We start from the raw sequence: 56,962 nt of genomic DNA, 5'->3' as shown, positions 1-56,962 counted from the left end.
AGCCCGTCGAGAAACGGCTTGATCCACCTGTCGGGTCCGATCTTCGCGCCGGTTATTCGTTTTACCTCGGGCCACTCCGGCCGAGCGGCCACATAGCGCTCTCGGAGCGCAACAATTCGGTCACGTTGGGTGAGATTGTTGAGCTCGTCGACGAGCTTGGTCAGCAGCGTCGAGTGGTGCTGGAATGCCTGTTCGGCCTTCGGGCCGATCATGCCTGGCGACAGGCGCGATGCGAGGGCGGGAGCTTCTGAGGACAACACGCTGTATTCGCCGTTGGTGAGGCCACCCATGAGGCCAATGAGCGTGGGCCGCTGGTACCAGCCGCCGCCATTTTGGTCACCCTCTCGCTCCTCGAAGTCCTGATAGGCACAGATTCGCTGGCGGAGGTCCCAGCCGGTACCGATCGCTTCCGCGCCGGCGGCGACAGCGGGAAGCGCTGCCAGATCACCGAAGGCGACGCGTACTGGCTTGTCCTGGCTGAGCGCGAATGTAGTCCGCATCAGCCCGTACACTTCCTCGGCTGTGGCGCTGGGAGGCATTGAGTTGTCCGATCGGGTCACCACGAGAAGCCAGCCGCCGGGCTCCAATTGGTCGAGCGCACCGATGTGCGCGTCGAGTTCCGCTCCGGCACTCCAGAACTGATGGTCGCCAGCCACGGTGAGCCATGCCGAAGGCGAGGCGGCGACCGCCTCCTGACTGAGTTCGAGCGCGCTCTGGCTGGTCGGCGTGTCCGGGTACGACACGAGCAACGACGGAGCGAGAAACGGACTGGCGAGCTCGCGCTGAATGGCATAGACGCGGTCGATGTGGTCACGCATGGCCTGCCGCGACGACAGATCTCCTCGGTCGCCGTCCCAGAGCTCCCAGGTGTCGTAGTGGCGGAAGTCGCCTGCTCGCGGCATGTTCATCGCATATGTGGTTGGATCGAACCAGAACTCGCCACCCGCCGCTCGGATCTGCTCGGAAGTATCCTGCGCCGAGCGCTTGAACCCATTGGCGAACCGAGGTGAGGTGAAGGGGGACAGGTACGCACCGGTCGCGTACCCGCCGTTGATCGCGCTCGTTGTCCACTTGATTAGTGTGTTACGTGCAGTATCGCCGAGGAAAACTCCCATTACGCCTCCTCGAACGCGCGCTTCAGCGCGTCGCCATTCCGATACCGCCGCGCCGGCTGGGGGTGCAGCCCACGCTCGACCACGGCGACGACGCCGTCCGGTAAGTCCGGGCGCGCGGCCTGGAGTGGAATGTGCTCCGCAGTACGTAGGCGCTTGAGGTACTCGAAGTCGTCACCCTTGTAGGGCACCGGCGAATGTCCCGTCGCGACGGCGTAAACCAGCGCGCAACACCCGAAGACATCGGAGGCCGCGGTTGGCGCGCCCGAATACGCCTGGAGATGCTCCGGTGTCATGTATCCGCGCGTGCCCGGCTGCCCGCCGACGGTCAGGCCGCTTCTGAGTGTGTGCTTCGCGAAACCCGGATCCATCACCACGAACTTCCCCGACGTAAGCCGCTGGACGTTACCAGGACTGAGGTCTCGATGGATGACCTTTTTCTTGTGAAGTGCTCCCAGGCCCGCGGCGACGTCACGGCCCAGCGCAAGCAAATGCTCGACGGGCCAGCCGGAGCCGCTATATCGCAGGTCCGTGCCATCGAGGAACTCTTCGAGCCAGAACACGGCTGCAGGGGGATCGCCGAGTAGGTGAAGGTCGGAGCTGACTGACACCACGTTGGGGTGATCAATGCTTTTGAGCAGATCGACCTCCCGGCGTGCTCGCTCAAGTGCCTTGGGATCCGCCGCCAGTCCGAGGTCGATGAGCTTGAGCACGCTCTCTGCCCCGTTGGGGTGTGTCACGACGTGCACCTGCTTTTGCCCTCCTTGCACGAGCGCCCGTGCGGGCACCACATCCAGTCGGGAGCAAGCTTCGCGCACGAGTTCCGTCATGTATTGATTCTGCCTGTTCAAGAGTCTGCTTGGCGAAGTGAACGAACGATAGCAGCCACAAGCGTGTACTTGATGTCACTCTCTGTTATCAACGGGGAGGTCGCGTTATACGAGTCCCGTAACTGCCCCAGCTCAGGAGCACCTACCCGCCATACCCGACCGCGATCAGCGTCGACGGGCGGCAGATCGCGGAGTCAGCACCGCCGACGCGGCCGACGAGAGGGTGGCCGCGGAGACGGCAACCGCGAGAGCGGTACGGCGAATGATCACGAACTCCTCCAACGTGCTGATGGTCGACGTCCATATGTCTCGCCGAGTAGATCTTGCGTTACGACAAGCAATGAACTCGTTATCGTGGCGCTCAGGTACCGGCGACGCTCTCCGCAACGGCTTCGGCCTGTGATCGCAATCCGGTTCTGTATCGGGTCGAACACGCCTGATCCTGGACCATGACTAGAGCCGCCAGTCAGCGGGATCGTGGCTGGTGCCCGCCCGGCGAGACGCGCCACTTTCTCCCGGCGCGGGCCTGGGCCACCCTGCTCGACCTGCCCGACCTCCCGAAGAACGGGGCCCGGCGCATGAAGAACGCAACGCGGACGCTGACCGAGGCCAACCTGATCACGACCAGCCCCCGCAAGGTGCTTTATGCGCAGTTGCGCCAAATTGCGTTTTCAGCTGTGGTCCCCGAGTCGGCTACGGCCTTGTCCCATCGGGCTTGCAGGCTGTCGAGTAGGCGTTGTTCGACTGTGCCGGCGACGTGGGAGTAGGTCTCTTGGACTTTGTCTTGGAGGACGTGGCCGAGGCGGAGGGCTTGGGCGATTTCGGGGATGCCGTCGTCGATCATCCAGGTTTTGTGGCTGTGGCGGAGGCCGTGGAAGGTGAGGCCGGGCTTGGCCGGCTGGAGGCGGATGGCGGGGTTGGGGATGTGGAGGTTGCCGTCGGCGGCGGGGCGGAAGGCGCGGCGGGAGAAGTTGCTGCGGCGGTGCCATTCGAGGTTGGGGGTGACGAAGACCTGGCGGTGGTTGTGGGTGGTCAGGTGCCGGCGGAGGAGGCGGACGAGGAACGGGGGCAGGCTGATGGTGCGTTCGGACTCGTCGGTTTTGAGGTGGCCGAGGTAGAGCGGGCCGCTGCAGGGTTCGTGGAGGGCGCCGATGTCGGGGTCGAGGTAGATGGAGCCGGTGTCGTCGTCGTAGAGGTGGACGTTGGCGCGGTCGAGGCCGGTGAGTTCGCCCCAGCGGGCTCCGGTCCAGCCGCCGGTGACGATGAGGACGGCGCCGCAGGACCCGTATTTGAGGGCGGCTTGGTCGGCGACGTGGAGGACTTCGGCGGGTTCGCCCCAGATCTTGCGCGGGGTGCGCTGGGCGCGGCGACGGCGGCCGCGGCGGCGGGCGACGAGGGGATTGGCGGCGATCAGCTTCTCCGGTACGGCGTCGGAGAGCAGGAGCGAGAAGCACTTGATGATGCTGTCGACCGTGGTTTTGGCCAGCCCGGAGGCGCGGAGTTTCTTCTCCCACTTCCTGATCTCGAGGTTGGTGAGTTCGGCGAAGGCGGTGTTGCCCCAGCGGGGGAGGATGTGGACTTTGAGGAAGCTGCGGTAGTTCTCTTCGGTGCGTTGGTCGATGTCGAGGGAGTCGAGCCAGGTGGGGGCGAATTGGGTGATGGTGGTGCGGCCGTCTTCGGGGTCGATCCAGGTTCCGGTGCGTTGTTCGTGGAGCATCGTGCTGATGTGGTTCTCGGCGGCGTCGGGGGTGGGGAAGCCGGAGATGGCGCCTTTGGTGCCGTCGGTGCGGCGGTAGCGGACTCGCCAAGTGTCGTCGCCTGCGGGTTCGGTCCAGGGCACGGTGAACTCCTGTGCTGTGGTGAGGGGGTCGCGTGGTGGTGCGTGTCCAGGACCGCTCCATAGGCGACAGAGAGGAAGCGTGTTCGGCGAAGAACCTCGTAGCGGGACCGGAACGGGGGTCAGCGACGAGATCGGCGGCGTCGGCCGGGCCGGCTCGGAGCATGGTTCTGGTGGCTCGGTCCGCGGTGGCCGGCGGCGACGATGGCGCGAAGGTCGTCTTCGGTGAAGCGCAGGTGTTTGCCGACGAAGGTGCAGGGGATGAGGCGCTGCCCGGCTTTGCGGCGAAGCCACGACTCGCCGACGGTCAACCGCTGGGCCGCAGCTGCTGGCGTATAGAGAAGCCGGCCCGCTTCGTCGGTGAAGGAGTCGGCGGGCTGAGAGTGGCTCGGTAGCTCGAGCGCTCCGGGGTCGGATCGCCGCAGGGCTTCATCGTCGGTTTGCATGGCGGCCTCGCAGTGAGCGACGGGTCGTGGTCGCTGCTAACTCCGTTCAGCCGCATCGGAGGAGACAGGACTGCGGTGATGCACGGCGAATCGCTTCGTGACGAGACTCGGCGAGGGAGCTGAGCTCGCCGCCGATGGCACGAAAGGTGCGCGCAAAGAACCTCTGGCGTCCACCTGTCCGGGGGACGCTACTGGGGCACTTTTCGTGACCCCATTTCGCCGCGATCTGGCCCGTGCCCCAGTTTTGCCCAGCTACTAGCCGGTAGCTGAACTTCTTCTTGACGAAACTCAAGATTCGATCTGATGAAAAACAGTCCTACCTGGAGTTTCGTGTCCGGCGGGCGGTGTTTCGTCACTGTGGACATGGAGACCTACTCTCACGTTGCCCCGGAGGTCGAGCAGCGGCTGCTCGACGACCCCGAGCACCGCTGGCACACCGCGGCGCCACCACCGCCCACACCGTCGCCGAGTGTGGGCCGACAGTGTGCGGGTGGCGACGGTCGTCCTCCTGTGGGGTTCCAAAGTCGCTCACCGGCACTGACCAGCGGATTTACGCGGCCCCGTTCGTACTCGTTGATCAGGCCTCCGAGAAGCCGTTGTCGCTTGACTCGCTGGGAGATGAGGTCTGCCACGGGGTGGGTCGGCCGGGGTGGGCGAAGCTCGCGGGAACGGTGCGGCCGTCGACCGTTGTAGTGCCGGACGTACTCGGCGAGCACGGCCTGCAGATGGCGCTCGTTGAGGATCAACATGCGGTCGGTGAGCTCGGTTCTGGCTGTGAGCACGAACCGCTCGGCATAGCAGTTCGTGGTCGCTGCTAACTCCGGTTAGCCACAGGGTGGAGGAGACAGGGCCGCGGTGATCCGCGGCGAACCGCTTTGAGCGAGAACCCGGCGAGGAAGCTGAGCCTGTCGCTGGCGAGACACGAAGATGCGCGCAAAGAACCTTCGGCGTCCACCTGTCCGGGGGACGCTACTGGGGCACTTTTCGTGACCCCATTTCACCGCGATCGGGCCGGTGCCCCAGTTTTGCCCCAGCTACCGGTGGGTAGCTGAACTTCTTCTTGGCGAAACTCAAGATCCGGTGGAACGAAAAAACCGCCCTACCTGGATCTTCGGATCCGATGGGCGGTGTTTCGTCACTGTGGAGCTAAGGGGACTCGAACCCCTGACCCCCTCACTGCCAGTGAGGTGCGCTACCAGCTGCGCCATAGCCCCGAGGCGAAGGTGAACTCCGCATCTCGTATGCCCATACATTACACCCCGCTCCGAGGCCCTCCACGCGGGGGTACCCACACCGCTCAAAACCTCCTGACCTGCACCTTCACACCTTATTTTTAGTCCTGTATTGACTCCCCGCCGTGACCGCCGTTACATTTTGCGCGGTTGTGACGCCGAGGTCCCCGCCCGTTACGCCGCGTCTCCAACACCGGGCACACCTCTTGATGACGCCGCCTGTGCGGCAGAGGAGGCTTCGATGACGAGACGGCGGGTGATGACGCTGCTTGCGGCAGCGTCGGTCCTGGTCGGAAGCATGGTGACGACAACAGCTGAGGCCGCTGTCACGCCCGATGGGTGGTACACCGTGGCCGCCAGCGGCAGCGGCAAGTGCGTCGATGCCCGGGCGGCCGGGACCGCCGATGGGACCGTTGTCCAGCAGTACTCCTGCAACCAGACCGCCTCGCAGCAGTGGCAGTTCCAGGCCACCGGTGACGGCTACTTCCGGGTCAACGCCCGGACCAACCCGGCCGCCGCCTGGGATGTCACCGATGTCTCCACCGCCGATGGTGGCCTGGTTCAGCTCTGGACCTACGGAGGCGGGGCCAACCAGCAGTGGCAGGCCGTCGACGAGGGGAACGGGCGGTACCACTTCGTCAGCCGCAACAGCGGGAAGTGCCTTGACGTCCCCGGTGCTTCCACCAACGACGTCCAGCTGCAGCAGTACACCTGCAACGGCACCGGCGCGCAGTCCTTCATGCTGACCCCCGTGAACACGAGCCAGCCCGACTTCGGCCCGAACGTCGTCGTCTTCGATCCGAGCATGTCGAGCTCGGCCATCCAGAGCCGGCTCGACAGCATCTTCGCCCAGCAGGAACGCAACCAGTTCGGCAGCCAGCGCTACGCCGTCATGTTCAAGCCCGGCACCTACGCCAACGACGTCAACGTCGGCTTCTACACGCAGGTCCTCGGCCTCGGCCTGAGCCCCGACGCCGTCACCGTCAACGGCGCCGTGCACGTCGAGGCCGACTGGTTCCCGCCGCAGAACGCCACCCAGAACTTCTGGCGGGGCGCCGAAAACCTGTCCGTGAACCCGACCGGGGGTGCCGACCGGTGGGCCGTCAGCCAGGCCGCGCCCTACCGGCGCATGCACGTCCGCGGTGACCTGCAGCTCGACGACGGCGGGTGGGCCAGCGGCGGCTGGATCTCCGACACGAAGATCGACGGCCAGGTGCGGTCCGGCTCGCAGCAGCAGTGGATCTCCCGGAACTCGCAGTTCGGGAGCTGGAACGGCTCGAACTGGAACATGGTCTTCGCCGGCGTCCAGGGCGCCCCCGCGAACACCTTCCCAAGCCCGCCCTACACCACCGTCGCGCAGACGCCGGTCGTGCGCGAAAAGCCGTTCCTCTACATCGACGGCGCCGGCAACTACCAGGTGTTCGTCCCGGGCGTGAAGACCAACGCCTCCGGCACGACCTGGGCGAACGGCACCGCGCCGGGTACGTCGATCCCGATCGGCCAGTTCTACATCGCCAAGCCCGGTGCCACCGCCGCGGACCTGAACGCCGCGCTCGCCGCGGGCAAGAACCTGCTGGTCACGCCCGGTGTCTACCACCTGAACCAGACGTTGCGCGTCACCCGGCCGGACACCGTCGTGCTCGGCCTCGGCATCGCCACGCTCGTCCCGGACAACGGCATCACCGCGATGTCGGTGGACGACGTCGACGGCGTCAAGGTCGCCGGCCTGCTGATCGACGCCGGCACGACCAGCTCGAACACGCTCATGCAGGTCGGCCCGGCCGGCTCGGCCGCGAACCACGCCGCGAACCCGACGTCGCTGCACGACGTGTTCTTCCGGATCGGCGGCGCCGCCGTCGGGAAGGCGGCGAACAGCCTGGTCGTCAACAGCAGCAACGTGATCGGCGACCACATGTGGATCTGGTGCGCCGACCACGCCGACCGCAACGAGTACGTCGGCTGGGGCACCAACACCGCCGACACCGGGCTCGTCGTCAACGGCAACGACGTCACCATGTACGGCCTCTTCGTCGAGCACTACCAGAAGACGCAGGTCGTCTGGAACGGCAACGGCGGCCGGACCTACTTCTTCCAGAACGAGATGCCCTACGACGTTCCCGACCAGGCGAGCTGGATGAACGGCTCGACGCCGGGCTTCTCCGCCTACAAGGTCGCCCCGAACGTCACCAGTCACGAAGCGTGGGGCCTCGGCAGCTACTGCTACTTCAGCACCAACCCGTCCGTGGCCAGCGCTCACGCGTACGAGGCGCCGAACACGCCGGGTGTCCGGTTCCACGACATGGTGACCGTGTCGCTCAACTACCAGGGCACGATCACCCATGTGATCAACAACACCGGCCCGGCGACGCCGTCCGGCACGAAGGCCGTCAACCTGGTGAGTTACCCCTGAATCACCGGCGTGCGCCGTGGTGGCGGCCGCGGCGCACGCCGGTCCTTTGTGGATACGCCCGAACGGGGTGTTCGAGGAGCCGGACGGGGTAATCGCCGCGATACTGGGGTCCCCATCGATCCGGGAGCGGCAGATGACCTCTTTCGCAGCGTTCACCGTCGTCGAACCCCGCAAAGCCTGGCCGATCGCCGCCGTCCGCGGCGTGTTCGCCGTGCTCTTCGGGTTGTTCGCGCTGATCTGGCCGGGCGCCACCGTGCTCGTCCTGGCGATCCTGTACGGCGTGTACGCGATCGTCGACGGCATCGGCGGGCTCATGCAGGCGTTCCGCCCGGGTGACACCGGGCACCGCGTGGCCTACGGCGTCCTCGGCGCGCTCGGCATCATCGCCGGGATCCTCGTCCTGGTCTGGCCCGGTATCACCGTCCTGCTGCTCGCCCTGCTGGTCGGCTTCTGGGCGATCATCACCGGGATCGCCGAGATCGCCGCCGCGGTCCGGCTGCGCAAGCAGATCCGCGGCGAGGCGTTCCTCATCGCGGCCGGCGCGATCTCCGTGCTCGCCGGCGTCCTGATCGTGATCAACCCGATCGCCGGCGCGTACGGCATCGCGCTGCTCGTCGGCATCTACGCGCTGCTCTACGGGATCATGCTGCTGGTGCTGGCGTTCCGGCTGCGGAAACTGGGGGACACCACGCCGGCCGGCTGAGTACCGTTCGGGGGTGTCGACCCGAGAACTGGTGGTGCTGGGCACCGCGAGTCAGGTGCCCACGCGCCACCGCAACCAGAACGGCTACCTCCTCCGCTGGGACGGCGAGGGCCTCCTCTTCGACCCCGGCGAGGGCACCCAGCGGCAGATGCTGCGCGCCGGGGTCGCGGCCACGGACATCACGCGGATCTGCATCACGCACTTCCACGGCGACCACAGCCTCGGCCTGCCCGGCGTGATCCAGCGGCTGTCGCTGGACAAGGTCCGCCACCCGGTGCACGCCTGCTTCCCGGCGTCCGGCGCGCACTACTTCGAGCGGATGCGGCACGCGACGGCGTACTACGAGCAGGCCGACCTGCGGGAACACCCGATCGCCGGGGACGGCCCGGTCGCCACCGGGAAGTTCACCCTCGAGGCGCGGCGGCTGAGCCACCCCGTCGAGGCGTTCGGCTACCGGCTGACCGAGCCGGACGGCCGCACGATGCTCCCGGAAAAACTGCGGGAACGCGGCATCGCGGGCCCGGACGTCGGCCGGTTGCAGCGGGCGGGCCACCTCGGCGACGTCAGACTCGAGGACGTCAGCACGCCGCGGCCCGGCCAGCGGTTCGCGTTCGTGATGGACACCCGGCTGTGCGACGCGGTGTACGCGCTCAGCGAAAACGCCGACATGCTCGTGATCGAGTCGACGTTCCTGGCCGAGGACACGTCGCTGGCGAAGGACTTCGGCCACCTGACCGCGCGGCAGGCCGCGCGCGTCGCCGCCGAGTGCGGCGTCCGGCAGCTCGTGCTGACCCACTTCTCGCAGCGCTACCCCGATCCGAGACGCTTCGAAGAGGAAGCGCGGGCCGAGTTCGACGGCGAGATCGTGGTGGCCGAGGACCTGGAGCGGGTCCAGGTGCCGAAACGGCGCTCCTCCCCAACCGCGTGAGAAGCGCCGTAGGCTGCATCTCGTGAGCCAGCCGATCCTGATGACCGTCGACGACGATCCCGCCGTGTCCCGCTCGGTCGCCCGTGACCTGCGCCGGCGCTACGGGAAGGACTACCGCGTCATCCGCGCCGACTCCGGCCCGGACGCCCTCGACGCGCTGCGCGAGATCAAGCTGCGCGGTGACGCCGTCGCGGCCATCCTCGCCGACTACCGGATGCCGCAGATGGACGGGATCGCCTTCCTCGAGAAGGCGATGGACCTGTTCCCGCACGCCCGCCGCGCCCTGCTGACCGCCTACGCCGACACCGACGCCGCGATCCAGGCGATCAACGTCGTCGACGTCGACCACTACCTGCTCAAGCCGTGGGACCCGCCGGAGGAGAAGCTCTACCCGGTGATCGACGCCCTGGTCGAGACCTGGAAAGCGGTCGGCGACCGGCCGGTCGAAGAGGTCAAGCTCATCGGCCACCGCTACAACTCGCCCTCGTTCCACCTGCGCGACTTCCTCGCGCGCAACGCGGTCCCGTACCGCTGGTACTCGGTCGACGACGACGAGGGCTGCCGGATCCTGCAGGCCGCGGAGGCGACCGACAAGGACATCCCGGTGGTCGTCACCCCGGACGGCACCGTCCTCAAGAACCCGACCGGCAGCGAGATCGCCGACGCGGTCGGCTTGTCGACCCGGCCGGCGCAGGAGTTCTACGACCTCGTCGTCATCGGCGGCGGCCCGGCGGGCCTCGGCGCCGCGGTGTACGGCGCCTCCGAAGGCCTGCGAACGGTGCTCGTCGAGAAGAAGGCCACCGGCGGCCAGGCCGGCACGAGCTCGCGCATCGAGAACTACCTCGGCTTCCCGGACGGCGTCTCGGGTGCGCAGCTGACCGACCGGGCGCGGCGCCAGGCGCAGAAGTTCGGTGCCGAGGTGCTGACCGCGCGTGACGTCGTCGGCCTGGAGGCCCGCGGCTCGCAGCGCGTGATCACCTTCGGCGACGGCAGCGAGATCGCCGCGCACTCGGTGATCCTCGCCAGCGGCGTCACCTACCGCGCCCTGCAGGCCGACGGCATCGAGGAGCTGACCGGCCGCGGTGTCTACTACGGCTCGGCCGCGACCGAGGCACCCGAGTGCAAGGGCGAGCACGTCTACATCGTCGGCGGCGCCAACTCCGCCGGGCAGGCCGCGGTGTTCTTCTCCCGGCACGCCAGCGACGTCACGATCCTGGTGCGCGGCGAGTCGCTCGAGGCGTCGATGTCGCACTACCTGATCGAGCAGATCGCGGGCATCGAGAACATCCACGTCCGGACGCACACCACCGTCAAGCAGGTGCACGGCGACGGGCACCTCGAGCGGATCACGCTGTGCGAGAACGGCGTCACCGAGACGGTCGAGAGCGGGCACCTGTTCATCTTCATCGGCGCCGCCCCGCGCACCGACTGGCTCGGCGACGCGATCCACCGCGACGACCACGGCTTCGTGTGCACCGGGCCCGACCTGCTGACCGCCGGGCAGCGGCCGGCGGGCTGGCCGCTCGACCGTGATCCGCACTACCTCGAGTCGTCGATCCCGGGCGTGTTCGTGGCCGGTGACGTGCGGTCGCAGTCGGTCAAGCGGGTGGCCTCCGCGGTCGGCGAGGGCGCGATGGCCGTGACGCTGGTACACCGGTACCTGGAGGAACAATGAGCGCACTGCCGCGGGAAGAGCTTCGCGGCCTCTTCCTGTTCGAACACCTTTCCGAGGGCCAGCTCGACTGGGTCGCCGCCAACGCCGTGCTCGAGGAGTACGAGGGCGACAGCTTCGTCATCCGCGAGGGTGAGGAAGCGACCTGCTTCTACGTGATCCTGAACGGCGCCGTCCGGATGACGCGCCTGGTCAGCGGCACCGAAGTCGAGACGAACCGGTCCGACCAGCGCGGCGCCTACTTCGGCGCGACGCAGTTCTTCGTGCACCAGGAAGCCGAGCACCGCTACGGCGCTTCGGTGCAGGCGCTGAGCGATCTGACGCTGCTCGCGCTGCCCGCCGCCGAGTTCTCCGTCGAGTTCCGCCGGTGGTTCCCGATGGCGACGCACCTGCTCGAGGGCATGTACCTCGGCTGGCGCAACAGCGACACGGTGATCGGCTCGCGTCGCCGTCTGCTGGCGCTCGGCGAGCTCTCGGCCGGCCTGACGCACGAGCTGAACAACCCGGCCGCGGCCGCCGTCCGGGCGACGTCCGCGCTGCGCGAACGCGTCGCCGGGATGCGCCACAAGCTCGCCTTCCTGGCCAAGAAGGACATCGACCCGGAGCTGCTCTACCAGCTCATCGACGTCCAGGAACGCCTGGTCAAGCAGGTCGCGCAGGCCGAGAAGCTGACCGCGATGCAACAGTCGGACCGCGAGGACGAGATCGGCGACTGGTTCGACGACCGCGGCATCGACGGCGGCTGGGACCTCGCCGACATCTACGTCCGCGCCGGGCTGACCACCGCCGACCTGGACCACGTGCTGGAGCAGGTCGGCGACACCTTCATCGACGGCGCCGTCCGCTGGCTCGCCTACGCGCTCGAAACCGAGATGCTGATGGGCGAGATCGAGGACTCCACCACGCGGATCTCCGCGCTGGTCGGCAAGGCCAAGCAGTACTCGCAGATGGACCGGGCGCCGCACCAGTGGGTCGACGTCCACGACGGCCTCGACTCCACGCTCGTGATGCTGTCGGGCAAGATCGGCGACGGGATCCGGGTCGTCAAGGAGTACGACCGCAGCATGCCGAAGATCCCGGCGTACCCGGCCGAGCTGAACCAGGTCTGGACGAACATCATCGACAACGCCCTCGGCGCGATGCAGGGCGAGGGCACGCTGACGCTGCGGACGTGGGGCGAGAACGACCAGGTCCGCGTCGAAATCGGCGACACCGGCCCGGGCATCCCCGCGGACATCAAACCGCGGATCTTCGAGCCGTTCTTCACGACCAAGCCGGTCGGCGAGGGCACCGGGCTGGGCCTGGACATCTCGTGGAAGATCGTCGTCGAACGGCACCAGGGCGACCTGCGTGTCGAGTCCGAGCCCGGGAACACCCGGTTCGAGGTCTGCCTGCCGACGGTCGAGCAGGCCTCGCTCTGATGGCTTCCGTCCCGACGGTCACGACCGAACTCGGGGCGCTGGTCGGGCTGGCGGGTGACGGCGTCCGCGTGTGGCGCGGGATCCCGTACGCCCGCCCGCCGGTCGGCGAGCTGCGGTGGAAGGCGCCGCAGCCGCCGTCGCTGCCGGGCGGGGTACACGTGACGACGGAGTACGGGCCGCACGCGATGCAGTCGCCGGACCCGATGAACCCGTCGGCCGTGTGCGACGAAGACTGCCTGTACCTCAACGTCTGCACGCCCGAAGGGCCCGCGCCCGAGGGTGGGTGGCCGGTGCTGTTCTGGCTGCACGGCGGCGGCTACCGCGTCGGCCACGGCGAACAGCTGGGTGACGGCGAGGAGTTCGCGCGCGTCGGGATTGTCGTGGTCACCATCAACTACCGGCTCGGCTCGCTCGGTTTCCTGCACCTCGCCGGGATCTTCGGCGAGTCCGAAGCGGACGCCGGTGTCTGCGGGTTCCTCGACCAGGTCGAGGCTCTGAAGTGGGTGCGCCGCAACATCTCCGCGTTCGGCGGCGATCCGGCGCGGATCACCGCCTACGGCGTTTCGGCGGGCGCGAAGAGCGTCGGGAACCTGCTGGGCAGCCCGCTGGGCAAGGGGCTGTTCGCGCAGGCCATCAGCAGTTCCGGCGGCGCGGACCACGTCGCGACGCCGGAAGCGGGGACAGCACTGGCGCGCCGGCTGCTGGACGAGGTCGGCTGCCACGACGTGGCCGCGCTCCGGGCGTTGGCCGCCAAGGAGTTCGTCGAGGCGCAGGAGCGGATCCTGAGCGGCTTCCAGGCGCTGTGGCTCTGGCGCCCGACACTGCACCCGCGGGTGCTGCCCGAGGTGCCGATCGAGCCGATCCGGCGGGGCAGCGCGGCCGGGATCCCGTTGCTGATCGGCTGCAACAGCAACGAAGGCAGCACGTACGCGTTGATGCTCGGCGACGACGTCGCGACGGCCCCGGCGTCCGGCGTGCTCGCGAGCATCCTCGGCGACGAAGGTGCGTCGCGGCTTCTCGAGACGTACCTTCGCCGCGTCCCCGACCTCAAAGCCGCTCGAATCGCCGCGATGGGCGACGAACGGTACGGCATCCCGACGCAACGGCTCGCCGACGCGCAGTCCGCGCACGCCCCGGTCTACCGCTACCGGATCGACATCGCCGCGCCCGGCGTGCCCGAGCAGCTCGACGGCGGCCACGGCACCGAAACGACGATGGCGTGGAAGGTGCCGCTGCCGCTGTCCGCGCAGGCGACCGCGGTGAACCCGGCGCGCGAGCGGGCGGCGCTGCTCATCCACCGCGCCTGGGCGCGGTTCATCCGCGACGGCGTCGCCGACGCCGACGGTCCCGAATGGCCGCCCTACGGCCCCGAACTCCGGCCGGTGCTGGTTTTCCGGGAAGACACCGATCTGGTGCTCGATCCACGCGCCGACGAGCGGAAAGCCTGGGGCGACACGGAATGGGCGTCCGGGACCTGGTTCCCGGTGACCTGAGACCGTTCCTTCACCCGCCGTTCACTTCGAACCGGCTCGCTCCCGCGTCCAATGGGCGAAGGGCCGTCGAGGGGAGTGGGATCGGTGAAACGCCGGGTGTCGATCGGTCTGGCCGTGGTGCTGTTGCTGGCCGTCGTGGGGGTGATCATCTGGGGTCGCGGCGACGACAGCGCCGCGGGCTCCACGACGACCGTGCGCGGGGTGATCGGTTCGGAGAAGCAGGCGTTCTTCACCGACCAGCGCGTCGTCGACGCCTTCGCCCGGCACGGCCTGAAGGTCGAGGTCGACACGGCCGGGTCACGGCAGATCGCGACGACCGTCGACCTCGGGAAGTACGCGTTCGCGTTCCCGTCGTCGTCGCCCGCGGCGCAGAAGATCCAGCGCGACCGCAAGGTGACGACGGTCTACACGCCGTTCCAGTCGCCGATGGCCGTCGCCTCCTTCGAGCCGATCGTTTCCCTGTTGCGGGCCGACGGGGTCGTGCACAAGGGGGCCGGCGACTACGAGGTCCTTGACATCGCGAAGTACCTCGACCTGGCGAAGGCCGGGACGCGCTGGGACCAGCTGCCCGGCAACACCGCCTACCCGGCGCGCAAAAACGTGCTGGTCACCACGACCGACCCGCGCGAATCGAACTCCGCGGCGATGTACCTGTCGATCGTTTCCTTCGTGGCCAACGGGAACACCGTCGTCAGCACGCCGGAGCAGGAGGCGAAGGTGCTGCCGTCGGTGGCGAAGCTGTTCCTGGACCAGGGATACACGCAGAACAGCACCGAGGGGCCGTTCGAGGACTACCTGTCGGCCGGCATGGGCAAGACGCCGCTGGCGCTGATCTACGAGTCGCAGTTCGTCGGCCGGGTGGTGAGTGGCGACGGCTCGATCCGGCCGGACATGCGGATGCTCTACACCGCACCGACGGTCTACTCGAAGCACACGCTCGTCCCGCTGTCGGGGGACGGCGACAAGGTCGGGCAGCTCCTCGCGACCGACCCCGAGCTGGGCAGGCTCGCCGCGACCTTCGGCTTCCGCACCACCGATCCGAAGCTGTTCGCCGAGATCGCCGCACCGGCCCACGCACCCGCCGACCTGGTGGACGCCGTCGAACCGCCGTCGTTCGAGACGCTCGAGCGGCTGCTCGACGCCGTCGGCAAGCAGTACTGACATGGACTTCACGCTCACCCCGCCCGAGCCGGTCACCGCGATCCCGGCCGAGCGCGCCGCCGGGCTGATCACGCTCAGCGAGGACACGCGGTCGGAAGTCGCCGTTCGCGCTGCGGAGTTCGCGTCCCGGCTCGAAGCCCTCGATGTCCGTTCGCCGGAGTTCACCGGCCTGCTGGACGAGCTGCTGGCCGTCGGCGAGGCCGACATGCGCGCGGCGGCCGGGGTCGCCGGGACGATGCTCGACCGGTCGTTGCGCAGTGCGGTGTCCCCTCAGGACGGCGTCACGACGAGCCTTGCGAGCCTGCGCCGGACCGTCGCCGAGCTGGATCCGGCGAAGCTGCCGCTCACCGGCCGGAAGCTGCTGGGGATGTTCCCGGTCGCGGCCGGCGCGAAGCGGGCGCTGGACCGTTACCGCGCGGCGAACGAGCCGGTCAACGCGCTGGTCGTCGACCTGCGTGGCCGCCAAGACGTGCTGCGCCGCGACAACGCCTCGATCAAGGGCGAGCGCGAGCGGCTGTGGAAGGTGATGGGGAAGCTCGCCGAAGCGGCCGCTCTCGCCGAGGCCGTCGACGGCGCGATCGAAGCACAGGCCGGCGTCTTCGACCTGACGGATCCCGCGCGCGCCAACGCGTTGCGCGCGGACGTGCTGTACCCGATCCGGCAACGGCACCAGGATCTGCTGACCCAGCTGGCCGTCAGCGCGCAGGGCTACCTCGCGCTGGACCTGGTGCGCAAGAACAACGACGAGCTGATCCGCGGTGTCGAACGGGCGGTGTCCACGACGGTGTCCGCGCTGCGGGTCGCGTTGCTGGTCAGCGGTGCGCTGGCGAGCCAGCGGGACGTCCTCGACGAGGTCGCGGCGCTGCAGGCGACCACCGACGGGCTGATCCGCGCCAACACCGAGCTGCTGGACCTGCAGTCCGCGGAGATCCGCAAGGCGAGCGGCGACCCGGCTGTCGCGACCGAGACGATCCGCGCGTCCTTCGACCGGATCTACGCCTCGATCGACGCGATCGACGGGTTCCGCGCCGACGCCGTCCGCACGATGGCGGCGACCGTCGAATCGCTGTCCGGGGAGATCCGCCGCGCCGAAGACCACCTGCGGCGCTCGCACGAGGGAGAAGCATGAGGAAGGTTCTGGCCCTCGCTTTGGGGGCGGTGCTGCTGGCGGGGTGTTCCGACTCGTCGTCCGCGCCGTTGGGCGAGCCCGAGCCGGGGACCTTGCGGGTCCTCGCGGGCAGCGAGCTGGCGGACATGCAGCCGGTGCTCGACGAAGCCGCGCAAGCCACGGGCGTGAAGGTGAAGTTCACCTTCACCGGCACGTTGGAAGGCGCCGAAGCGCTGGCGAACGGGAGCGTCGACGGCAAGTACGACGCCGTGTGGTTCTCGTCGAACCGTTATCCCGCCGGCATTCCCGACGCGGCGAAGCGGCTCGGGAACCAGGCCAAGATCATGAGCTCGCCGGTGGTGCTGGGGCTGGCCACCCCGGTGGTGCAACGGCTCGGCTGGGCCGGCAAGCCGGTCAGCTGGGGCGAGATCGCCGCGCAGGCGGGGAAGAAGGCGTTCAGCTACGGGATGACGGACCCGTCGGCGTCGAACTCCGGGTTCTCGGCGCTGGTCGGGGTCGCGTCCGCGCTGGCGGGCGCGGGCAACGCGATCGACGCCCAGCAGATCGCTTCGGTCACTTCGCAGCTGACGCAGTTCTTCAGCGCGCAGACGCTTTCGGCGGGTTCTTCGGGCTGGCTGTCGGACGCGTACGTCCGGCGCGCGACCGGCCCGGACCCGGTCGACGGGCTGATCAACTACGAGTCCGTGCTGCTCTCGGCGAACGCGTCCGGGAAGCTGCCGCAGCCGCTCACGCTCATCTACCCGAGCGACGGGGTCGTCACCGCCGACTACCCGCTCACCCTGCTGGCGGACGCCGGTTCCGACGCGCGCTCGGCCCACCAGCGGCTCGCCGACCACCTGCGGACGCCGTCGGTGCAGCAGCGGATCATGGAGACGACCGGGCGGCGTCCGGTGGTGCCCGGGGTCGCGCTGGGGCCGCAGTTCACCCAGCGGGACCTCGTCGAGCTGCCGTTCCCGGCGACGCAGCAGGCGGTCGACGCGTTGCTGTCGGCCTACTTCGACAAGCTGCGGCGGCCCTCGCGGACGCTCTACGTGCTCGACACGTCCGGGTCGATGGCGGGCGAGCGGATCGACTCGCTGCGGTCCGCGCTGGTCGGGCTGACCGGCGCCGACACGTCCTTGACCGGGCGGTTCCGGCGGTTCCGGAGCCGGGAGGAGGTGACGATGCTGCCGTTCAGCACCGGGCCCGGGGTCCCGCAGACGTTCACCGTGCCGGAGGAGAACCCCGCGCCCGAACTGGCGCGCATCAAGACGTTCGCCGAAGGGCTGGCGGCCCGGGGCGGCACGGCGATCTACGACAGCCTTTCCCGGGCCTACCAGGTGCTCGAGCCGCTGACCGCGGCGGATCCGGACCGGTTCACCTCCATCGTGCTGATGACCGACGGCGAGAACGCGAACGGGTCGTCGCTGGCGGACTTCCTGGCGTCGCTCGGGTCGCTGCCGCCCGCGGTGAACCAGGTTCCGGTGTTCACGGTCCTGTTCGGCGAAGGCAGCAGCGACGAGCTGACCCAGGTCGCGGCGAAGACCGGCGGCAAGGTGTTCGACGCGCGCAACGTCCAGCTGTCGCGGGTGTTCCAGGAGATTCGCGGGTACCAATGATGCTGCGTTATCTGGGGTCGACCAAGAACCTCGCCGGCTGCGTCGGCGGGCTGATCGGCGTCGGGCTGTACCTGACCGGGGTGGTCGGGTGGTTCTGGCCGTTCGTCGTGGCGGCGCTCTACGCCGCCGGTGCGTTGCTCGCGCCGGGGGAGAAGGTGCGGCTGGTGCCCGACGCGTCCGCCGGGCTGCGGCAGTCGCTGGACGGGCTCGAGGCGGCGGTTTCCGCGCAGGCGTCCCGGATGCCGACGTCCTCTGTGGACACGGTGCACCGGATTGCCGAAGTGCTTCGCGACCTGCTTTCCCGGCCGCAGCGGCTCTCGGCTGACCCCGAGCTGCAGCACGCCGTCGCGCGGCTGGCGGGGACCGATCTGCCGCTGTCGCTGGAAACCTACCTCAACCTGCCGTGGTGGTTCGTGGCGCGGCGGGCCGGTGCGGGCGCGGAATTGGTGGCGCAGCTGGGTTTGCTCGAGGCGGAGGCGCACCGGGTGGCCGAGCGGTTCTACGCGACCGAGGTCGACCGGCAGGCCGACCACACGCGGTACCTGCGGGACCGGGAAACCTGAACCCCTGTGGGTGATGATGTTCGAACGCGCGTTCGAGTAGCGTGATCGATGTCAGCACCGGGAAGGGGAAATCATGAACGCGTACCCAGGTTCGGCAGGGTCAGTGTCATCGCGGCGGTGGTCAGCCAGCTCAGCAGGTCCGGCAGGGGAATGCGGGAAAGGCGCTCCGGCCATTCCTCCGCCACTGTGTGCAGCACGAGTTCGTCGTGCCGCGGCTCCACCTTCGTCAGTTTCAGCCCGGGCGGGAGTTCCGGCAAGGGAAGCAGGATGGGCTGGAAGCGGCGGGGCGGGCGCAGCTGCCGCCGTCCGATGTGGAGGGTCTGCGGCACGAGCACCACGGCGTCGTCCGCCACCTGGGGGCGGAGGGTCAGATGGCCCCAGTGCGGGCGCTTGGCCCAATGGATCTGCAAGAGCCCGTTGCCGGCCGGAGTGGCGACGATCCCGGGGCGGGCTTTCGCCACCCGGTCCTGCAGCACGTCCGCGTACACGGCGATCCCCAGCTGCACCCGCGCGGGCTTGGCGGCCGGCGTGGGCAACGAGCGGAGGCGGACGTCTTCGGCGAGCACGGTGACCCGGCGCAGCGGAATGTTTCCGGCCTGCTCGCCGTCGGCGGCGCCGGATTCCGGCCAGTCGACGTCCTCGGCGACGATCCGGACGTCGCCGAGGCGCCCGGTGGCCAGCCGGAGGCTGTCGGCGGGGTAGTCGAGCGCGGCGAGGGTGAGGCCGACTTCGCGGTCACCCACCTTCGCGGTCAGCCGGCGGCCGACGAGCTGCTCGGTGACGGTGCGCACGAGGGCGGCCGGCGTGACCGGGACGTTCGGCAGCAGCGAACGCCCGGCCGCGGCCAAGCCGGCCAGCTCCGGCCAGGGTGACCAGCCGTCGAACCACCTGCCGTCGCTCATCCGTCCAGTGTCGCCCAAGGACACCGGCGGCGGCGACGGCGGGTGGTTCCCGGCGGGGCCGGCGGAACGCCTCCGGTCACCGCCCGGCGAAGCGGGCGATGATGCCGGTCACGACCAGCCAGAACACTGCGGCCAGGCCGTAGTCGAGGATGACGGCCAGGCTGGGGCTGTCCACGGGGAACAGGCCGGGCCAGAACAACGCGAGAGGAACCGCCAGCGACTTGATGAACTGGAAGAAGGCGTTGCCGGCGTTCGCACCGGCGAGCACCATGATCATGTAGAGAACTTCGATCCCCGCGAAGATCGCGCCGATCGCCGTGATGACCCGCACGGCCGTGTTCCGTCTGGTGGTGGTTCGCCAAGGAGACATGCCGCGAAAATTCCCGGATCGGGTGACAGATCAAACGCTCCAACCCCAAGATTGCGCCGTTCGGCCCCTTCCGTTGCTCTCCGGCGACCCTTCGGCACTGTTGGTGAGCATCCGGGGCATGGCCGGGCGCGCCCGGCCGGCCCGGTGGGCTCGGCTCGGCCCGGCCGGCCCTGCTTTGCCACCGCTGCCGGGTTCGTCGCCGCCGGCCAACCCGAGCCGCATCCAAGCCCGGGCCGCCGGCCCGGCAAGCCCATTAGGCCGCCGCGCCGGGCCTTCTACCAGGCCAGCAGCTGGCCAGCGAACCGCGTGCAAGGCCGCTCCGCCTTTGCCCGGCCCTGCCACAGGCGCCGGGTTCACTGCCGCCGGCGAGCACGCATCGCCCCACCCGCCGTCGCATGGCAGCCGGGACTGTCGATCCGCCCAGCAGCGAACCCCAGACAGCCGTTGCCGGTGCCGCCCATCGGCGAGCCTCCATCCCCACGACATCCCGCAACCGCCGACCCCCACCAACCGACCCCTAAGACCGCACCCTCCCCACAGCCTCGCCGAGCAGGCGACCCACCGCCCAGTCCTGCACGGCGACCCCGACCGACTTGAACACCGTCCGGCCGCCGACCGCCGGCGGGCGGCCAAGAACGTCGCCCAGCTCCAACAGCGAACCGCGGTCCAGCAGGCCCGTCTCCACCGCGTGGATCACCTCGCCCGCCTCCGCCATGGCCGCGCCGATCTGGTCCACCACCACGCACTCCGCCGTGGCCAGCAGCTCGGGTGGCAGCTCCCGCATGGACGGCAGGTACGACCCGATCGCGTTCACATGCACCCGTTCGGGCAAATCACCCACAGAGAAGAGCGGAGTACTCGATGAAGTAGCACAACACACGATGTCCACGTCGGAAACCGCGTCCGATGCCCGGCGCGCCACCGCTACCGTCACCTCCGGGAACTCGGCGCTCAACCGGTCCGCCAACGCCTGCGCCCGCGAGCGGTCACGGCCGAACACCGACACGTGGCTCAGCCGGCGCACCGCCGCCACCGCGCGGACCTGGTCGGCCGCTTGGGCTCCCGTTCCCAGGAGCGCCAGCCGGCTCGCGTCGGGAGGGGCCAACAGGTCCGTGGCGACGCCCGATACCGCGCCCGTGCGCAGTGTCGTCACCTCGACCGCGTCCGCCACCACCTGGCCCTCGGCCGTGTTCCACACCAGCGTGCCCAGGATCATCGGGGTGCGGCCGGGGCTCAGGTTGAGCGTCTTCACCACCGTTGCCGACGTCGGTTTGTGGCAGGCCGTCATCACCAGCGTCGTCGCCTGCGCGAACGACAAACGTTGCGGTACCTCGAAACGGCCCGCAGCCAGCTCGAGGAACGCCTCGCGGACCGCTTCGACGGCGGCCGGCATCGGGACAGCCTTGCGGACGTCGTCGGCGTCGAGCATGCGCGGCTCCCTCCGGCGACCGGATCTGCCGCTAGCCTGGCGGCATGGCGGAGGGCACGCAAGAGGAGCAGCGGTTCGTCCGCGACGACTGGTACGGGGAGGAGATCACCGGGCGGCACTACCTGCGGTGCGAGTTCCAGGAGACCGACCTCTCCGAGGCGGTCACCCGGAACTCCGTCTTCACCGACTGCGTGTTCGGGAACGTGCGCTTCAACGCGTCGCGGCACGTGGACTCGGCCTTCACCGGGTGCTCCTTCAAGCGGTGCAACTTCTTCGACGCCGAGTTCACCGGGTGCAAGCTCGTCGGCTCCTCCTTCACCGAGTGCGAGCTGCGGCCGTTGCGGGTCACCGGCGGGGACTGGTCCTTCGCCGGGCTGGCCGGGGCCGATCTGCGGGCCGTCACCTTCCAGGGCGTGCGGATGCGGGAGGCCGACCTCACCGGGGCGGACTGCGCCGGGGCCGTGTTCACCGACGTCGACCTGTCCGGGGCGCTGCTGCACGGCGTCAAGCTGCCGCGGGCCGACCTGCGGGGGAGCGATCTCTCGGCGCTGGACCCGCTGGACGCCGAGCTGACCGCGGCGATCGTGTCACCCGAACAGGCTGCGGTGCTCGTCACGTCGCTGGGGCTGCACGTCCGGGCGTAGGCTCGGCGCGACAACGCAGGGAGGTCCGCATGGGTGTCGTGACACCGGGTTTCCACGGCCGGGCTCGCAGCGGCAACCCGCGGCTGCCGCCCGGGCAGTACCTCGCCGAGGACTTCCCCGTCCTGTCCGCGGGCCCCACCCCGCGCGTGCGCACCGAGACGTGGGAATTCACCGTCACCACCGAGGCGGGGGAGAAGCACACCTGGAGCTGGGCCGAGCTGATGGCGCTGCCCAGTGAAAAGCCCACTGTGGACATCCACTGCGTCACCCAGTGGTCCAAACTGGACACGCGGTGGCGCGGCGTCTCGGTCGACACGCTGATCGGCGGGCTCGGCACCGAAGCCGACTACGTCATGGTGCACTCCTACGGCGGGTACACCACGAACCTGCCGCTGGCCGACCTGCTCGACGGCCAAGCCTGGATCGCCTACGAGTACGGCGGCAAGCCGCTGACGCCCGAACACGGCGGCCCGGCGCGGCTGCTCGTGCCCCACCTGTACTTCTGGAAGTCCGCGAAGTGGGTGCGCGGACTGGAACTGAAGACCCGCGACGAGCCGGGCTTCTGGGAAAACGCCGGCTACCACGACTACGGGGATCCATGGCGCGAACAGCGGTATCAGGGCGACTAGCCTGGCGGGTCGCCCGCCTGGCCGAATTCCGCGACGAGACGCCGACGGCGCGCACGCTCGTCTTCGACCTGCCCGGCTGGCCCGGGCACCTCGCCGGGCAGCACGTCGACGTCCGGCTCACCGCCGCGGACGGCTACCGCGCGCAGCGCAGCTATTCGCTCGCCGCGCCCGCCGACGGTGACCGGGTCGAGCTCACCGTGCAGCGCGTCGCCGATGGTGAGGTGTCCGAGCACCTGACCGGCCCGTACGCGATCGGTGACCCCGTCGAAATCCGCGGGCCGATCGGTGGCTGGTTCGCCTGGCGGCCCACCGATCCGGCGTCGGTGCTGCTCGTCGCGGGCGGCTCGGGGATCGTGCCGCTGATGGCGATGATCCGGGCCCGGCGCGCCGCGGGCGTGCGGACACCGTTCAAGCTGATCTACTCGCTGCGCACCCCGGCCGAGCTGTACTACGCCGACGAGCTGCGCACGCCGGTCGCCGGCGTGGACGTCACCTACGTCTACACGCGCGAGCTGCCCGAAGGCCGATCCGGCATCCCCAAGCGGATCGACGTCGCGACGCTCAACACGGCCGGCTGGCCCGCGGAGTTCGGCGCGTCGTGCTTCGTCTGCGGGCCGACGGGCTTCGTGGAGACGGTCGCGGACATCCTGGTCGCCCTCGGCCACGACCCACACCGGATCCGCACCGAGCGCTTCGGGCCCAGCCGGGACTGAATGCCGGACAGGCATCCGATGAATAGGTGACCTCGTGCCCCGGTGAACGGGAAATTGTCGACATCGCCGCCGAGAGATCCTATGTTTCCTCCATGCTGACCAAGTGGGGCTCGACGCGGCGGCGCACCGTGGTGGCCGCTCTCCTGGGGGCGGGCGCGCTGCTCGCCACGACCGGACCGGCGGCCGCGGCCGACCCCGACGCCGCGAGCCGCGACGTCTACGTCTCGCCCGCCGGGTCGGATCACGCGTCCGGCACCGCGGGGGACCCCGTCCGGACCCTCGACCGGGCCCGCGACCTCGTGCGGCAACGGGCGCCGCACCTGACTCGGGACCTCACCGTGCACCTCGCGCCCGGCGTCTTCCGGCTGGCCGCGCCGCTGCGGCTGGACGCGCGGGACTCCGGCGGCAACGGTCACCGCGTCATCTGGCAGGGCAGCGGCGACACCGAGCTGAACGGCGGCGTGCGGGTCACCGGCTGGCGGCCGGTCCCGGGCCGGCCGGGCCTGTTCGCCGCGCCGGCGCCCGCCGGGCTGGACAAGACCCGGCAGCTGTACGTCGACGGCGTCCGCGAGCAACGCGCCCGCGGCCCGCTGCCGGTGACCGTCAAGGCCACCGCGACCGGCTACACCGCGAGCGCGGACACGCTCGCGCACTGGCGCAACCCCAAGGACGTCGAGTTCGTCTACACCGCCGGCGAAGCGCTGTGGAACATCCAGCGCGACGGCCTCGGCCAGTGGACCGAGCCGCGCTGCCCCCTCGCCGCGGCCGAGGGCACGACGATCACGATGGCGCAGCCGTGCTGGGACAACTCGACGAAACGCGTGCTGTTCCCGGACATCCCCGGCCGCAGCGTGAACATGGTCGGCCCGGCCGACCTGACCAACGGACGGCACCCGACCTACGCCGAGAACGCCTTCGAACTGCTCGACACCCCCGGCGAGTGGTACCTCGACCGGTCCGCGCACGTCGTCTACTACCTGCCGAAGCCCGGCCAGGACCTGCGCCGCGCGGACGTCGAGGTGCCGGTGCTGGAGAAGCTTCTCGACGCGAAGGGCACGGCCGCCGCGCCGATCCACGACGTGGCCTTCCGCGGCCTCCGCTACTCGTACGCGACGTGGCTGACGCCGTCGTCGCCCGAAGGCTTCTCCGAAATCCAGGCGGGCTACACGATCACCGGCGCCGACGGCTGGGCCGTCCAGGGCCTGTGCCAGTTCGTCCCCGGCGGCACCTGCCCGTACGCCTCGTGGACGCGGGAACCCGCCAACGTCGCCGTCTCCCACGGGCAGCGCATCGAATTCGCCGACAGCGTGTTCGCCCACCTCGGCGGCGCGGGGCTCGACCTCATCGACGGCACCAAGGAATCGCAGGTGCGCGGGGACGTCTTCACCGACATCTCCGGCAACGGCGTGCAGGTCGGCGGCGTCGACAAGCCGGTCACGGACACCGACGCCGACGTCGTGCGGGACGTCCGGGTCACCGACAACCACCTCTACGGCCTGCCGCGCGAATTCCACGGCGGCGTGCCGGTCGTCAACGGCTACTCCGTGCGGAACACCATTTCCCACAACCAGATCGACCACGTCGGCTACTCGGCGATCTCGGTGGGCTGGGGCGGCTGGCCGGACAAGATCAAGCGCCCGGCGACGCCGAACCTGTCGCACGACAACGTCGTTTCGGACAACCTGATCTTCGACTACATGCTGATGCTCGACGACGGTGGCGGCGTCTACACCCAGGGCATCACCGGCAGCTCCCTGGACGACGGCGAGAAGGTCACCGGCAACGTGATCCACGGCCAGTGGGGGCTCGGCAAGGGCGTCTACACCGACAACGGCAACACCCACGAGACGGTCCGCGGCAACGTCCTGTACGGCACGGCGTACTTCAACGTCGGCACGGTGCACGTCGACTACCGCGACGACCTCGGCAACAACGACCCGACGCTGATCGAGGGAAACTACTGGGAGCAGGGCGACCGCGACAAGGTCGACAAGGGCGCGATCACCCGCGGCAACGTGATCCTGGCGCGCCCGGCCGACGCGCCGCCCGCGATCGTGGCGAACGCGGGCCTCGAACCGGCCTACCGCAAGCTGCTCACCCGGCAGGTCGGCGGCCGGGCCCCGGCCGAGGCGCCGTCGCGGGTCGGCACGTTCGCCGTCTCGGGCAAGCTGTACGCGACCTGGAACCCGACGTTCGCCTTCAACAACGCACCGGTCATGGACTACGTGGTGACGGCGTCGGGCGGCGGACGCACGTACCAGGCGACGGTGTCCGCGGCCGACTTCGCGAAGCGCGCGTACGCCGAAGTGCCCGGCTTGACGGACGGCACGGCGTACACGGTGACAGTCGCGGCGCGCAACGCGTTCGGCACGAGCGAGCCGTCGCTGCCGGCGGCTCCGGTGACGCCCGGCCCGGCAACCGTTGTGCTGCCGGGTGTCCCGACGAGCGCGCGGGCGTTGCCCAGTTCGACGGCGGCCTCGATCCGCTGGAACCCGCCGGCCGCGGCGGGCGACACCCCGGTGCTCGGCTACGTGATCACGGTGTCGGACGGCCGCACGATCGCGGTGGAAGGCCGCGACGCACTGGTCACCCAGCCGACGGTCAAGGGCATGACCCGGGTGGTCGACGGCCTCCACCCGGCGACGGCGTACACGTTCACGGTCGCAGCGGTCACGGCGACGGGCACCGGCCCGGCGGCCACCTTCACCGCGACTACGACGCCGTAGCGTAACGAGCGGTACCGGACGATCGACTCACTTCCGGTGGGCCCGGCGCCGGGCCCACCGGAAGTGAGAGGTCTGGTGGACGACAAGGGTCTCGAACAGCAGCTGACCGAGGCCGCGGCCCGCGGCGCGATGGTGGACCTGCGCACGGGCGACCCGACGGCCGACGATCCGGCACAGGGCGCCCGCTGGCCGGCGTCCCGGACCGTGCCAGCCGAGCTGATCGCCCGGCTGGTGACCGGAACGCAAACCCCGCCGCGCGCCGTACGCCTCGCCGGGGCGCGCGTGACGGGCCGTCTCGATCTCGAATCGGCCATCCTCCGCTGCCCGCTGGTGCTGGAGGGCTGTTCGTTCGAGGAGCCTGTCACGCTGGAGCAGGCGCAGGCGGCGACGATCCGCCTGCCGTACTGCCACGTCCCCGCGATCGCCGCCGACGAACTAAACGTCCGTGGAGCCCTCGTGCTGGCAGGGCTGGTCGCCTCGGAAGGCGGGGTCAGTCTGTCCGGCGCTCAAGTCGACGGGCACCTCGACCTCGACGGGGCCACGCTCGCCAATGCGCACGGGCCCGCGCTCAACGCCGACAGCCTCACCGTCGGCCGGATGATGTTCTGCCGCAACGGTTTTACCGCCGAAGGTGAAGTGGGCCTCATCGGCGCGCAGATCGGCGGCAACCTCGAATTCGACGGCGCGGTCCTGACCGCCAACGGCCGGTACGCGCTCAACGCCGACAGCCTGACTGTCGACCAGAGCGTGTACTGCCGTAACGGCTTCACCGCCGTGGGCGAGGTGAGTCTGCTCGGGGCGTCTGTAGCCGGCAGCCTCGATTTCGGAGGCGCGACTCTGAACAACGCCTGCGGGTATGCGCTTTACGCCGGCGGTCTCACCGTCGGCCGCGGGATGTTTTGCCGCCATGGCTTCACCGCCCTGGGTGAGGTGAACGTGCTCAGCGCGAACGTCGGCGACAACTTCGATTTCGCAGACGCCCAGTTGCGAAACTTCGGCGGATACGCCCTCAACGGCGGCAACCTCACCGTCGAACGAGGGATGTTCTGCCGCAATCATTTCACCGCCGTGGGGGAAACGAGCTTGCTCGGCGCGCAGATCGGCGGCAGCCTCGTCTTCACCGACGCCACCCTGACCAACCCGGACGGCCTGGCGCTCGACCTCGAAAGCGCCCGCGCGGGCGCGCTGTTCCTCACACCGCGAGAGCCTCCGGGCGGCATCGTCGACCTGACGAACGCCCGGGTGACCAGCTTCCACGACGCCGTCGACGGCTGGCCCACCGCGATGCGCCTGCGCGGATTCACCTACGATGTCCTGGAAAACGACACGGTCACCGTCCGCGCCCGGCTGAAGTGGCTGGCGCGCCACCAAGGCGGCTACGCACCCGGCCTCTACGACCAGCTGGCCGCGGCCTACCGCCGGGACGGTCACACCCAAGCCGCGCGCCGGGTGGGGATCGCCAAGCAGTGGCGCCGACGGCAGGCGCTCAACCTGCTCGGCAAGGCGTGGAACTGGCTCCTCTACCTGACCGTGGGCTACGGCTACCGGACCTGGCTGGCCGGGTTGTGGCTGGCCGGGCTGGTCGCCGTCGGGACCGCCGTCTTCGCCGGGGCCTACCCCGGCCAGATGAAGGCCGCGTCCGCCACCGTTCCGGAGTTCCAGCCGGCGGCGTACACCCTGGACGTCATGCTGCCGGTCGTCGACCTCGGCCAGAAGAAGAACTGGTTCCCCCAGGACACGGCGCAGGTCTGGTCCTGGGTGCTGACCGGCGCCGGCTGGGTGCTGACCACCGCGGTCGTCGCCGGCCTGACCAACGCCCTCAAACGCGACTAGCCCGCGTCCGGGCGGGACAGCAGCTCCCGCAGCGTCGCCAGCAGTTCCCGCCGGTCCGCCGCCCCGAGCTTCCCGCGGATGCGGGCCATGTGGTGCTCGACCGTCTTCCCGGAGATGAACAGCTTGCTGCCCGCCTGCTTGTACGTCAGCCCGTCCACGACCAGCCGGGCCACCTCCAGCTCGCGCTCGCTCAACGCCGCGAGGCCGGCGCCCCCCGCCGGTTCGGTGGTGCCCGGGTCGCGGCGGGCCGCCGTGCCCTGGAACTGGCGGGCCGCCTCCAGGAGCTGGACCATGGCCTTGCGGTCCGATGTCCGGATCGCCGCCTGGCCGGCCAGGCGGGCCGCGTCCCAGCGGAGGCCCAGGTCGTGCAGTTCCGCCGCCGCCGCCGTGATCGCGTCCGGGGCGAACGTGCCGCCCAGAACCGCCAGCCAGCCCTGGGCCGCCGTGGCCAGTGCGCGGGGGTGACGGCCGCAGTGGGCGTGCGTCATCAGCGTCGCCAGGTGGGCTTTGGCCGCGTCCGCGTCCTCCAGCGTGATCGCCGCGTGCAGCTCGTGCCAGACCAGAGAGACCGTCCACAGTGGAGGTTCGCCGAGCCGGGCCAGCAGGCCGTGGGCGCGTTCGAACTGGCCGGACAGCTTGGCGAACGCGCCCGTGCGGGCCGCCGCGATGGCCAGCTCACCCAGCGGCAGCAGCGAAAACAGGTCCGTCTGCTGCCGCATCGACGCCTGGTACGCGCGGTTCCACGACCGCTGCAGCCCGACGAGGTCGCTGGCTCGCCGGGCCAGGCCCAGCTCCAGCGTCGCGAAGAACAGCTCGTCGCGAGCTTCCAGGGTCCGCCCGGCGACGGCGTCGCGGTGCTCCGCGGCCGTCGCCAGGTCGCCGGCCGTCATCGCGACCCAGCCCAGCAGCAGCCGGTGCCGGACGGCCAGCAGGTCGCCGCCGATCCGGCCGTCGAGAGCCCGGGTCAGCACGGATTCCGCCAGCGCCAGCTCGCCGGTGTGCAGGGCGACGAGCGCGGCCAGCGCCGCCGGGCTGTCCGGTAGCAGCGTGCCGCCCAGCGCGGGCTCCAGCATCGCGGCCGCGCCGAGCAGCGTGGACAACGTCTCCGTCGCGCAGCCGGACACCGAATCCACGATGCCGCGGGCCATCCGGGCCGCCGCGCCGGCGAACAACGTCGGCGTGGCCCCCGGCGTGGGGGAGTCGAGGAGACGGCGGGCGCCGTCGAGGTCGCCCGTGCCGACCATGGCCGTCGCGGAGAACGCGTCGGTGCGGCCCGCCCAGTGGTAGAGCTCGGCGCTGCGGGCCAGCTCGCCCCGGTGCGCCAGCACGGTCGCGGCGATTTCCGCGCCGGCCGCGCGGGTTTCCGCGTCGGCCGCGCCGAGCATCCCGTCGCCCAGCCGGAGCGCGGTGTCGAGGTCGCCGGACAACGCGGCCGCCCGCGCCCAGCCTGCCGTGACGGCGGAGGAGCGGTCGCCCGCTTCGGCGGCGGCTTCGAACAGCTGCGTCGCCAGGCGCGCGTCGGTAGGCAGCGCTTCCCCGGCCGCCGCGGCGAACGCGGCCGCCGCGGACGCGCCGGAACTGCCCGTGCCGAGCAGCGACCGGGCCAGGTCGAGCACCGGGAGGTCGTTCGCCAGCTGCAGTTCGACGAGCCGCTGCACCGTGGTCAGCCGGCGGGCGGGGGGCCCGAAGTCGCGGACGGCGGCCGCGGCCAGCGGCAGCAGCGTGTCGTCGGGGGCGAGCAGGCCGGTCGCGCGGGCGCCTTCGACGATGGCGGGCAGCTGGTCGGGGCCGCGGTCGAGCAGCGCGCACAGCAGATCGAGGTTGCGCCCGGCGCCGGCCTCGGCCGCAATCAGGTAGCGGAGCACGTCGTCGTCGAGCTCGTCGAGCTCGGGCCGGAACTCCTCCAGCCGCCCGCGCAGCGCGCGCTCGGCCAGCCGCGGCACCCCGCCGCTGCGGGCGTGCAGCTCGGCCGCGGCCGCCGGGTCGGCGGGCGATCCCGTCACCGCGGTCATCAGCCGCGCCACGTCTTCGACGCCGAGCGGGCCGAGCTGCAGCAGCGTCCAGCCAGGCGCCACCGCGGCCGGCCGGTGCGCGACGACGATCGGCCCGTCCGCGCCGGCGAGCAGCTCCTCGAGCTGGTCGGCGCCGAGCCGGTCGGCGTCGTCGACCAGCACGGCGTCGACGCCCGCTTCGCGGTAGCGGCGGTCGAGCGCGGCGAGCAGCACGCTCTTGCCGTACCCGCCGGGGGCGACGACGGCCAGCCGCAGCGGGGCGGCCGGCTCGGCGGCGACGCGGTCGAGCAGCTGCCGCGCCGCCGGGTGCACGAGGACGGTGTGCAGCGGGGGGACCTGCGTGAGCAGTGTGTTCAACAGTGACCTTCACCGGAGGGGGCGCAGTGGGCGGGAGCGGGGGTGGTGCCGGGGCCGGCGGTGGCTTCGCGGGCGGTGACGGTGATCACCACCGCCGAGACGGCCGCGGCGAGCACCAGGACCGCGGCGGCGAGGGGACGCCGGCGGCGGAACAGGTTCAGCGGGCTGGTGCGCTCGGGCAGTTCGAACGGCGTGATGTCGACCGGCGGGCGGGGCGGCCGCTCGCCGAGTTCACCGAGCGTGTCCACCTGGGGGAGCAGGGTGGTCTCGACGGCGGGGGGTTCCTGGGGCGTCTCCCGGTGGTCGGCGCGCAGCGCCGCGAGGGCGGCCGCGCCGAGGGCGGCGGTCGCCGGCGGAACCGGTCCCGCGAACACCGGGCACGGCGGCCGGGCCGGAAGCGCGTGCGGGGGCACGTCACCGCAGAACACCACCCCGGCAAGGCTCTTGGGGACCGCCGACGCCGAGCCGGCGAGGGCGAACAGCGTGCTGAGCGCGGCCGCCGGGGCGACCCCTTCGGCAGTGGCGCCGGCCTGCCAGCCGCTCGCGCCGGTCGCCGTCGCCACGGTGACGTTGACGCCGTCGGCGCCGAACTCGCACACCCCGGCCACCTGCGCGCCCGGGCCGGGGACCGGCAGGTGCGCGCCGAGCGCGGCGATCGAGCCGGGGACCAGCGTGACGGCGGTGAACCCGGCGTCGGCCAGTGCCCGGCGCAGCACGTCACGGCGGTAGCCGCCCCAGTCGCCGGGGTGGGTCAGCACCACGTGGTGCGGGGGGCCGCCGAACAGGTTCGCGGCGTGCTCGGCGATCCCTTCGACGAGCACGGTGGTAAGCGTCTCGGGCGGGAACGGCTCGCCTTCGACGATCATCGGCACGTCGTCGCCGATCCGCCGGTGGAAGCCGGTGAGCAGCCGCGACGGCATCCGGGCGCCGGCCTGCGCGGCCGCGTCCCCGGTGAGCAGGTAGCCCTCGTCGTCGAGGAACAGCGCGGACGCCGCGGCGGGGGAGCGTTCGCCCAGCCAGAGGGGTTCGGGGTCGCTCCAGCCGGGGCCCTGGCGGCGGCAGGTGGCGGCGTGGGTCCGGCCCTGTGCCACATCGATCCCGAGGACGTAGGGCAACGGCGCTTCCTCCTCACCTCGCGGGGCCGATCGGGGGCACGGAATTCCCCCTAGGGCTCGGGGCATCCTCACCCAAACGGGTTAGTCAGGCAAGGGTCTGGAGGGATTTAACCCAACTGAGCGCGTCTCGGATGAGCCCCTAACTCCCTAACGATGACATATCGATCCCCTATCGGCTGACCGGACTGCGACTCGGAGTGATCCCCGATGTGCGCTGGGGGACCGTCTCCCTACCTTGATGACGGAGCACCGGTCCTTGCGGGCCGTGCCGTCCCCCGAACCACCGGATCAGGAGAAAACCCCATGGACTCCGTGCAGACGTTGCACGATTTCGCCCTCAACCTGCTCAACGACCCGACCGCGCTGGCGGCCTTCGGGACGGACCCGCAGGGTGTGCTCGCTGCCGCCGGTCTCGGCGACGTCAGCGCCGCCGACGTGCACGAGGTCATCCCGCTGGTGCTCGACTACGTGCCGGTCGACAGCCTCCCGGCCGTGGGCGGCCTCCCCGTCGTCGGCGACCTGACCTCGGTCGGCACCGACGCGACCGGCATCCAGGGCGCGATCGACCAGCTCACCGCCCTCACCTCGGGCCTCGGCCTGCCGGCCACCTCGGACCTGCCGGTCGTGGGCGACCTCGGCGGCGAGCTGCCGGGCATCGGCGGCCTCGGCCTGCCGGCGGTCGGCGACCTCGGCCACACCGTCACCACCGTGACCGACGTCACCAACACCGCCGCCGGCGTGACCGCGCTGGCCGGCGACGTCACCGGCTCCCTCGGCCTGGGCAGCGACCTGGCGCAGAGCATCGACGCGGGTGTCGTGGGCAACCTGGCCGGCGCCGTGACCGGCGCGGTCGAGAGCGGCAACGTGGTCGGCCAGGCCGACCAGGTCGTGACCGGTGTCACCGGCCACGTCGCTGCGCCCGTCCACGTCGGCGACCTGACCGGTGCCGTCACCGGCGCGGTGACCGGCGCGGCCGACGTCACCAACCACGTCGGCGACTTCACCGGCACGCTGAAGAACGTCGGCGACCTGGACCTCAAGCACGTCGGCGGCGAGCTGACGAACACGGTCCAGCACAGCATCGGCGACATCACCCACAACACCGTCACCACGGTGACCGGTGCGGCCGGTGTCGACCACAACTCGGTCGGCGACATCGCCAGCAACAACGGTGTCGACGCGGTGCACGACGTGGTGTCGGGTGTCACCGACAACCTCAGCCACAACGCGCTGGGCAACATCCACGTCGGCGACCTCGGCCACAACGACATCCACATCGGGCACTGATCCCCGAACCGGTCACCGGTGCCCGTCCCGCGGTCTGGGTGCAGCCGCGGGACGGGCACCCGGTGTGCGTACGGGGAGTGAACCGGGGACACTCGACCATCGTGACCGCACCGGCTTGGCTCGAAGTGCTCAACGAGACGCTGGACGCGTGCCGCACGCACGGCCGCGCCGATCTCGCCGAGCGCCTGCGCAGACGCCGGGACGCCCCGGCCGGGCAGTCCCGGCTCGGCGTGCTCGGCTTCCCCAAACAGGGCAAGGGTTATCTGCTCAACGCCGTGCTGAACGCGCCGGTGTGCGCGGTCGGCGACGCCGCGACCCCCGCCGTCCCCACGGAAATCGCCTACTCCGCCGAACCCGCCGCGACGCTGGTCGGCCGGTCCCGCGAACGGATCCCCGTCGCGGTCGAACGGCTCACCGGTGAGCTCGGGGCCCGGCCGGCGGGCACCCTCAGCCGCGTCGAGGTCGGCGTGCCGCGTGAACTCCTTTCGGCCGGCCTGGTGCTGGTCGACACTCCGCCGGTCGGTGACCCGCGGTCACCGCGCACCGCGGCGGCCCTCGACGTGCTCGCCGAAGCGGACGCGGTGATCCTCGTCTCCGACGCGACCGCGCCGCTGAGCGCCGCCGAACTCGCGCTCGCGCGCCACGTGCGCACCTGGTGCCCGCACGTCGTGCTCGCGCTCACCAAGATCGACGTCTGCCCGGGGTGGCGCGCGGTCGCCGAACGCGACCGCGCGATGCTCGGCGAAGCGGGGATCGACGCGCCGGTGCTGCCGGTGTCGGCCGTCGTGCGCCAAGCCGCCGCGAAGACCGGTGACGCGGATCTCAACGCCCGCTCGGGGTTTCCGGAGCTGCTCGGCTGGATCGCCGAGCAGGCCGCGCGCCCGCCCGAGCAGTCGCGCGCGCTGCTCGCCGCGGTCGGCGTGCGCGCCGCGGCCGCCGAACTGGTGGAGTCCCTGAGTGACCGCATCGACACGGTCGCCCAGGACGCCGGGCTCGGCCAGGCCGCGCTGCTGCAGCGGGCCCAGCGCCGCGCCGACGACCTGCGGCGGCAGAACACCCGGTGGCAGAACCTGCTCTCCGACGAGATCACCGACCTGCTCTCCGACGCCGAGTACGACCTGCGCGAGCGGACGCGCAAGATCGTCAACACCATCGACCGGACCTTCGACGAGGGCGACCCGGCGAAGGTGTGGGACGACTTCGCGCCCTGGCTGGACAACGCGCTGGCCGAGGCCGTCGACACGAACTACACGTGGCTGGCCGACCGGGCGGAGTGGATCGCCCAGGCGGTCGCCGCGTGCTTTGGCGCCCAATACGACCTCGCGCTGCCCGACCTGCGCCTCGACGGCTCCGGTGTGGACGGCCTCGACGACGTCCGGCGGCCGAAGATCGAGAAGTTCAAGGTGGGCCAGCAGGCGTTCACCGGCCTGCGCGGGTCGTACGGCGGTGTGCTGATGTTCGGCCTGGTCACCAGCCTGGCCGGGCTGCCGCTGATCAACCCGGTCTCACTGGGTGCCGGCGCCGCGTTCGCCGCGAAGACGATCAAGGACGAGGGCGGGATGCGCCTGCAGCGGCGCCAGGCCGTCGCCAAGCAGGCGGCGCAGCGGCACGTCGACGACGTCTTCCTGCGGTTCAGCAAGGAATGCCGCGACGCGATCCGCGTGGTGCAGCGGCGGCTGCGCGACCACTTCACCGGGCTGGCCGAGGAACTCGCCGACGAGCTGACGCGCGAACGCGAGACGATCCTGGCCGGCACGGCCGAGCGGGAGCGGCGGACCGGGCACATCCGCCGCGAGATCGACCGGCTGGCCGCGCTGCACCAGCGCGCGGGCGAGCTCGGCACGATCGCCGGGCGGCAGCAGCGGCGGGAACTTTCGGCGTGACCCAGGACGTCCGCGACCTGCTGCACGCCGCGGCCGGGCTCTACCGGGACGACCCGCGGGCCTCGGCGCTGCTGCACGACTGCCTGAACCGGCTGGAGCAGCCGCTGCGCGTCGCGTTCACGGGTGCGCCGTCGTCGGGGAAGACGACGCTCGCCGCCGCGCTGGGCGAGTGGCCGACGCGCGCGCTGCGCGACCTGGTGCTGCTGGACGACCCCGGCCCGGCCGACGACGTCCCGGACGCGATGGTCCGGCTGGTCCGCCACCTCGAGCCGGACGAGCTCGCGGCGGCGCACCCGCCGGGCGGCTCGGCGTTCGCGCGGCAGAGCGCGGTCAACTCGGTGCTGGTGCTGTCGCGAGCCGACGAGGTGGGCGCGGGCCGGATCGACGCGCTGCTCACCGCGAAGCAGCTGGCGCGGCGCGCGTGGCGGGAAGACCCGCTGTGCACGGGTTTCCTGGGCGTGATCGCGGTCGCCGGGCAGCTGGCCTACGGCGGCCGGTCGCTGCGCGACGACGAGTTCGACCTGCTGGCGGCGTTCGCCGCGGTGCCGCGCGAGGAACTGGAACGGCACGTGCTGTCGGTGGATTCGTTCACCGACCCGGCGTTCCCGGGGCCGATCCAGGTCGAGACGCGGCGGTCGCTGGTGGTCCGGTTCGGGATGTTCGGCGTCCGGCTGGCCCTCACGCTGATCCGCACCGGCTGCGACGACCGCGTGAAGCTGTCCGCGGAACTGGTGCGCCGCAGCGGTCTCGGCGAGCTGCGCGACACCCTGGCCGGCTGTTTCGTCGCGCGGTCGGAGGCGTTGAAGGCCCGGACGGCGGTGATCCGGCTGGAGGCGCTGCTTGCCGCGCACCCCCGCCCGGGCGGCGACCGCCTGGTGTCGCGGGTGGAGCGGTTCGCGGCGGCGGCGCACGACTTCCGCGAGCTGCGCCTGATCGCCGACATCCGCGGTGGCCGGACGGCGCTGTCCGGCGAACCGGCGGAGGAAGCGGTCCGGTTGCTGGGCGCCCAGGGCACGGCCCCGGCCGACCGCCTCGCGCTGGAACCCGACGCGGACCCGAACGACATCTACGAGGCCGGGCTGGACGCGCTGCGGCGCTGGCGGCACGAAGCCGAACGCCCGGACCGCCCGCACGCGGAACGCGCGGCGGCGCACGTGGTGGTCCGGTCGGCCGAGGGACTGCTCTCGCTGTTCGCCTAACGCTGGATACCCGGCCGAGGCGGGGCCGCGAACTCTCCGCGCGTCCGCTCGGAGGCCTGACCGTCCAACCGGGACCAGAACGCGGTCAGGGCGCGCGCCACCGGGTGCGGATCCGTGACCGGCCACCAGTGCCCCGTGCCGGGGAGTTCGGCGATCTCGGCGCCGGCGGCCTCGCCGGCGAACCGGTGCTGCGCCGGCGTTCCGCTGGCCTGGTCGGCGTCCGCGAGGGCGATCAGGGCCAAGCCGGGCCGCTGCCGGGCCTTCGCCAGGTCGCGGCCCGCGTCAGCCATCACCGGCTGGGCGGCCGACCGCAGGAGCGAGAGCACCGCCCGGCCCATGCCGTCGTCCATCCCGGCGGCCACGCGTTCCGCGGCCGGGCCGGTCATCCCGAGGCCATTGACGACCTCCAGCCGCTGCGCCGGCGTGCCGCCGAAGATCTCCTTCACCGACGCTTCGCCCGCTCCTTCCTGCTGCCACACCTGGGCTCGCGCGTGCCAGACGTAGTCCGGGGCGAAGAGGCCGAGTGCGTCCGACGCCCAGCTGCGGATCAGGTCCGGGCGGGTCATCGCGATCCGGGCGACGTGCGCGCCACCCCAGTCGTGGCCGACGAGGTCGACGGGTTCCCGGAACTGCTCCAGCCGCGCGGCGAGCCAAGCGCGGTAGCCCTCGACGGTGGCGGAGAAGCCGTCCGGCGCCGGCACCCCGAAGCCGGGCGGGGACAGCGACACCGCGTCGTCCCGGCCGAGCACTTCGAGCAGCGGGCCCCACACGCCGCTGTTCTCCGGATTGCCGTGCACGAGTACCAGGGGAACAGGCATCGTCACTCCTAACTTGCGTGCATGTATGCAAGTAACTGTAGCAGCGGCCGCTGCCGGGGACCACTGCCGGAAACTACGGCGTGACGGCGAAGGCCGCGCGCACCGAGCGCGTCGCCTCGCGGATGAGGGTGGGGACGTTGCGCACCGGAGGCTGGGCGATGAGCTGCAGCCCGGTGCCGCGGACCAGGGCGACGACCAGCACGGCGGCCGCGGCCGGGTTCGCGTCGGGCCGGACGGACCCGTCGGCGACGCCCTGGCGGACCACGTTCGCCAGCAGCTGCCGGAAGTCGGCGTCCCGGCGGGCGAACAGGGGGGCCAGCAGGGGGTCGGCCGCGATCGCCTCGCCCCACAGCTGCAGGAACGCGCGCGCCGACGGCGTCCGCCGGACGACGTTGCGCAGGTAGGCCTCGACGATCTGCACCAGGTGGTCCAGGCCGTTCCCCTGGTAATCGGGGACGTCGAACCGCTGCGCCTCGTCGACCACGGCTTCCAGCAGCCGTTCCCGGCTGCCGAAGTGGTGGTAGACGATGCCGCGGCTGTAGCCGGCGGCTTCCCCGACCTCGGCGAGCGTGACGGCACGGGACCCGCTGCGCGCGATGAGCGCCATCGCCGCGTCCACCACGCGCCGCTCGGTCTCGGCGCGTCGTTGCTCCTGCGTCCGCCGGGCCGGGCGATCGGTCATGCGTCGTGCTCCCCTGACTGGCATCGTGGTCGACGAAGTGTGCCACGGCGGGCTCCCGCCGCCCGGCCTGGTCGCCGCACGCGGCTACAGAACGGCGGTCGCCTCGATCTCGACCAGGTGCTCCGGGACGTCCAGCGCCGCGACGCCGATGAGCGTGGCGGGCGGCTTCGCCGTGGTCCCGATCTCGGCGCTGCCGCGGGCGATGCCGTCGAGCAGGGCGGGCATCTTCTCCGGTGTCCAGTCGACGGCGTAAACGGTCAGCTTCGCCACGTCGTCGAACGTCCCGCCGGCCGCGGCCAGTGCGGCGGCGACGTTGACGTAGGCCTGCTCGACCTGGTCGGCGAGGTCGCCCCCGGTCTCCCAGGCGACCTGCCCGGCGACGAAGACGAGCTTCGTCCCTTCGGCGACGGCGACCTGGTGGTAGACGTCGATCTCGGGCAGTTCGCGCGAATTCAGCAGGGTGACAGTCATCTGTTCCTCCGTGCTCTCTTGTGGTTACCCAGGAACCGTAGGAGAGTCTTGGACCATGCGGAAGAAGGCACTTTTCGGTGACGGGGGAACCAGATGGTGACCAAGCAGGACAAGGACCTCTCCCGCGCGGATTCCCTGGCGCGCGAGATCTTCTCGGACGTCGCCAACAAGTGGGCGCTCCTGATCATCGAGACCCTCGGCGAGCGCACGCTGCGGTTCAGCGAGCTGAGGAACGAGGTCGCGGGCATCAGCCACAAGATGCTGACGCAGAACCTGCGCATGCTGGAGCGCAACGGGCTGGTCGAGCGCGAGGTGCACCCGACCGTGCCGCCGCGCGTCGAATACACCCTCACCGAGCCCGGGCAGGGGCTGCGCGCGACGGTCGACGGCATGTGCGGCTGGACCCAGCGGTTCATCGAGGCCATCGAAGCCGCCCGGAACCGCTTCGACAGCTGACAGCGTCACAAAAACACCGACCGGCAGGCCGGTTCGCGACCGGTTGTCCGGTGTTGACGCCCGCCGGGCCGCGGCGCACCATAGACCGGTCTATGGTCCAGTGCCGGCCCGAAGGGAACTCCCATGCCCGAAGACGTCCGCCCGCGGGTCCGGTTGTTCGGCGAGCTCCTGGCGCACTGGGCGCGGGAACGTCCGGCGGACACCGCGTTGCTCTTCGGCGACCGGGCGTGGACCTGGGCCGAGTTCGACGAGCGGGTCCGGCGGCTGTCCGGTGCGCTCGCCGCGGCCGGGATCGCGCGCGGTGACCGGGTCGCGTTCGTCGACAAGAACCACCCCGCCTGCCTGGAGACGACTTTTGCCGCGGCCGGGCTCGGGGCGGCCAACGCCGTCGTCAACTGGCGGCTCTCCGGCGACGAACTCGCCTACGTGCTCGAGGACGCGGGCGCCAAGGTGGTCTTCGCCGGCGCCGAATTCGTGCCCGCGCTCGACGCGGTCCGGGACCGGCTGCCCGCGCTGGAGCGCGTGGTGGTCGTCGGCGGGGACGCCGACGAGTACGAGTCGTTCCTGACCTCCGCCGCACCGCACAGCGGGACCGGCGTAGACACCGACGACGGCGTGCTCGTGATGTACACCAGCGGCACCACCGGCTTCCCCAAGGGCGCGGTGCTGACCCACCGCAGCGTCCTGGCGCACGGACTGGCCGCCGGGACCGCGTTCCCGATCGGCCCGGGTGACGTCAACCTGGTGGCGATGCCGCTGTTCCACGTCGGTGGCAGCTGTTACGCGGTTTCCGGGTTCCTCTACGGCGAACCGTCGTACCTGACCCGCGAGCCCGACGCGGCGTCGCTGTTCGCGGCGCTGCGGGCCGGGATCACGCACGCCTTCCTGGTGCCCGCCGTCGTGGCCGGGATCGCGCAGGCCGGCGAGGCCGCGCTCAAGGCGTTCGCCAAGCTGAAGTACCTCTGCTACGGCGCTTCGCCGATGCCGCTCCCGCTGCTGCGCACGGTCCTCGCGGCCTGGCCGGACGTCAAGTTCGCGCAGGTCTACGGCATGACCGAGCTGTCCGGGGCGGTCACCGCACTCGACCCCGAAGCGCACCGGGACACCGCCCGCCCCGAGCGGCTGGCCTCCGCGGGCACGGCACTGTCCGGTGTGGACATCCGGATCGTCGATCCGGTCACGGCGGAAGACGCGGAAACCGGCGAGGTCTGGGTGCGCACCGAGCAGCGGATGGCCGGCTACCTGGGCAAGCCGGAGGCGACCGCGGAGACCATTGTGGACGGCTGGGTCCGCACCGGCGACGTCGGGCGGCTCGACGACGGCGGGTTCCTGTTCCTCGAGGACCGCGTCAAGGACATGATCATCACCGGCGGCGAGAACGTGTACTCGCCGGAGGTCGAGCGCGTGGTGGCGGAGTTCCCCGGCGTCGCGGAGGTGGCCGTGATCGGCATCCCGGACGAGCGGTGGGGCGAACAGGTCAAGGCCGTCGTCGCCGGCGACCAGCTCGACGCGGACAAGATCGTGGAGTTCTGCCGCGAGCGGCTGGCCCACTACAAGTGCCCGCGCAGCGTCGACGTCGTGGATGCATTGCCGCGCAACGCAACGGGGAAGATCCTCAAGCGTACTTTGCGCGAACCCTACTGGCGGGACCGGGACCGGAACGTCTGATGCCGCCGGTCACGCGGCAGGCGTACTTCGGGGCGGCGCTGGACCTGCTCGCCGGGCACGGGTTCACCGAGCTGACCGTCGGCGCGCTGTGCCGCGCCCTCGGCGTCACCAGCGGTTCGTTCTACCACCACTTCGGCGGCTGGCCCGGGTTCGTGGAGCAGCTGCTGGAGCACTGGGAGAACCGTCAGGTGCTGATCCTGCGGGAGCGGAACTTCGGCACCGGCGGCCCGGCGGCGGACTTCGCCGCGCTGATGGACCTGACGCTCGGGCTGCCCCACGAGGCCGAAGCCGCGATCCGGGCATGGGCGCGCAACGACGAAACCGTGCGCGCGGCGCAGAAGCGCGTCGACGACGCCCGGGTGCGAACGGTCGGCAAGGCGGTCGAAGGCATCGTCGGCGACCGCGCACTGGCCCGGACGCTGACATCGCTCGGGATGGCGATGCTGGTGGGGCACCAGCAGCTGGCATCGGCGGGCCAGCACGGCGAGCTGACGGAATTGCTGGAGGAGTACACCCGGCTGGTGCACTCCCGCGCGAGCTAGGCGTTGCCGAGCACCCGGGTCACGGTGATCTCGATGACGACCCGCTGCGGGTTCGGCTTCGGCTGCCGGTAGCGGGCGGCGTAGCGGTTTTCCGCGTCTCGCACCGATTCCGGGTCGTCGCGCAGGACCGCTCGTCCCTCCAAAGTGGACCAGCGGGGGCCGTCGAGCTGGCAGACCGCGACCGGGATCCCTTCCGGGCCCGCCGCGCGGACGAGCCGGGCCTTGACCGACGGTGCGAACGTGATCACCCGGGCGATTCCGGCGTCGAAGTCGACGGTCACGCCGACCGCGACGACGTGCGGTGTGCCGTCCGGGCGGACCGTGGTCAGCGTGGCCAGGTGGCGCTCGGTCCAGAACGCGCGGAAGTCCGGCCCGCGGCCGACGAGGTCGATCTGCATGGTCTCCACGCTAGTCCGTCCGGGCGTGCGGGGAGGTGTGGGACCACTCACGGTAATAGTAAGGAAAGTTTCCTAACGCTCTTGACCTGGTCTTGAATCTTCTGTCAGGCTTCGATCACCTTCGCCGCAGCCAACGATGTCTATCCGGAGGAGCCATGAAGAGAGTTGTCCGGGCGGTGGTGGTTTCGGCCGCGCTCGCCGCGGGGCTGCTGAGCGTGCCGACGGCCGCGTCCGCGGCCGGCACGCCGTACGTGCCGGGAACGCTGCGGCCGTCCGTCTCGCAGGCCACGCAGGATGCCGCGCTGCAGAAGTACTATGACTTCTGGAAGAAGAACTTCCTGACCACCAAGTGCGGCAGCGGCACCTACGCCGTGCTGTCCAAGGACGCCGACCACTCCTTCGTCGCCGAGGGCGAGGGCTACGGCATGACGATCTCGGCGATGATGGCCGAGAAGGACCCGCAGGCGCGCTCGATCGTCGACGGGATCCTGAAGTTCGTCAAGGCGCACCCGTCGGTCAACAACAGGGACCTGCACGCGGCCGAGCAGGATTCGAGCTGCAAGAGCGTCAACGGCAGCGACTCGGCCACCGACGGCGACCTCGAAATCGCCTACGGCCTGCTGATCGCCGACAAGAAGTGGGGCAGCGGCGGCTCGGTCGACTACAAGGCCGAAGCCGGCCGGATCATCAACGCGATCAAGAAGAGCGAGGTCAACGGCAGCACGAAGTTCACCCTCCTCGGCGACTGGGGCAACGACGCGGAGTACAAGAACAGCTCGCGTTCGTCGGACTGGATGCCCGGCCACCTGCGTGCGTTCGCCGCGGCGACCGGCGACAGCTTCTGGGACTCCGTCCGCACCCGCTCGGAGACAGCGGTCAGTCAGCTGCAGTCGTCGTACGCGCCGAACACCGGGCTCCTGCCGGACTTCGTGGTGAACACGAACTCGACGCCGAAGCCGGCGCCGTCGAACTTCCTCGAGGGCCCGTACGACGGCAAGTACAGCTGGAACGCCTGCCGCGACCCGTGGCGCCTGGGCGTGGACGCGATCTCCGCCCCCGGAAGCGCGGCGGCGGCGCAGGTCCGCAAGATGAACACGTGGATCAAGTCGGCGACGGGCGGCGACCCGGCGAAGATCCAGAGCGGCTATTCGCTGTCGGGCTCGAAGACGGAGAGCGGTCAGCACCCGTGCTTCACGGCCCCGTTCGCGGTGGCGGCGATGACGGACCCGGCCAGCCAGGCGTGGCTGGACAAGCTCTGGACGGCGATCTCGACGTGGTCCCCGGACGCCACGGACTACTACGGAACGGGCATCACGATCCAGGTGCTCCTGATCCTGAGCGGTAATTACGTGGCCGCCTGAGGCGGCGGGGACGTCCCGCACCGCGGAAACCCGGGTGCGGGACGAGCCCCCGGCGGGTGAGACTGGCGCCATGACCGGTCACCCGCGCAGCGTCGAGGAGCTGACCCGCGCCCTCGACGCGGGCCGGCGGTTCAAGGATCTGCGCGGCTGACCATCGCGGCGCGCGAGTGTGGCCGGGTTCGTTCGGAGCAGCCCCCGATTCCACGCTAGCCGAGAGCACCGACATTTTTGTTCCCTGCTGAGCCCAGCGGCGCGGCTTGTCCACAACTCTCAGGCGGGTGCGAAGGTCGCCCCCAAGAGCGCCGGCCAGGTCGCAGGCGCCGATCTGCGGATTCGCCGGATTCGACCTGCGCCGAGGGCGGCGTAGGAGCCGCGCGGAGTGGCTCAGAACTGTCGGTGCCCTGCGCTAGCGTGGAAATCGGGGGCTGCTTAGTTCGGGATACGGCCCAGCCAACCGAGGTCTGGGCATCGGCTTGGCGGCTGACGACCCGCGGGCGAGCACACCCCGTGCGTGGCGGGGACTGAACCTGCTCGGTTTCGCTCTTGCGGACGTGCGGGCTCAGCTGGGTTCGCGCAGCGGCAGTCCCGCGGCGCGGTAGATCTCGTCGAGCACGGTCATCGTCTCCACCGCGTCCGCCGCCGAGGTCTTCACCGGCTCGCCGTGCAGGACCGCTGCCGCGAAGGCGTCCAGCTGGTATGCGTACGACGCCCGGCGGGGAAACTTCTCCGTGCGGCGGGACTCGCCGATGCGGACCGAAACCCGGTGGTACGCCTGGGGTGCCACCGGGTTGAGCACGCGGACGGACCCGCGTGAGCCGATCACCTTCGCGCTGAGCTTCAGCAGCGACGACGACCACATCGAGCACTCGATCCGCCCGGTGTGCCCCGACGGGAACCGCAGCTCCGCCGTCATCGCCCGGTCCACCCGGGGTGAGCGCAGCTTCGCCGAAGCCGACACCACCGCCGGCGTCTCGCCGCCGAACACCCGGGCCATGTGGACCGCGTAGCAGCCCGCGTCCATCGTGGCCCCGCCGGCCAGGCCGTAGTCGTAGCGGATGTCCGAGAACTTCGGCAGCGGGAAGCACAACGCCGTCTCGACCCGCTGCAGCGAACCCAGCTCGCCCGACGCCACGATCTCCTCCACCCGCAGCGCGAGCGGGTGGTACCGGTAGTGGAACGCCTCCATCACGACACGGTCCGTCGTCTCCGCCAGTGAAGCGATCTCCCGCGCCTCCGCCGCGTTGGCCGTGAACGGCTTCTCGCACAGGACGTGCTTTCCCGCCGCCAGCGCGGCCCGCGTCCAGCGCCCGTGCAGGCCGTTGGGCAGCGGGTTGTAGACGGCGTCGATGTCGGGGTCGGCGAGCAGGGCCTCGTAGGACGCGTGCACCCGCGGGATCCCATGCCTGGTCGCAAACGCTTGCGCGCGCTCGGGCGACCGAGCCGCGACGGCGGTCACCGCGACGTCGGCGTGGGAAGAAGCGGGCTTGATCAAGGCCGCGGGCGCGATGCGAGCCGCCCCCAGGATGCCGATCCGCAGGCTCATGAGCGCGAAGTTAGCACCGAGCAAGATTTCAACAGCTGGTTGACCTCTTCAACAACGAGTTGTAGCGTTCCGGGCCAGCCGAACAGTGGAGGTCCGTTATGTCCCGTTGTCGTGCCGCACAGGCAGTGCTGCTCGCGAGCCTGGCCGTCCTCGTGACGGCCTGCGGTGGTGGTCCGGACGGCGCGGGCGGGACGTCGCAGGCCGCCGGCGCGCCCGCGTCCGGCATCCCCGACACCGCCGCCATCGTCCAGGGCGTGCAGAAGGACGCCCAGCTCAACGCCGCCCTGCCGGACGCCGTGAAGCAGGCGGGCCTGCACCTGGCCTCGAACCTGCAGTCCGCGCCCAACAACTTCTACGCCGCCGACGGCAAGACCCCGATCGGCTACGAGGTCGACCTCGCCAAGGCGATCGCCGCGAAGCTCGGTGTCCCGGTGACCCACCAGGACATGGCGTTCGGCTCGCTCATCACCAGCCTCCAGTCCGGCCGCATCGACCTGACGATGGCCGGGATGAACGACACGAAGGCCCGCCAGGCGCAGATCGACTTCGTCGACTACTTCACCTCGGGCATCACGATCATGATCCGCAAGGGCAACCCGGACGGCATCACCGGCCCGGACACCCTCTGCGGCAAGAACGTCGCCGTCGTGCAGGGCACCAGCCACCAGAAGTTCGCCGCCGAGCAGAGCACGAAGTGCACGCAGGCCGGCAAGCCCGCGATCACCGTCACCGCGACCGACAGCGACAACCAGAACCAGAACCAGCTGCGCACCGGCCGCGTCCAGGCGATCCTCAACGACCTGCCCAGCGCCGTGTACATCTCGCGCACGGCGGGCGAGGGCAAGTTCTTCGAGGTCGTGCCGGGTCAGCCGATCGACGGCGGCCCGTACGGCATCGGCGTCAACAAGACCAACACGGCGCTGCGCGACTCCGTCCAGAAGGCGCTGCAGGCCCTGATCACCGACGGCACGTACGGCAAGATCCTCCAGGCGTGGGGTGTCGAGCAGGGCGCCGTCAAGGAGGCCGCGATCAATGGCGGCTCCTGAACCGCTGCCCATCGTCCGGCTCCGGCACTGGGGCCGGTGGGTCGCCGCCGCGATCATCATCGCGCTGCTCGTGCTGCTGGGCATCGCGCTCGGCAACGCGCAGATCGCGTGGAACCAGGTCCCGGACTTCGTCTTCTACAAGGTGATGGCGACCGGGCTGCTCAACACCGTCGTGCTGGCCGTGCTGTCCCAGGCCGTCGCGATCGTGCTCGGCATCGTCATCGCCCTGCTGCGCCGCAGCGCCAACCCGGTCGCCCGGTGGTTCGCCGCCGGGTACATCTGGATCTTCCGCGGCCTGCCGGTGCTGCTGCAGATCCTGCTCTGGTACAACCTGGCGCTCGTCTTCCCGGTGATCGACATCCCGTTCCTGGTCCACGAGCAGACGAACGTGCTGATCAGCGCGTTCACCGCCGCGTTCCTCGGCCTGGCGCTCAACGAAAGCGCGTACATGGCCGAAATCGTCCGCGCCGGGCTGAACAGCGTCGACAGCGGGCAGACCGAGGCCGCGAAGTCGATCGGCATGACGCCGGCCGCGACGCTGCGCCGGGTCGTGCTGCCCCAGGCGATGCGCGTGATCATCCCGCCGACCGGCAACGACTTCATCAACATGCTCAAGGGCACGTCGATGGCGTCGGTGATCGGCGTGACCGAGCTGATCCACGCGGCCAACAACATCTCGTCCAACAACCTGCTGGTGATGGAGACGCTGCTGGCCGCGGCCGTCTGGTACATGGTCGTGGTGACCGTGGCCGGCGTCGGCCAGCACTACCTGGAACGCGCGTTCGGGCAGGCCGACCGCGGGCCGCTCGCCCGCGCCGGCAAGGCGTTGCGCGGCGTGCCACTGGTGAGGAGTGCCCGTGTCTGAGCCGCTGCTGCGCGCCGTCGGCGTCCGGAAGTCCTACGGCCACACCGAAGTCCTCGGCGGCATCGACCTGGACGTCCACAAGGGACAGGTCGTCTGCCTGCTCGGGCCCTCCGGCGCCGGGAAGAGCACGTTCCTGCGCTGCATCAACCACCTGGAGACCATCGACGCCGGCCAGATCTGGGTCGACGGCGAGCCCATCGGCTTCCGGCAGCGCGGCGGGAAGCTGTACGAACTGCGCGAACGCGACGTCGCGAGGCAGCGCCGGGACATCGGCATGGTGTTCCAGCGGTTCAACCTGTTCGCGCACCGGACGGCGCTGGAGAACGTCGTCGAGGGCCCGATCCGGGTGCTGGGCGTGAAACCGGACGAAGCCCGGAAGCAGGGGCTCGCGCTGCTGGACCGGGTGGGGCTGGCGCACCGGGCGGAGGCGTACCCGGCGCAGCTGTCCGGCGGGCAGCAGCAGCGCGTCGCGATCGCCCGGTCGCTGGCGATGAAGCCGAAGCTGATGCTGTTCGACGAGCCGACGTCCGCGCTCGACCCGGAGCTGGTCGGCGAGGTCCTGGAAGTGATGGGTACGTTGGCGGGGGAGGGGATGACGATGGTCGTCGTGACGCACGAGATGAGCTTCGCCGCGGAGGCCGCCGACGAAGTGGTGTTCCTGGCCGACGGCGTCGTCGTCGAGACCGGGCCGCCGTCGGAGGTGCTGAGCGCGCCGAAGCACGAACGGACCCGGCAGTTCCTGGCGAGGATCCTCGCGTGACGCGGATTTCGCCCCGGTACCTGCTCCAGTTCGACGAGCCCGCCGGCTACCTCGACTTCGCCCGGTTCGGCCCGCCGTCGCACGCGGTGCTCGACACGACCGCCGCCCTGCTCGACCAGGCCACCACGGCCGGTCCGTCCACAGTGGACGAACTGATGCGGCAGGAGATCCGGGCCAAGGCGGCCGCGGCGCGGCTGTCCGGCTCGGACACCGACCACACGGTCCTGCTGCCGCACACCAGCCTCGGCCTGTTCCAGGCCGCCTTCCACAGCACCGGCGAGGTGCTCGTGTCGGCGGCGGAGTTCCCGGCCAACACCTACCCGTGGGCCCGCGCCGAACAGGCCGGCCGCCTCCGCGTCCGGCGGCTGACCAGCGGTTACGTCACGCCGGAGCGGGTGGCCGATGCGTTGACGCCGGAGATCACGACGGTCAGCGTCAGCGCCGTCGACTTCCGCACCGGCCACCGCGCCGACCTGGCCGCGCTGCGGGACGTGGTCGGCGACCGGCTGCTGGTCGTCGACGGCATCCAGGGCTTCGGCGTCGTCGAGGAGCCGTGGGAGGTCGCCGACGTCCTGGTCGTCGGCGGCCAGAAGTGGCTGCGCGCGGGCTGGGGCACCGGGTTCGCGGTGCTGTCCGACCGTGCCCTGGACCGGATGGACCCGGTGCTGTCCGGCTGGACCGGCGCGCGCGACCCCGGCCTGTTCGACGACGAGATCCACCCGCCGGACGTCACCGCGCAGGCGTGGTCGATCTCCAACCTCAGCCCGATCACCTCCGGCGCGTTCGCCGAGGCGCTGGAGCTGGTCGAGGACGCCGGCGTCGGCGCCATCGCGGCCCGGATCGCCGAGCGGCTGGCCTCGTTCGAAGAGGTCCTGGCGTCCTGCGGCGCCGAAGTCGTCTCGGCGACCGGGCGGCGGGCCGGGATCCTGGCGTTCACCCTGCCCGGCCACCCCGCCGAGCAGGTCGGCGCCGCACTGGCCAACGCGGGGATCGCCGCGACCGTGCGGCCCGAGCACGTCCGGCTCTCGCCGCACGCTTCGACCCCGGCGGCGGCCGCGGACCTGCTCCGGGAGGCGTTGGAGACGCTGACCCGGCCGCGGGAACCGCTGGTCGTCCCGGCCGCGGGCGCGACGACGCACGAGGTGCTCACCGCGCTGGTGCCGGCGATCCCGGGGCTCGCGGCGATGCTCGGGCCGGGCAACGAGGTCCTGCTGCACGACCTGAGCCGGCTGCCGGACTCGATCGTCGCCATCGCCGGCGACCTCACCGGCCGCAGTGTCGGCGGCCCGATGACCGACCTGCTGCTCGGCCTGGTCCGCCGCGGCACCACCCAGGACCTGACGAACTACCGCACCCACGGCCCGGACGGCCGGCCGATCCGCTCGTCGACGCTGTTCCTGCGGGACGCCGACGGCGTCGCGGTCGGCTGCCTGTGCGTCAACAGCGTGGACACGGCGGCGTCCCCGGGCGGCACCGGCGAGCCGGAGACTTTCCCACCGGACGTCGACAGCCTGCAGCGGTTCCTGGTCGACCGGGCGGTGACGAAGGCGGGGATCCCGGTGGACCTGATGAAGAAACGCCACAAGGCGGCCGTCGTGCGGGAACTCGACGAAGCCGGTTATTTCCTCATCAAGGACGCGGTCGACCACCTGGCCGGGCGCCTCGACGTCACCCGGTACACGATCTACAACTACCTCAACGAAATCCGCGCCTGACGCTGCCCGATCGGACCTTGTTTCGCGGTCCGGCCGGGCGGACCATGGCGCGCATGACCGAATCGGACACCCGGAGCGCGCTGCTGCGGCTGGAGGCGGAGGACGACGCCGACGCCGAAGAGCTCGACCGGCTCGTCCGCCGGCTGCGCGCCGAGCTGGGTGAGCTCGACGTCGACCTGCGGGCCGTGCCGGGCGAGGTCCCGCCGGGCGCGAAGGCGGTCGACCCGGTGACGGCCGGGTCGTTGCTGGTCGCGTTCAGCGCGGCGGGCGGGGTGTTCCCGGGGCTGGTGGAGACGCTGCGCGAGTGGCTGGGCCGGCAGGCGGGCAAGCACCGGATCAAGATGACGATCGACGGCGACACCGTCGAGCTCGAGCGGGCGACCTCGGCGGAGCGGCAGCAGCTGATCGAGGCGTTCGTCCGGCGCCATGGCTAGCCGGCACGCGCTGCTGATCGCGACCGAGACGTACGCCGACCCGGCGTTGCGCCGGTTGACCGCGCCCGGCGGTGACGCGCGTGAGCTGGCCGCGGTGCTGAGCGACCCGGCGATCGCGGGGTTCGAGGTGACGACCCTGGTCGACCAGCCCCACCACGTGGTGGGCGAGGCGATCGGCGAGTTCTACCGGGGACGGCGACGCGACGAGCTGACGTTGCTGTACTTCACCGGCCACGGCGTCAAGGACGACGACGGCAGCCTGTACCTGGCGATGGCCAACACCCGCCGCGACAGCCTGATGTTCACGGCACTGGCGGCGGAGCTGGTCGACCGCGCGATGGCGGGCTGCCCGTCGCGGCAGAAGGTGCTGGTGCTGGACTGTTGCTACAGCGGCGCGTTCCCGGCGGGCAAGCTGGCGAAGGCGGGCACGGACGTGCACACGCTGGAGCGGTTCCAGGGCCGCGGCCGGGCGGTCCTGACGGCCTCGGACGCAACGCAGTATTCGTTCGAGGGCGACGCGGTGGTGGGCTCGGCAGCCCGGTCGGTGTTCACCAGGCATCTGGTGGCGGGCTTGCGCGACGGAAGCGCGGACCTCGACGGCGACGGCGACGTGACGGTGGACGAGCTGTACAGCTACGTCCACGAGCGGGTGGTGGCGGAGATGCCGCGGCAGCGGCCGAAGCACCAGTCCGACGTGGAGGGGCGGATCGTGCTGGCCCGGAATCCGCGGTGGGAGCTGCCGGAGTATTTGCGGCACGGCTTGGCGAGCCCGATCGCGACGGACCGGATGAGCGCACTGGAGGGGCTGAAGCGCCTGAACCGGGTGGGGAACGACGTGGTGCGGCAGCGGACGGCGGAGGAGATCCGCCGCCTGGTGGACGACGACAGCCGGACAGTGTCGACGGCGGCGGTCGCGTGGGTGGCCGAGGCCGAGGGACCGGTGGAGGTGGTCGCGGCCGAGCCCCAAGCTGAGCCGGAGCCGGAGCCGGTCGCGGCAGGCCCGCAAGCTGCGCCCGAGCCCGAGCCCGAGCCCGAGCCCGAGCCGCGAGCGGCGGCCGAGCCGGAACCTTCGCCTGTGCGCGAGCCCGGGCCGCGAGCGGCGGCCGAGCCGGAACCTCCGCCCGTGCCCGAGCCCGCGCCGCAGACCACCCCGGCGGCGGCCGCCACCGAGCCGGTGGCGGCCGCCGAGAGCGACGAAGCTGCCGAGAAGAAGAAGCTCTCCCGCCGCGCGAAGATCTGGCTCGCGGTCGCGATTGCCATCCTGGTCGCCGGAACCGTCCTGCTGATCCTCCTGCTCACGCTGAACGCATCCGGCAACAGCGGCAGCAGCAACTCGTACGGTAGCTTCCGGAGCTGATCAATTGAGGTAGGACTCCACGGCGTCCGCGGCGACGGAAACTCCGCCGTGGCCGCGAATCTCCGCCTTCAGCTCGGCCAGCCGCGAAGCCACCGAAGCCGACGAAGACACCTCATCGACCGCCTCACGCAGCGAGGCAGCCGTCACCGCATCGGCCGGCAGGTGACGCCCGACTCCCAGCGCCTCGAGCTGGGCCGCGTTGCCGAACTGGTCCGCCGCCTGCGGGATCGCCACCGTCGGGACCCCGAACCACAACGCTTCCGTCGCCCCGCCCATTCCCGCGTGCGTGATGAACGCGGACGCCGCTTCCAGCACCGCCAGCTGCGGCACGCTTTCGTGCACCTCCACCGACTCGGGTAGCGGCCCCAGCGCAGCGGGCGAGACGTGTTTCCCCAGCGAGATCACGACATGCCAGTCCGCGGCGAACGCCGAAACACAAGCCCGGTACACCGGAAGCTGGTCGGTGAACGCCGTCCCGAACGACACGAGCAGCACCGGCCAGCCCGACGCCGGCGGCGTCCACGACCGGTCGGCCAGCCGCGCGGGATCCAAGCACGGCCCGACGAACCGGACGTGCGGCCCCACTCGATCGGCGTGCGGCTGCATCGCGCGCGGGATCAGCGAAAGCACCCGCGACGGGTGCCCGATCCACTCCCACGGATCGGCCGAAACGCCGTGGGACGCCAGCCACCGGGAAAACGTGGCCGCGTAGTCCACACCGGACGGTGATGCCTTGATCGGCTCCATGACCGCAGCCATTTCCTCGTCGTAGCCCTCCCACGCCACCAGCGTCGGCGACAGCTGCACCGCGGGCACGCCGTACCGCGCGGCCAGCAGCGGCGCACCCAGCCCGCCGATGTCGTACAGCACGAGATCGGGGCGGTCGTCGTCGAACCGCGAAGTCAGCAGCGGGTGGATCGCGATGGCTTCGTCGAGGAAGACGCGCATGGCTTCGGCCGGCTCGTCCGGCCAGACGGCCGCCTCGCCGAGCGGGAACGTCGTCGGGTGCGTGACCACTTCGGCGCCGGTCGGCTCGACCAGCGACGCCAGCGGCGCGCCGACGACGTAGGACACCCGGTGCCCGCGGCGGACCAGCTCGGCGAGCACGCCCAGGGACGGGTAGATGTGGCTCGGCGCGGTGCAGCCGACCATGACAATGTGTTTGCGCAGCACAGTGCTCCTTCAAAAGGAAGAAAGAACGGACGGCGCGCAGGTGAGGGACCCTCCCGATGGGCGGGGGAGTCCGGCGGTCACGCCGTCTCAGACGAGGCGGAGCCGGGTGTAGAAGATCATGGAACCGACCGTACGGGATCCCGGATCGCCCCCGCCACCCGATTTCCACCTTTCGTAGGGCATTCGCGGTCACGCACCCGTTTGACCGTCCCGCCGCGCCCCCGGCGGGTCTAGGGTTCTCCCGCCCGAAGTCGCAGGGGAAAGGGAGAAACAGTGAGATCTGCCGTTTTCGCCGCGGTGGCCGCCGCCGCGGTGGCGTCCGCGCTCGTGGCCGCCCCGGCCGCGAGCGCCGCGCCCGCCGGACCGGCGTCGATCGCCTGGGGGGCGTGCACCGATCCGACGCTGGTCGCCGCCGGTGCCGAATGCGGGTACCTCGGTGTGCCGCTCGACTACCGCCGTCCCGGCGGGGAGCAGATCCAGCTCGCCGTCAGCCGCGTCAAGCACAAGGTGGCCGACGCGCAGTACCAGGGCGTCATGCTGACGAACCCCGGTGGCCCCGGCGGTTCCGGCCTGCTGCTGGCCACCCGCGGCCCGCGCGTGCCCAACCACGCCGGCGACGCCTACGACTGGATCGGCTTCGACCCGCGCGGCGTCGGCGCGAGCAAGCCCGCGCTGTCGTGCGACCCGAACTACATGGACTACGACCGGCCGCAGTACGTGCCGTTCACCCCGCAGCTGGAGAAGACCTGGCTCGACCGCTCCAAGGGGTATGCCGAAGCCTGCGCGAAGAACAACTCGCGCGCGCTGCTGGAGAACATGAAGACGACCGACACGGTCCAGGACATGGACTCCCTCCGCAAGGCGCTCGGCCAGCGGCAGCTGAACTTCTACGGCTACTCCTACGGCACCTACCTCGGCCAGGTGTACGGCACGCTGTACCCGCAGAACGTCCGGCGGATGGTGCTCGACTCGACGGTCGACCCGCGTGGCGTCTGGTACGGCGACAACCTCAACCAGGACGTCGCCTTCGACAAGAACATCCTGATCTGGTTCGGCTGGGTCGCCCAGCACGACGACGTCTACCACCTCGGCAAGACCCAGGCCGCGGTGCAGCGGGTGGTCAACGAGCAGCTGCTCAAGACGCAGTTCAACCCCGCCGGCGGCGTGATCGGGCCGGACGAGATCCTCGACGTCATCCAGCAGGCCAGCTACTACCAGCTGCGGTGGACGCTGCTCGGCGACGCGCTGTCCCGGTTCGTCAACAAGGGTGACTGGCAGAACTGGAAGACGCTCTTCGAGGCCTTCGGCGGCCGCGGCGACGACAACGGCTACGCGGTGTACCTCGCCGTGCAGTGCACCGACGTCCAGTGGCCGCAGAGCTGGAACCAGTGGAAGCGCGACAACTGGAAGACCTTCACCAAGGCGCCGTACTTCACCTGGCAGAACGCGTGGTTCAACGCGCCCTGCCTGTACTGGCCGGCGAAGGCCGGGAAGCCGACCAAGGTCGACGGCCGCGGTGTGCAGAGCGTCCTGATGATCGACGAGACGCTCGACGCGGCGACGCCGTTCGAAGGCAGCCTCGAGATCCGCAGCCGGTTCCCGGGCGCTTCGCTGATCGCGGAGCCGGGCGGCACGAGCCACGCGATCACCCCGCGCGGCAACGCGTGCGTCGACAACAAGATCGCCGACTACCTGGCGACGGGCGCGCTCCCGGCCCGCAAGCCGGGCCGCACGGCGGACGTCGAGTGCGCGCCGCTGCCGCAGCCCACGCCGCCGGCGCCGACGGCCGCCAAGGCCGACGTCGCGGCGACGCAGGGCATGGTCGCCGGGCGGTTCGCCGGCTGACCTGCGCAAACCCTGGTGAACGGGGTGTCTGGCCGAGGGCCCGGCACCCCGTTTCTTTATGGGCTCCGCGCGCTTTCCGGCACCGGGGGCTTTGAAACCGCGTGGACTTTGTGTTACAAAGTCCGCAGCAACTTTGCGATTCAAAGTCCATGGAAGGAGGACGTCATGACTGGGGGACCGGCGTTCGCGCTGCACCGCCTCACCAAACGGTTCGGGCAGGTCACGGCGGTCGGCGGGGTGTCCGTCGAGGTCGCGCCCGGCGAGGTCGTCGCGCTGCTCGGGCCGAACGGCGCGGGCAAGTCGACCACCGTCGACATGCTGCTCGGGCTGACCAAGCCGGACGCGGGGGAGGTCACGGTCGCGGGCGGCAGCCCGCAGGAAGCCGTCGACCGGGGGCTCGTCGGCGCGATGATGCAGAACGGCGCCCTGCTGCCGGACGTCACGGTCGGCGAGATCGTCGGCCTGGTCGTCTCGACGCACGCGAAGCCGCTGCCCGCCGAAGAGGTGATCGCCAGGGCCGGGCTCGAAAAGCTCGTCAAACGCCGCTGCGGCAAGCTCTCCGGCGGCGAGCGGCAGCGCGTCCGGTTCGCGCTCGCGCTGGCCGGCGACCCGCAGCTGCTCGTGCTCGACGAACCCACCGCGGCGATGGACGTCGACGGCAGGCGGGCGTTCTGGGCGGCCATCCGCGAGTTCGCGGCCGCCGGCCGGACCGTGCTGTTCGCGACCCACTACCTCGCCGAGGCCGAGGACTACGCCGACCGCGTCGTGCTGATGCGCCACGGCGTCGTGGTCGCCGACGGCGCGGTCGCCGAGGTCCGGGCCGCGGTGTCCGGCCGGGTGATCAAGGCCGCCGTCCCGGGCGCCACCGAGGCGGAGCTGGCGCACCTGCCGGGCGTCACGAGCGTGCAGCTGCGCGCCGGGCGCGCCGAGCTGGCCTGCGCCGACTCCGACGCCGCCCTCCGCGCCCTGCTCGCGGCCCACCCGGCCGCGTCCGGTTTCGAAGTCACCGCCCTCGGCCTCGAAGAGGCATTCCTGGCGCTGACCGCCGAGGAGGCCGCCGCGTGAACACGACGTACCTGAGCCTGGAGATCAAGCGGATCATCCGCAGCCCGCAGTTCACCGTCTTCACCATCGGCATGCCGGTCGCGATGTACCTGCTGTTCGGCGCCATCTTCGGGGACTACGTCCTCGACAGCGGCATGCACTCGAGCACGCAGACGATGATCGGCATGGCCGCGTACGGCGCCAGCAGCGGCGCGTTGTTCACCGGCACCCGGGTGGCGCAGGAACGCACGGACGGCTGGCAGCGGCAGCTGCGGCTCACGCCGATGCGCGGCCCCGGCTACCTGGCCGTCAAGGTCGCCTCGGCGATGGCGGTGGCCCTGCCGGTGCTGGTCGCGATCTTCTTCGTCGGCTTCCTGCGCGGGGAACCGCTCACCATGGCCGAATGGGGCAGGCAGCTGGTCTTCCTGTGGGCCGCCGTCCTGCCGTTCGCCGTCCTCGGCCTGGCGATCGGCCTGTTCGGGAAGGGGGACACGGTCGGCGCGGTCACCGGCGCCCTGATGATGCCGCTCGGCCTGCTCGGCGGCCTGTGGATCCCGCTGGAGATCCTGCCCGGCTGGATGTCGGCGCTGGCGCACTTCCTGCCCACCTACTGGCTGCGCCGCGTCGGCCTCGACCCGCTGACGCACGCCTCCGGGACGTGGGTGGCGGCCCTGGTGCTGGCCGGCTGGCTGCTCGTCCCGGCGGTGGTCGTCATGCGCCGGTTCCGGCTGGACACGGCCCGCCTGTGAATGCGTGTTAGCTTCCGTGCAGTTGAGGGAGCTGCACGGGAGAGGGCGGATCGGGTGGATGACGAGCCGATGTCGGCCGAAGAGTCGCTGAACCTGATCGCCCAGCAGAACCGGCGGACGCGCCGGGAACTGGGCGGGGGCCCGGCGCGGATGCTTGCCGCGTGGGCCCTCGCCTGGATCGTCGGGTGGGGCTTCACCTACGTCACGACGCTGCCCGGGGTCGCGGTGCCCCCCTGGGTCGCCGGCGGAGTCGTCGTCCCGCTGCTGTTCCTCGGCGCCGTCGGCTACTCGACCTTCACCAGCATCCGCTCCGGCCGCGGGATCCGCGGGCCGTCCCGCACGGTCGGCGCGATGTACGGCTACGGCTGGGCGTTCGGCTCGATCGGGCTGATGGTCGTCGACATCCGGATCACGAGCTTCCAGGCGCTGTCCACGGACCAGGTGTCGCTGCTGTGGACCGGCACGTGGCTGCTGCTCACCGGCGTGATGTACCTGGCGGGCGGCATGGTGTGGCAGGACAAGCTCATGTACGGCCTCGGCGCGTGGATGATCGTGTCGGCCGCGCTGAGCGTGCTGGTCGGGTACCCGGCGAACTTCCTCGTCCTCACCGTCTGCGGGGGCGGCGGGTTCCTGCTCGGCGCGATCGTCTACTTCGTGCGCGAGAAGACCGGCCGATGAGCGAACTGCCGCAGCTCGACCCGGTCATCCACGCCCAGGCGCGGCTGCGGGTCACGGTCGCGCTCGCCGGGCTGCGCTCGGGCGACCAGATCACCTTCCCGCGGCTGCAGCAGCTCCTGGACATGACGGCCGGCAACCTCTCGACGCACCTGCGCAAGCTCGAGGACGCCGAGTACGTCGAGATCACCAAGGCCTACGAACACCGCACGCCGGTCACCCTGGTCCGGCTGACCGCGGCCGGGCGGGCCGCGTTCGAGAGCTACACCAAGGCGCTGCACCAGCTGCTGGACGCCACCGGCGGGGACTGACGTGGGCCGCTGGGTGATCCACCTCGACCTGGACGCCTTCTACGCGTCGGCCGAGCAGCTCACCCGTCCGACGCTGGCCGGGCGGCCGGTGCTCGTCGGCGGGCTCGGACCCCGCGGGGTGGTCGCCGGCGCGAGCTACGAGGCGCGGGCGTTCGGCATCCGCTCGGCGATGCCGATGGCCCAGGCGCGGCGGCTGCTGCCGGCGAACGGCGTCATCGTGCCGCCGCGGTTCCGCGTCTACGAGCGGCTCAGCCAGGAGGTCTTCGCCGTCGTCACCGAGGTCGCGCCGGTGCTGGAGAAGATCTCCCTCGACGAAGCCTTCGCCGAACCGGCGTCGCTGGCCGGCGCGTCCTTCGACGAGGTCACGGCGTTCTGCGCCGCGTTGCGGGCCCGGATCCGGTCGGAAACCGGCCTGGTGGCGTCGATCGGCGCGGGCAACGGCAAGCAGATCGCGAAGATCGCCTCCGACGAGGCCAAACCGGACGGGCTGCTGGTGGTGCCGCAGGGCACCGAACGCGAGTTCCTCGCGCCGCTGCCGGTGCGCGCGCTGTGGGGCATCGGCCCGGTCGCGGAGGGGAAGCTGCGGTTCATCGGCGTCCAGACGCTCGGGCAGCTGGCGGCCCTGTCCGAACCGGACGCCGTGGCCACGCTCGGCGGCGTCGTCGGCCGCGACTTGCGGCGCCTCGCGACCGGCGCCGACGACCGCCCGGTCGCCGGCCGTGCGGAGACGAAGCAGGTCAGCGCCGAGACGACGTTCGACACCGACATCAAGGACCTCGCCACGCTGCGGGCGGAGGTCCGCCGGATCGCGGTGGGCGCGCACCAGCGGCTGCTGAAGGCCGGCCGCGTGGCGCGGACGGTGGTGATCAAGCTGCGCCACACGGACATGCACACGGTGACCCGGTCGGAGACGATCTCGGCCCCCACGGACGATCTGGCCGAGCTGTCGGCGACGGCGGAGCGCCTGCTGATCGACCCGGCGGAGTTCGGCGGCATCCGGCTGGCGGGCGTCGCCTACAGCGGGCTTTCGGTGCCGCACCAGGACGCGCTGTTCACCCTGGCCGCCCCGCCGGTGCCATCGACGTCGACGGTGGTCTCGGCCCCGGCACCCGCGGCGCCTTCGGAGTGGCGCCAGGGCGACGACGTGGTCCACGAGGAGTTCGGCACGGGCTGGGTCCAGGGCGCGGGCCACGGCCGGGTGACGGTCCGCTTCGAGCACCGGTCATCCGGACCCGGCGTCGCGCGCACCTTCCCCCAGTCGGACCCCGCCCTGACCCGCGGCGACCCCGCCGACTGCCTGCGCTGACCGGTCGTGGGGGGGTAGGGGGGGGGGCTAACGCCCGAACACACCCCCCCCCCCCCCCCCGCCCCGGGGGGGAGGCCAAAAAAGGGCCCCCCCCCCGAACCCCGCCCCC

49 protein-coding genes, 1 tRNA gene and 2 pseudogenes (1 of these 52 cut by a window edge) are annotated in these 56,962 nt (G+C 71.0%); 35 read left to right on the top strand and 17 right to left on the bottom strand.

Translation table 11 applies throughout. From position 1 onward, the window contains the following. The 6 genes and pseudogenes from AB0M93_RS24750 to AB0M93_RS24725 all read right to left on the bottom strand — a co-directional run. Positions 1–1,115 carry the 5' portion of a hypothetical protein gene (locus tag AB0M93_RS24750; RefSeq protein WP_364276599.1) on the bottom strand. It extends 34 nt beyond the left edge of the window, so 1,115 of the gene's 1,149 nt are visible here — the first part of the coding sequence; its start codon is at positions 1,113–1,115; its stop codon lies off the left edge, out of view. Next, positions 1,115–1,942 carry a serine/threonine-protein kinase gene (locus AB0M93_RS24745; protein WP_364276597.1) on the bottom strand — a complete coding sequence of 276 codons (828 nt, stop codon included), beginning with the start codon at positions 1,940–1,942 and terminating at the stop codon, positions 1,115–1,117. The genes AB0M93_RS24750 and AB0M93_RS24745 overlap by 1 nt, the downstream gene beginning before the upstream one ends. A 643-nt stretch (positions 1,943–2,585) precedes the next feature. Further along, entirely contained in the window at positions 2,586–3,782 is a 1,197-nt protein-coding gene (locus AB0M93_RS24740; protein ID WP_364276596.1) for a tyrosine-type recombinase/integrase, read from the bottom strand. 119 nt (positions 3,783–3,901) lie between these two features. Next, a complete protein-coding gene (locus AB0M93_RS24735) occupies positions 3,902–4,225 on the bottom strand; it encodes a helix-turn-helix domain-containing protein (protein ID WP_364276594.1) in 324 nt (107 codons plus the stop codon). Positions 4,226–4,785: 560 nt separating this feature from the next. Continuing rightward, positions 4,786–5,028, bottom strand: a pseudogene (locus AB0M93_RS24730) (integrase core domain-containing protein); the annotation flags it as partial. A gap of 338 nt (positions 5,029–5,366) precedes the next feature. Beyond that, positions 5,367–5,439: transfer RNA gene (locus tag AB0M93_RS24725), tRNA-Ala, on the bottom strand. A gap of 259 nt (positions 5,440–5,698) precedes the next feature. Between AB0M93_RS24725 and AB0M93_RS24720 the strand changes: the two genes are divergently transcribed. From AB0M93_RS24720 to AB0M93_RS24675, 10 genes are all read left to right on the top strand, one after another. Next, positions 5,699–7,867: an RICIN domain-containing protein gene (locus AB0M93_RS24720; protein WP_364276593.1), complete on the top strand. Its 2,169-nt coding sequence runs from the start codon at positions 5,699–5,701 to the stop codon at positions 7,865–7,867. A 133-nt stretch (positions 7,868–8,000) separates the two neighbouring features. After that, positions 8,001–8,570, top strand: a complete 570-nt coding sequence (locus tag AB0M93_RS24715; RefSeq protein ID WP_364276591.1) for an HdeD family acid-resistance protein — start codon at positions 8,001–8,003, stop codon at positions 8,568–8,570. Positions 8,571–8,583: 13 nt separating this feature from the next. Then, positions 8,584–9,498, top strand: a complete 915-nt coding sequence (locus tag AB0M93_RS24710) for a ribonuclease Z (RefSeq protein WP_364276589.1) — start codon at positions 8,584–8,586, stop codon at positions 9,496–9,498. A 22-nt stretch (positions 9,499–9,520) separates the two neighbouring features. Further along, positions 9,521–11,173 (top strand): FAD-dependent oxidoreductase, encoded by a 1,653-nt coding sequence (locus tag AB0M93_RS24705; protein WP_364276587.1) that lies wholly within the window; start codon positions 9,521–9,523, stop codon positions 11,171–11,173. Then, entirely contained in the window at positions 11,170–12,591 is a 1,422-nt protein-coding gene (locus AB0M93_RS24700; protein WP_364276586.1) for an ATP-binding protein, read from the top strand. Before AB0M93_RS24705 ends, AB0M93_RS24700 begins: the two co-directional genes overlap by 4 nt. Then, complete coding sequence (locus AB0M93_RS24695) at positions 12,591–14,084, top strand: carboxylesterase family protein (protein ID WP_364276584.1); 1,494 nt, start codon at positions 12,591–12,593, stop codon at positions 14,082–14,084. Before AB0M93_RS24700 ends, AB0M93_RS24695 begins: the two co-directional genes overlap by 1 nt. A gap of 84 nt (positions 14,085–14,168) precedes the next feature. Continuing rightward, on the top strand, positions 14,169–15,245 hold the full coding sequence (locus tag AB0M93_RS24690) for a hypothetical protein (protein ID WP_364276582.1): 1,077 nt from the start codon (positions 14,169–14,171) through the stop codon (positions 15,243–15,245). Between the two features lies 1 nt (position 15,246). Further along, positions 15,247–16,374, top strand: a complete 1,128-nt coding sequence (locus tag AB0M93_RS24685; RefSeq protein WP_364276580.1) for a toxic anion resistance protein — start codon at positions 15,247–15,249, stop codon at positions 16,372–16,374. After that, complete coding sequence (locus AB0M93_RS24680) at positions 16,371–17,972, top strand: extracellular solute-binding protein (protein WP_364276579.1); 1,602 nt, start codon at positions 16,371–16,373, stop codon at positions 17,970–17,972. Before AB0M93_RS24685 ends, AB0M93_RS24680 begins: the two co-directional genes overlap by 4 nt. After that, positions 17,969–18,535 (top strand): hypothetical protein, encoded by a 567-nt coding sequence (locus AB0M93_RS24675; RefSeq protein WP_364276577.1) that lies wholly within the window; start codon positions 17,969–17,971, stop codon positions 18,533–18,535. The genes AB0M93_RS24680 and AB0M93_RS24675 overlap by 4 nt, the downstream gene beginning before the upstream one ends. A 71-nt stretch (positions 18,536–18,606) precedes the next feature. On the opposite strand, the gene AB0M93_RS24670 is transcribed toward AB0M93_RS24675, so the two are convergent. The 3 genes from AB0M93_RS24670 to AB0M93_RS24660 all read right to left on the bottom strand — a co-directional run bounded on the left by AB0M93_RS24670 (position 18,607) and on the right by AB0M93_RS24660 (position 21,236). After that, on the bottom strand, positions 18,607–19,437 hold the full coding sequence (locus AB0M93_RS24670) for a hypothetical protein (protein ID WP_364276575.1): 831 nt from the start codon (positions 19,435–19,437) through the stop codon (positions 18,607–18,609). A gap of 76 nt (positions 19,438–19,513) precedes the next feature. Further along, positions 19,514–19,768, bottom strand: coding sequence for a hypothetical protein (locus tag AB0M93_RS24665; RefSeq protein ID WP_003083120.1), 255 nt, complete (start codon positions 19,766–19,768; stop codon positions 19,514–19,516). A gap of 556 nt (positions 19,769–20,324) precedes the next feature. Next, complete coding sequence (locus AB0M93_RS24660; protein ID WP_364276573.1) at positions 20,325–21,236, bottom strand: ornithine cyclodeaminase family protein; 912 nt, start codon at positions 21,234–21,236, stop codon at positions 20,325–20,327. Between the two features lie 44 nt (positions 21,237–21,280). Between AB0M93_RS24660 and AB0M93_RS24655 the strand changes: the two genes are divergently transcribed. From AB0M93_RS24655 to AB0M93_RS24635, 5 genes are all read left to right on the top strand, one after another. Next, the gene (locus AB0M93_RS24655) at positions 21,281–21,880 is read left to right on the top strand and encodes a pentapeptide repeat-containing protein (protein ID WP_364276571.1); all 600 of its coding nucleotides are present in this window, start codon (positions 21,281–21,283) and stop codon (positions 21,878–21,880) included. Between the two features lie 29 nt (positions 21,881–21,909). Beyond that, the gene (locus AB0M93_RS24650) at positions 21,910–22,509 is read left to right on the top strand and encodes a sulfite oxidase-like oxidoreductase (RefSeq protein ID WP_364276569.1); all 600 of its coding nucleotides are present in this window, start codon (positions 21,910–21,912) and stop codon (positions 22,507–22,509) included. Then, the gene (locus AB0M93_RS24645) at positions 22,479–23,222 is read left to right on the top strand and encodes a ferredoxin reductase (RefSeq protein ID WP_364276567.1); all 744 of its coding nucleotides are present in this window, start codon (positions 22,479–22,481) and stop codon (positions 23,220–23,222) included. The genes AB0M93_RS24650 and AB0M93_RS24645 overlap by 31 nt, the downstream gene beginning before the upstream one ends. Before the next feature lie 92 nt (positions 23,223–23,314). Continuing rightward, positions 23,315–25,948 (top strand): fibronectin type III domain-containing protein, encoded by a 2,634-nt coding sequence (locus tag AB0M93_RS24640; protein ID WP_364276565.1) that lies wholly within the window; start codon positions 23,315–23,317, stop codon positions 25,946–25,948. Between the two features lie 75 nt (positions 25,949–26,023). Next, positions 26,024–27,781, top strand: a complete 1,758-nt coding sequence (locus tag AB0M93_RS24635; RefSeq protein ID WP_364276563.1) for a hypothetical protein — start codon at positions 26,024–26,026, stop codon at positions 27,779–27,781. Here the strand turns inward: AB0M93_RS24635 and AB0M93_RS24630 are convergent. Further along, the gene (locus tag AB0M93_RS24630; RefSeq protein WP_364276561.1) at positions 27,778–30,150 is read right to left on the bottom strand and encodes a helix-turn-helix transcriptional regulator; all 2,373 of its coding nucleotides are present in this window, start codon (positions 30,148–30,150) and stop codon (positions 27,778–27,780) included. The genes AB0M93_RS24635 and AB0M93_RS24630 overlap by 4 nt on opposite strands. After that, a complete protein-coding gene (locus AB0M93_RS24625) occupies positions 30,147–31,265 on the bottom strand; it encodes a molecular chaperone DnaK (protein WP_364276559.1) in 1,119 nt (372 codons plus the stop codon). Before AB0M93_RS24625 ends, AB0M93_RS24630 begins: the two co-directional genes overlap by 4 nt. 303 nt (positions 31,266–31,568) lie before the next feature. Here AB0M93_RS24625 and AB0M93_RS24620 point away from each other — a divergent pair, with 303 nt between their 5' ends. The 3 genes from AB0M93_RS24620 to AB0M93_RS24610 all read left to right on the top strand — a co-directional run bounded on the left by AB0M93_RS24620 (position 31,569) and on the right by AB0M93_RS24610 (position 35,634). Beyond that, the gene (locus tag AB0M93_RS24620) at positions 31,569–32,552 is read left to right on the top strand and encodes an IniB N-terminal domain-containing protein (protein WP_364276557.1); all 984 of its coding nucleotides are present in this window, start codon (positions 31,569–31,571) and stop codon (positions 32,550–32,552) included. A 101-nt stretch (positions 32,553–32,653) separates the two neighbouring features. Beyond that, a complete protein-coding gene (locus AB0M93_RS24615; protein WP_364276555.1) occupies positions 32,654–34,435 on the top strand; it encodes a dynamin family protein in 1,782 nt (593 codons plus the stop codon). Then, entirely contained in the window at positions 34,432–35,634 is a 1,203-nt protein-coding gene (locus AB0M93_RS24610) for a GTPase (protein ID WP_364276554.1), read from the top strand. The genes AB0M93_RS24615 and AB0M93_RS24610 overlap by 4 nt, the downstream gene beginning before the upstream one ends. Here AB0M93_RS24610 and AB0M93_RS24605 read toward each other — a convergent pair. From AB0M93_RS24605 to AB0M93_RS24595, 3 genes are all read right to left on the bottom strand, one after another. Then, positions 35,631–36,452 (bottom strand): alpha/beta hydrolase, encoded by an 822-nt coding sequence (locus AB0M93_RS24605; protein WP_364276552.1) that lies wholly within the window; start codon positions 36,450–36,452, stop codon positions 35,631–35,633. The two genes, AB0M93_RS24610 and AB0M93_RS24605, sit on opposite strands and share 4 nt — an antisense overlap. 73 nt (positions 36,453–36,525) lie before the next feature. After that, the gene (locus AB0M93_RS24600) at positions 36,526–37,134 is read right to left on the bottom strand and encodes a TetR/AcrR family transcriptional regulator (protein ID WP_364276550.1); all 609 of its coding nucleotides are present in this window, start codon (positions 37,132–37,134) and stop codon (positions 36,526–36,528) included. 84 nt (positions 37,135–37,218) lie between these two features. Then, complete coding sequence (locus AB0M93_RS24595) at positions 37,219–37,605, bottom strand: RidA family protein (RefSeq protein WP_364276548.1); 387 nt, start codon at positions 37,603–37,605, stop codon at positions 37,219–37,221. 93 nt (positions 37,606–37,698) lie between these two features. Between AB0M93_RS24595 and AB0M93_RS24590 the strand changes: the two genes are divergently transcribed. From AB0M93_RS24590 to AB0M93_RS24580, 3 genes are all read left to right on the top strand, one after another. Continuing rightward, the gene (locus tag AB0M93_RS24590; protein WP_364276546.1) at positions 37,699–38,061 is read left to right on the top strand and encodes a helix-turn-helix domain-containing protein; all 363 of its coding nucleotides are present in this window, start codon (positions 37,699–37,701) and stop codon (positions 38,059–38,061) included. 123 nt (positions 38,062–38,184) lie between these two features. Beyond that, entirely contained in the window at positions 38,185–39,729 is a 1,545-nt protein-coding gene (locus tag AB0M93_RS24585) for a long-chain fatty acid--CoA ligase (RefSeq protein WP_364276544.1), read from the top strand. Continuing rightward, positions 39,729–40,271 carry a TetR/AcrR family transcriptional regulator gene (locus AB0M93_RS24580; protein ID WP_364276543.1) on the top strand — a complete coding sequence of 181 codons (543 nt, stop codon included), beginning with the start codon at positions 39,729–39,731 and terminating at the stop codon, positions 40,269–40,271. The genes AB0M93_RS24585 and AB0M93_RS24580 overlap by 1 nt, the downstream gene beginning before the upstream one ends. Here AB0M93_RS24580 and AB0M93_RS24575 read toward each other — a convergent pair. Beyond that, complete coding sequence (locus AB0M93_RS24575; protein WP_364276541.1) at positions 40,268–40,669, bottom strand: PPOX class F420-dependent oxidoreductase; 402 nt, start codon at positions 40,667–40,669, stop codon at positions 40,268–40,270. The two genes, AB0M93_RS24580 and AB0M93_RS24575, sit on opposite strands and share 4 nt — an antisense overlap. A 155-nt stretch (positions 40,670–40,824) precedes the next feature. On the opposite strand from AB0M93_RS24575, the gene AB0M93_RS24570 reads away from it, so the two are divergent. Both AB0M93_RS24570 and AB0M93_RS24565 read left to right on the top strand, forming a co-directional pair. After that, positions 40,825–42,030, top strand: a complete 1,206-nt coding sequence (locus tag AB0M93_RS24570; protein WP_364276540.1) for a glycosyl hydrolase family 8 — start codon at positions 40,825–40,827, stop codon at positions 42,028–42,030. 464 nt (positions 42,031–42,494) lie between these two features. After that, positions 42,495–42,629: pseudogene (locus AB0M93_RS24565) on the top strand (DUF1768 domain-containing protein); the annotation flags it as partial. Here AB0M93_RS24565 and AB0M93_RS24560 read toward each other — a convergent pair. Beyond that, positions 42,590–43,573 (bottom strand): Gfo/Idh/MocA family oxidoreductase, encoded by a 984-nt coding sequence (locus tag AB0M93_RS24560; protein WP_364276538.1) that lies wholly within the window; start codon positions 43,571–43,573, stop codon positions 42,590–42,592. The pseudogene AB0M93_RS24565 and the gene AB0M93_RS24560 overlap by 40 nt on opposite strands. Positions 43,574–43,671: 98 nt before the next feature. On the opposite strand from AB0M93_RS24560, the gene AB0M93_RS24555 reads away from it, so the two are divergent. Genes AB0M93_RS24555 through AB0M93_RS24530 form a run of 6 tightly spaced genes read left to right on the top strand, consistent with a single transcriptional unit; the run spans position 43,672 to position 49,750 of the window. Next, positions 43,672–44,619: an ABC transporter substrate-binding protein gene (locus AB0M93_RS24555; protein ID WP_364276536.1), complete on the top strand. Its 948-nt coding sequence runs from the start codon at positions 43,672–43,674 to the stop codon at positions 44,617–44,619. Next, complete coding sequence (locus AB0M93_RS24550) at positions 44,606–45,484, top strand: amino acid ABC transporter permease (RefSeq protein ID WP_364276534.1); 879 nt, start codon at positions 44,606–44,608, stop codon at positions 45,482–45,484. Before AB0M93_RS24555 ends, AB0M93_RS24550 begins: the two co-directional genes overlap by 14 nt. Beyond that, positions 45,477–46,244 (top strand): amino acid ABC transporter ATP-binding protein, encoded by a 768-nt coding sequence (locus AB0M93_RS24545; protein ID WP_364276532.1) that lies wholly within the window; start codon positions 45,477–45,479, stop codon positions 46,242–46,244. Before AB0M93_RS24550 ends, AB0M93_RS24545 begins: the two co-directional genes overlap by 8 nt. Further along, on the top strand, positions 46,241–47,959 hold the full coding sequence (locus AB0M93_RS24540) for an aminotransferase class V-fold PLP-dependent enzyme (RefSeq protein WP_364276530.1): 1,719 nt from the start codon (positions 46,241–46,243) through the stop codon (positions 47,957–47,959). The genes AB0M93_RS24545 and AB0M93_RS24540 overlap by 4 nt, the downstream gene beginning before the upstream one ends. A 53-nt stretch (positions 47,960–48,012) precedes the next feature. Next, entirely contained in the window at positions 48,013–48,393 is a 381-nt protein-coding gene (locus AB0M93_RS24535) for a hypothetical protein (RefSeq protein WP_364276528.1), read from the top strand. Next, the gene (locus tag AB0M93_RS24530; protein WP_364276526.1) at positions 48,386–49,750 is read left to right on the top strand and encodes a caspase family protein; all 1,365 of its coding nucleotides are present in this window, start codon (positions 48,386–48,388) and stop codon (positions 49,748–49,750) included. The genes AB0M93_RS24535 and AB0M93_RS24530 overlap by 8 nt, the downstream gene beginning before the upstream one ends. Here the strand turns inward: AB0M93_RS24530 and AB0M93_RS24525 are convergent, their stop codons facing one another. Next, positions 49,751–50,923 carry a macrolide family glycosyltransferase gene (locus AB0M93_RS24525; protein ID WP_364276524.1) on the bottom strand — a complete coding sequence of 391 codons (1,173 nt, stop codon included), beginning with the start codon at positions 50,921–50,923 and terminating at the stop codon, positions 49,751–49,753. A 297-nt stretch (positions 50,924–51,220) separates the two neighbouring features. On the opposite strand from AB0M93_RS24525, the gene AB0M93_RS24520 reads away from it, so the two are divergent. From AB0M93_RS24520 to AB0M93_RS24495, 6 genes are all read left to right on the top strand, one after another. Beyond that, complete coding sequence (locus AB0M93_RS24520; protein WP_364277063.1) at positions 51,221–52,768, top strand: alpha/beta hydrolase; 1,548 nt, start codon at positions 51,221–51,223, stop codon at positions 52,766–52,768. Positions 52,769–52,933: 165 nt separating this feature from the next. Next, entirely contained in the window at positions 52,934–53,833 is a 900-nt protein-coding gene (locus tag AB0M93_RS24515; protein WP_364276522.1) for an ABC transporter ATP-binding protein, read from the top strand. Beyond that, positions 53,830–54,561, top strand: a complete 732-nt coding sequence (locus AB0M93_RS24510) for an ABC transporter permease (RefSeq protein WP_364276520.1) — start codon at positions 53,830–53,832, stop codon at positions 54,559–54,561. Before AB0M93_RS24515 ends, AB0M93_RS24510 begins: the two co-directional genes overlap by 4 nt. Positions 54,562–54,615: 54 nt before the next feature. Continuing rightward, positions 54,616–55,239: a hypothetical protein gene (locus AB0M93_RS24505; protein WP_364276518.1), complete on the top strand. Its 624-nt coding sequence runs from the start codon at positions 54,616–54,618 to the stop codon at positions 55,237–55,239. Continuing rightward, positions 55,236–55,547 (top strand): transcriptional regulator, encoded by a 312-nt coding sequence (locus tag AB0M93_RS24500; RefSeq protein WP_103335624.1) that lies wholly within the window; start codon positions 55,236–55,238, stop codon positions 55,545–55,547. The genes AB0M93_RS24505 and AB0M93_RS24500 overlap by 4 nt, the downstream gene beginning before the upstream one ends. 1 nt (position 55,548) lies before the next feature. Continuing rightward, positions 55,549–56,853 (top strand): DNA polymerase IV, encoded by a 1,305-nt coding sequence (locus AB0M93_RS24495; protein ID WP_364276516.1) that lies wholly within the window; start codon positions 55,549–55,551, stop codon positions 56,851–56,853. Positions 56,854–56,962: the final 109 nt, after the last annotated feature.

The organism is Amycolatopsis sp. NPDC051102 (genome assembly GCF_040682815.1).
Lineage (GTDB): Bacteria > Actinomycetota > Actinomycetes > Mycobacteriales > Pseudonocardiaceae > Amycolatopsis.
Note: the sequence above shows the minus strand (reverse complement) of the source record. Positions and strands in the feature narration are given on the sequence as shown.

What these genes read in the sequence shown, in the direction of transcription:
- AB0M93_RS24745 (WP_364276597.1), bottom strand. Translation starts at nt 1,942, where the DNA reads ATGACGGAACTCGTGCGCGAAGCTTGCTCCCGACTGGATGTGGTGCCC.
- AB0M93_RS24735 (WP_364276594.1), bottom strand. Translation starts at nt 4,225, where the DNA reads ATGCAAACCGACGATGAAGCCCTGCGGCGATCCGACCCCGGAGCGCTC.
- AB0M93_RS24720 (WP_364276593.1), top strand. Translation starts at nt 5,699, where the DNA reads ATGACGAGACGGCGGGTGATGACGCTGCTTGCGGCAGCGTCGGTCCTG.
- AB0M93_RS24715 (WP_364276591.1), top strand. Translation starts at nt 8,001, where the DNA reads ATGACCTCTTTCGCAGCGTTCACCGTCGTCGAACCCCGCAAAGCCTGG.
- AB0M93_RS24700 (WP_364276586.1), top strand. Translation starts at nt 11,170, where the DNA reads ATGAGCGCACTGCCGCGGGAAGAGCTTCGCGGCCTCTTCCTGTTCGAA.
- AB0M93_RS24695 (WP_364276584.1), top strand. Translation starts at nt 12,591, where the DNA reads ATGGCTTCCGTCCCGACGGTCACGACCGAACTCGGGGCGCTGGTCGGG.
- AB0M93_RS24685 (WP_364276580.1), top strand. Translation starts at nt 15,247, where the DNA reads ATGGACTTCACGCTCACCCCGCCCGAGCCGGTCACCGCGATCCCGGCC.
- AB0M93_RS24680 (WP_364276579.1), top strand. Translation starts at nt 16,371, where the DNA reads ATGAGGAAGGTTCTGGCCCTCGCTTTGGGGGCGGTGCTGCTGGCGGGG.
- AB0M93_RS24675 (WP_364276577.1), top strand. Translation starts at nt 17,969, where the DNA reads ATGATGCTGCGTTATCTGGGGTCGACCAAGAACCTCGCCGGCTGCGTC.
- AB0M93_RS24670 (WP_364276575.1), bottom strand. Translation starts at nt 19,437, where the DNA reads ATGAGCGACGGCAGGTGGTTCGACGGCTGGTCACCCTGGCCGGAGCTG.
- AB0M93_RS24660 (WP_364276573.1), bottom strand. Translation starts at nt 21,236, where the DNA reads ATGCTCGACGCCGACGACGTCCGCAAGGCTGTCCCGATGCCGGCCGCC.
- AB0M93_RS24655 (WP_364276571.1), top strand. Translation starts at nt 21,281, where the DNA reads ATGGCGGAGGGCACGCAAGAGGAGCAGCGGTTCGTCCGCGACGACTGG.
- AB0M93_RS24650 (WP_364276569.1), top strand. Translation starts at nt 21,910, where the DNA reads ATGGGTGTCGTGACACCGGGTTTCCACGGCCGGGCTCGCAGCGGCAAC.
- AB0M93_RS24645 (WP_364276567.1), top strand. Translation starts at nt 22,479, where the DNA reads ATGGCGCGAACAGCGGTATCAGGGCGACTAGCCTGGCGGGTCGCCCGC.
- AB0M93_RS24640 (WP_364276565.1), top strand. Translation starts at nt 23,315, where the DNA reads ATGCTGACCAAGTGGGGCTCGACGCGGCGGCGCACCGTGGTGGCCGCT.
- AB0M93_RS24620 (WP_364276557.1), top strand. Translation starts at nt 31,569, where the DNA reads ATGGACTCCGTGCAGACGTTGCACGATTTCGCCCTCAACCTGCTCAAC.
- AB0M93_RS24605 (WP_364276552.1), bottom strand. Translation starts at nt 36,452, where the DNA reads ATGCCTGTTCCCCTGGTACTCGTGCACGGCAATCCGGAGAACAGCGGC.
- AB0M93_RS24600 (WP_364276550.1), bottom strand. Translation starts at nt 37,134, where the DNA reads ATGACCGATCGCCCGGCCCGGCGGACGCAGGAGCAACGACGCGCCGAG.
- AB0M93_RS24595 (WP_364276548.1), bottom strand. Translation starts at nt 37,605, where the DNA reads ATGACTGTCACCCTGCTGAATTCGCGCGAACTGCCCGAGATCGACGTC.
- AB0M93_RS24590 (WP_364276546.1), top strand. Translation starts at nt 37,699, where the DNA reads ATGGTGACCAAGCAGGACAAGGACCTCTCCCGCGCGGATTCCCTGGCG.
- AB0M93_RS24585 (WP_364276544.1), top strand. Translation starts at nt 38,185, where the DNA reads ATGCCCGAAGACGTCCGCCCGCGGGTCCGGTTGTTCGGCGAGCTCCTG.
- AB0M93_RS24580 (WP_364276543.1), top strand. Translation starts at nt 39,729, where the DNA reads ATGCCGCCGGTCACGCGGCAGGCGTACTTCGGGGCGGCGCTGGACCTG.
- AB0M93_RS24575 (WP_364276541.1), bottom strand. Translation starts at nt 40,669, where the DNA reads ATGCAGATCGACCTCGTCGGCCGCGGGCCGGACTTCCGCGCGTTCTGG.
- AB0M93_RS24570 (WP_364276540.1), top strand. Translation starts at nt 40,825, where the DNA reads ATGAAGAGAGTTGTCCGGGCGGTGGTGGTTTCGGCCGCGCTCGCCGCG.
- AB0M93_RS24560 (WP_364276538.1), bottom strand. Translation starts at nt 43,573, where the DNA reads ATGAGCCTGCGGATCGGCATCCTGGGGGCGGCTCGCATCGCGCCCGCG.
- AB0M93_RS24555 (WP_364276536.1), top strand. Translation starts at nt 43,672, where the DNA reads ATGTCCCGTTGTCGTGCCGCACAGGCAGTGCTGCTCGCGAGCCTGGCC.
- AB0M93_RS24550 (WP_364276534.1), top strand. Translation starts at nt 44,606, where the DNA reads ATGGCGGCTCCTGAACCGCTGCCCATCGTCCGGCTCCGGCACTGGGGC.
- AB0M93_RS24535 (WP_364276528.1), top strand. Translation starts at nt 48,013, where the DNA reads ATGACCGAATCGGACACCCGGAGCGCGCTGCTGCGGCTGGAGGCGGAG.
- AB0M93_RS24530 (WP_364276526.1), top strand. Translation starts at nt 48,386, where the DNA reads ATGGCTAGCCGGCACGCGCTGCTGATCGCGACCGAGACGTACGCCGAC.
- AB0M93_RS24515 (WP_364276522.1), top strand. Translation starts at nt 52,934, where the DNA reads ATGACTGGGGGACCGGCGTTCGCGCTGCACCGCCTCACCAAACGGTTC.
- AB0M93_RS24500 (WP_103335624.1), top strand. Translation starts at nt 55,236, where the DNA reads ATGAGCGAACTGCCGCAGCTCGACCCGGTCATCCACGCCCAGGCGCGG.